Origin of the sequence: Rhodococcus sp. 06-1460-1B, assembly GCF_002258475.1 — a bacterium.
In the GTDB taxonomy this organism is placed as follows: domain Bacteria; phylum Actinomycetota; class Actinomycetes; order Mycobacteriales; family Mycobacteriaceae; genus Rhodococcoides; species Rhodococcoides fascians.
The window spans coordinates 335337-391598 of the sequence record NZ_NOYS01000006.1; the positions used below are offsets into that span (position 1 = coordinate 335337).

Consider the following 56262-nt stretch of genomic DNA (forward strand, 5'->3'; position numbering starts at 1 on the left):
CCGCCGCAGCCAGGACGGCCGCCTGTGCGGCGAACACGCCTCGCCACTCGAACGCCGCGACGAGCAGCCCGGAGATGGTGGGCCCGAGTGCCAGACCGAGACCGTTCACGGTGCCGAACAGTGCGAACGCCGTTGCTCGGGCCGCGCCGTGGAAGTGAAGCGAGAGAATGGAAGTGGAGCCCACCAGAACCGCTGCGGCTCCGATGCCCGCGAACACCCGCGCGACATCGAGTAGGTACAACGACGGCGCGACGGCGCTGACCGCACTCGCGACGGCCGTCAGCACCACCCCGATGCGGAACGACGTGCGGTGACCGATTCGATCCGACACCGCGCCCCAGACGACGGTGAACAGCGCGAACGCGATGTTGAAGCCGTTGACGACCCACTGCAGAGGCGTCGGATCGGTGCCGAGGTCGCCGGCGATGACCGGGAGGGCGAGTGCAGTACCCGAGATGGACATCGGTACGACGAATTGAGCCGCGAGTACGACCGGTAGCACTGCTTTCATGTGTCCCCCTGAACCGTAGGTACGATGGTTGTCGTACTAGACCAGGTTTTAAGGTACGGCGCAAGTCGTACCTTGTAGGAGGAGCGCATGGCGGACAAGGACGGGCATCCCGAGCCCGAGGAAATGCAACTGGGTGCGGTGATGTCCGCGTTGGCCGATCCGTTGCGTCGCCAGGTGGTCACCGAACTCGTCGGCGACGACGACGGAGCCGAGCGGACGTGTATGTCGTTCGAGCTCGGTGTCACCAAATCGACTCTGACGCACCATTTTCGAGTGCTACGCGAGGCAGGCCTGGTGTTTCAGGTCGATCGCGGAAACAGTCGCAAAGTGACGCTGCGTCGCCACGAGCTCGAAGAGCGATTCCCCGGTCTGCTCGATCTGATCGCCAACGAAAACCGGTAGCCCCGCGCCCTCTTCGCGTCCTACGGTGAGCGGCATGCACTTCGCGATGATCGGCACGACGGCACCGAGTCACATCTACCCCTCGCTCGCCGTCGTCGCCGAATTGGTCCGACGCGGGCATCGCGTCACCTATGCCGTCGGCGAGTCGTTGCGGCACCTGGTCGAACCCGCTGGAGTGGAGGTGGTGGCGTTCCCCTCGATACTTCCCGACGGGGAGGGCTCCTGGCCGGACGACCCGGCGTCGGCGATGCAGGTGTTCCTCGACGAAGCGATCGCGTCCTTTCCCGCGCTCACCGCGTTCTACGACGACGATCAGCCGGATGTGATCCTCTACGACATCGGCGGCCTGACCGCCCCGATTCTCGGCGTCCGGTACGGCGTGACGGCCGTGCAGCTCTCCCCCACGTATGTCGCCTGGGACGGCTACGTCGAGGATCTCGGTGACGGGATGACCTCTATCCGCGAGTCGACAACCGGCGTTGCGTATCGCGATACCTATGCGACCTGGTTGCGAGAGAACGACATCGACGCAGACCCGTGGGACTGGATCACGTACCCGGAGCACTGCCTGTCGTTGATCCCGAAAGTGATGCAGCCGAACGCCGATCGAGTCCCCAGCTCGGTGCAGTTCGTCGGCCCATGTCTCGATCCGGCGCGACTGCACGACCGATCGTGGTCCGCGCCCGAGGGGCCCGTTCTCTACGTATCGTTCGGCACCGGGTACAACGAACGCCCCGACTTCTACCGGCTGTGCATCGAGACGTTCGCGAACACGGACTGGCACGTGGTGATCTCCATCGGCCGACGCGTCGACCCCGCCGTACTTGGGGAACTGCCCGCGAATGTCGAAGTCCACGAACACGTTCCGCAGCTCGCGGTGCTCGACGCCGCCACCGTGTTCGTCACCCACGCCGGAATGGGTGGGTGCACCGAAGCCCTGTGGTTCGGCGTACCGACAGTTGCCCTACCGCAGGCGGTCGACCAATTCGGCAATGCGGCGATGCTCGCCGAACTCGACGTGGGAGTGCACGTCGACTTCGACGGGGTGACGGCGACAGGACTGCGCGACGCCGTCGAACAGGCCCGGGGACTCGCGCCGCGCGCACGTGAGATCAGCGCAGAGGTGCGCGCGCACGGCGGCGTCGACCAGGCCGCGAATGCGATCGAGGCATTCGGTGTCGATGCCGGCGGCGCGGCTACGTAGCCAGCGTCGCCAACTCCTCGAACGTCTCGGCGTACGTGTCGCGGACCTGATCCCAGGAAGCCGTCATGTCCACACTCTCCGGACCGGCGATCGGCAGCGCATAGCCGTACTGCGAGCGCGGCACTGGGCTACCGGGCAGAACGAGTACCTGCGTGAACGCTGCAGAGTCAGGATTGAACGTCAGAGTGTGCGAGGCGACGTTGCGGCCCCAATCCTCCGACGGCCACGACAGGAAGATCACGTGCCGAGGGCTCTCGGCGGGATCGGTGTACGAGACGTAGCTGCCGTAATGATCTTCCCCCGGAGACATGATCTTGTACGCGCCGTTGTCGGTGTAGATCAACAACGCCTCGGCGAACGGCTTCTGATCGAACAGTGCGGTGTACCTCAGCGCCTGAACGAACACGGGTCGGCCCAACGGAATCGAGATTGCATCCTGCTGTGTAGTCACGAGAATCAAAGGTACCGATTCAGGCCTCCAGAACGCTGACGCTCACGCCGTAGGGCAGGAAACGAACCCGTCGACGCGGGTCGGTGTTGTCCTTGTGTGCACGGAGAGCATCGAGTTCGGTGGCGTAGAGCTGATCGACCTGCGCCGAGCCGGCATCGTCGACGCTGTAGATCGCCCAGACGCCATCACCTTTCTGGCCTGTGGTTTCCGGCTCCGGCGGGGCTTTGGGTGCTCCCGTGTTGGCGAACAGTGAGCCGACCACCTCGCGCAGGCCCTCGGTTGCTTCACGCGCGAACTTGTCGAAGTCGTCGGATCCGAATCCGAAGGGTCCCTGGTTGGCCATGGCGCTACCTCCTGAGTGAAACTCCAGTATGCGCGCTTTCTCCGATTGGACGAGAAGCTACTGCTGCAGTCGGGCCCCGATGGTGTTGTGCAGAGCCCGCAGTGAGTTCTGGCCGAGCGAGACCGTCTGCGATTCGATGTGCCGCAACAGATGGGTGTCGTTCAGAACCTTCTCGCTCGACTGGATCAGCACCGTGCCCGCGCCGGTGAAATCGAACTGACGCTCTTCCCCACTGTTGGCCCCGAGGAATCCGCGTGCTGCGCCGAGGAAGTTCTGCATCCAGGCGGCATCGAAGTGATGCGACGGCGACGGGCAATCCGCCCAACCGACAAGCGCTTCCGGGTCGATGCGTAGTGGCGGCTCGGCGAACATGACCGTGCCGTTGGACGAGGCGAGGAACTTGCCGGTACCGAGCAGGGTCAGGAAGCCGGGCACGATGGACTGCTTGAGGTCCAGAGTCGGCTCGAAGGCCAGCAGATTCGCGGCTCGGATCGTCAGGTTGCCGTCGTCGAGGTCGTAGCTGTTGATGTTGAACCCGCGATCGCCGAGGATCAGCTTGCCCTGCCCCTGCGCCAGCACCCAGTCGTTCGAGTACAGCGGCGACGAGAACCGCGCCGCCACGATGGCGGGCATGGACGTCTGCCCGAGCGGTTCGAAGCGAACATTGCCGTAGTACGCGATCATCGCGCCCTTCGACGTGAACCACGGCTGGCCTGCGAGTTCGACGCAGAACGCGTAATCGTTGCCGGGGACGTTGTCGTTGACCGGCAGGGTGTACGGGGTGTGAATCTCCAAACTCATTGCCGCTCCCTAGAACTTCTGCTCGGACGCCTGCACCCACACGGTGCCCATGCCGGTCATCTTCAACTGAATCGCCTCGCCGCTGCCCTTGCCGACGGCGTCACGCCAACCGACGTTGGCGGAGATGTCGACGTTGATGTTGCCGATGTGGCATACGTACGCCTGCGGATCGACCACGACCATGGGGTTGTTGGGCCCGACCTGCAGCGGAGTCGCGCCGCCATGCGACAGGACCGCGACGCTGCCCTGGCCGGTCAGTTGTGTCGTGAACAGACCCTGCCCGGTCATGGCACCGCGCACTGCTCCGCGAACCCCGCCCTGAGAGGTGAGCGCAACGATGGAACTCTGCAGGTAGCCGTCGTGCACCAGGAGTCGGTCGGCTTCCACGGTGAGCATGGACGAGCCGTCGAGATGGATCACTTCGACGTACAGCCCGGCGTGGCCGTAGAAGACCTCGCCCTGACCCTCGGCGGCCATCATCGCCACGTGCTCGCCTGCCATCATGCGGCCGGCCATCCCCGCGACGCCGCTCATGCCGGGCATGGCACCCGCGCCGCCGCCCATGGAATGCGGGACGAACCGGACGTCGCCGGTGTAGTAGAGCATCGATCCGCGACGAGCGAGCACACTCTGATTCGGTGCCAGACCGGATTTGACGACTTTGCTGTTGACGAGTTCGAGCGGCACGTCAGCGCTCCTCGGGTTGGATGTAGACGACGCCCTGGCCGTCGAAGCGGAGTGAGAACGCCTCGCCGCTGCCGCCGCCGATGGCGGAGCGCCACGTGACGTCGGTGACGAAGCTCTGGTTGAGCTGTCCGCGATGGGCGACGAAGGCGTCGGGGTCGACGACGAGCGGATACTGCGGATCGACGGCGAGCGCGATGATCGGCCCACCCTTCGACAGCAGCGCCACCGTCCCGGAGCCGCTGACGACTGTGGTGAACAGTCCCTGCCCCGATGTCGCACCACGAAGGCCGGAGAACTTCACGTCCGTCTTCAATTGACCTGTGAGAGCAAGCAATTGAGACGATTCGACGTGCAGGTTGTCGCCTTGCACCTCGACCAGAGTGATGTCCTGGGCGTCGACCGCGAAGTACACGGTGCCTTTGCCGGACACGTCCATCAGCGACAACGACTCGCCGGTCACCTTCTGTTTGAGCGCGGCGCGGAAACCGCCGCCACCGCCCATGCCTGCGCTCTTGAAGGCGACATCGCCTTCGTAGGCAACCATCGAACCCGACATCGCGCGCAGAGAGTCACCGGTCAGGTCTGCGACCAAGACACGGTGCCCGTTCATCCTCAGCTGAGCCACGGGGGAACTATGCCACTGCTCACGCCCCCGCGGCTACTGCTGGCGATATCGAAAGCCTGTCAGCGACGCCGGTACAGCCGTTCCGGCCTTCCGGCCTTGCCGTACTGCAACCTGATGTCGAGAACTTCGTGGGTCAGGTAGTGCTCGAGGTAGCGCCGTGCACTGACTCGCGAGATGCCGACCAGATCGGCGCACTCGCTCGCGGACAGTTCGATGCCGGGAGTGATGACGTCGAGCACCGATTTTCCCGTCTCCGCGGACATTCCCTTGGGCAATCGTGCTCGTTCTGCGGCAGCGTTGCTTCGACCGAACAGGGTGTCGACGACGCCCTGGTCCAACCGGTCCGAGGAGAGGGCCTTGCGGCGGGAAAGATACGCCTCGAGTTTGTCGCGCAGGTTCGTGTACTCGAACGGTTTGATCAGGTAGTCCGCAGCGCCACCGCTCAATGCTGTGCTGACGGTGTCCAGTTCGCGTGCAGCGGTGATCATGATGACGTCGACGGCATTGCTGTCCGCACGCAAGGCGCGCAGTACGTCCAGGCCCGAGCCGTCGGGGAGATGAACGTCGAGCAGAATCAGATCCGGGCGGAGTTCGGTGGCCGCCTCGAGAGCGGCGGCTGCGGTGTGAGCGACGCCCACTGCGCGAAAGCCGTCCGTTCGATCGACGAAGCGTCGATGAATGTCGGCAACCATGAAATCGTCGTCGACCACGAGAACGCCTGCCAACGCCATCATCGTTCTCCTGTGCTCTCTCGCTCCGGTAACGGAATGCGCACTCGAAATCTAGCGCCCCCGTCAGCGGCGTCGTCCACCATCGCCGTCCCGCCGTGTTGCGTACTGACCAATCGGACGAGCGCGAGACCGATTCCGCGTCCACCGGGCAGGTCGGGTTTCGAGGTCACTCCCCGCGAGAACACCGACTGTCGCATGTGTTCGGGTACCCCTTGGCCCGAGTCGGTGACATCGATGACCAAGCCGTCCGCGTCGACTATGAGGACCGTGATGGCACGATCGCCGGACTCACGAGATGCGTCCAACGCGTTGTCCACGAGATTGCCCACCACCGTGATCACGTCCGTCGACATCGCGGGGTCGAGCGGTCTGAGGTTGGACGCCGGGTCCAACGTCAGGCGTACGCCGATCTCTGCGGCCAACGACGTTTTGGCGATGAGTAGCGCTGCCACCGCTGGATCGTGAATGTACGCGGTGATCGACTCGCTGATCGCCGCGCGCCTGCGGGTGAGTGTGCCGACGAGGGCTGTCACCTCGTCGTAGCTGCCCAGCTGGGCCAGACCGGAAATCGTATGGAGTTGATTGGCGAACTCGTGGGTCTGAGCGCGCAGCGTGTCGGTGACACTTCGGTGTGACGTCAGCTGACTCTGCATCGAGGCGAGCTCGGTGCTGTCACGCATCGTGGTGACGGTACCGATGTGCTGTCCGCGGCTGGTGGCTGTGCGGCGGTTGAGTGCAAGAACACGGTGCGCCGTGGTGACGATGAAGTCCGCCACCTCGCCGTCGGACTTCAGAACGTCCAGTACCGCGTCGTCGATTCCCACGTCGTCCACCTGCTTGCCGACGACGGTGGGATCGAGCTCGAGAAGGGTGCAGGCGCTGTCGTTGACGACGGTGATCTTGCCGTCGTTCCCGACGGCGATCACACCCTCACGAATGCTGTGCAACAACGCTTCTCGATGGTCGGCCAGGCTTGCGATCTCCGCTGTCTCCAGACCGAGTGTGTGTCGCCGAATGCGCCGCGAGAGCAGCCACGACCCCACGGCACCCAGCCCAGCGCCGATCGCGAGATACAGGATCAGCCGAGCTCCGGACTCGGACAACAGCGTCCATGTCGACGGGTACCGCTCCGCCACGGTCACGATGGCGAGGACCGAACCGTCGGGTGCCAGGACGGGGACGTGGCCGGCAATGGACCGGATGCCCGCAGATTCGATGTCGCCCGACCACCCGCGGCCGTCGAGAACGTCACTGTCTCCCAGGGCGGCTGCACTACCGATTCGGCTGGGATCGGTCGACACGATCACGTCACCGTCGGTGGACACAATTTCCGCCAGCGTTGCGCCGGAGAGCGCGACCGCCCGATCTACGTCGGGCGCGAGCACTCGCTCGACCAATGGAGCGTCCAGCTGATCACGCACTATCGGAGTCGACGCCAGATTCTCGGCAACGGAGAGCATCCGGGCTCCTCGCAGGTCGCGAAACTCGTCGGTGGATTGCTCGATCGAGATCGCGGCGACGGCACCGAGTACGAGGGTGAGGACGGCGAGCTGCAGCAGCAAGTATTGCCCGGCGAGGGTGAGGGTGTGTCGCGGGCTGACGGCTCGTCGACTCTGTCGTGACCACAAAGAACTTAACTTCCATTGTTTTCTCAAAAGTGACTTACATCACGGGCGGATCGATACTTGCTACCGATCACAGTCTCCCAGAGACCGAACCGAAACGAGGACCGATGCCCAGAAGGCTGACAGTGGTGTTGACACTGATCCCACTGCTCGTGCTTGCGCTCGCATCATGTGGCGTCACGCGGGGTGACGACGGCGAGGGGCTGCACCGCATCCGGATGATGGTGCCCAACAGTCCCGGTGGTGGTTACGACCTCACCGCACGAAGCGCAGTGAAGATCATGGAAGAAACCGACATCACCGGCCGCGTCGAGGTCTTCAACGTCATCGGAGCAGGCGGAACCGTCGCCATGGCTCGATTGATGAACGAGGCAGGCAACGACGATCTGATGATGATGATGGGACTCGGCGTCGTCGGCGCGATGTACACCAACGGCTCGACCGATCGAGTCTCCGACGCCACCCCGCTCGCCAAGATCGTCGAAGAGCAGGAGGGAATTCTCGTCCCCGCGGATTCTCCGTTCCAGACCATCGGCGACTTCGTCGAGGCGTGGAAAGCAGACCCGTCGTCGGTGACGATCGGCGGAGGATCCTCTCCGGGCGGACCCGACCACCTGTTCCCGATGGAAACCGCTCGCACGGTGGGCGTGGATCCGACGGCCGTGAACTTCGTGTCCTACGACGGCGGAGGCGATCTGTTGACGGCCCTGCTGGGCAACAAGATCTCCGCAGGCACGTCGGGGTTGGGCGAGTACGTCGATCAGATCGAGGCCGGACAGGTTCGAGTGCTGGCCGTATCGGGAGCGGAGCGACTGCCGGGCATCGATGCGCCGACCCTGACCGAAGCCGGCATCGATCTGCAGTTCACCAACTGGCGCGGTGTTCTCGCACCGCCCGGCACACCCGAAGACGTTCGTGCACAGATGGTTGCGGCATTGACCGAGCTGCACGGTACCGACGAATGGAAGGAAGCGCTCGTGACCAACGGATGGATCGACGCATTCGAGACCGGACCTGCTTTCGAGCAGTTCCTGCGCGATCAGGATGCCCGGGTCGAGTCGACACTCACAGAATTGGGACTCGTATGACCGCCACGGTCGACCGCACCGACGATGGCGGCGAGACCGGGTCGGAGCAGGTCGGTCCGGACCGCGCGCAGCTCGTGGTCTGTGCGGTGCTGCTGGTGGTCGGCGTATTCCTGATCGTCGACGCGCTCTCTCTCACAGCCGAATTCGCCAAGGTCGACCCCGTGGGTCCCAAGCTGATCCCTGTCGTCGTCGGGATCGCGATGCTCGTCTGCTCCATCCTGCTCGCCGCGGCCACTCTGAGAGGGAGTCGGGGCGAACAGGACGGCGGTGAAGACATCGACACATCGACTCCGGCCGACTGGAAAACCGTCGGACTGCTCGTCGGCCTGTTCGTGGCGACGATCGTGCTCGTGGACACTCTGGGCTGGGTGATCGTCGGGGCGATGCTCTTCGGCGGGGCCGCAACGATTCTCGGCAATCGACACTGGGTTCGTAACCTGGCGATCGGGCTCGTCCTATCGCTCCTGAGCTTCTACGCGTTCTACGTCGGGCTCGGAATACCGTTGCCTGCAGGCATTCTGGACGGAATACTCTGATGGACAATCTGAACTGGCTCATGCAAGGCTTTGCCGAAGCCGTCACCCCGATGAATCTGCTCTATGCGTGCATCGGAGTCCTGTTGGGCACCGCGGTGGGTGTTCTGCCCGGGATCGGTCCGGCAATGACCGTCGCACTACTCCTTCCGATCACCTACAACGTCAGTCCCAGTGCGGCATTCATCATGTTCGCAGGCATCTACTACGGCGGCATGTACGGCGGATCGACCACGTCGATTCTGCTCAACACGCCGGGCGAATCGTCGTCGGTGATCACCGCTATCGAAGGCAACAAGATGGCCAAGGCCGGGCGGGCTGCTCAAGCGCTCGCCACGGCCGCCATCGGATCGTTCATCGCCGGATCCATCGGAACCATGCTGCTGGTGTTGTTCGCCCCGATTGTCTCGCGCTTCGCGGTGTCTCTGGGAGCGCCCTCCTACCTGGCAATCATGTTGCTGGCCTTGGTCGCTGTGACCGCAGTACTCGGCAGCTCGAAGCTGCGCGGATGCATCTCGTTGCTTCTGGGACTTGCCATCGGACTCGTCGGAATCGACTTCCTCACCGGCCAGCCCCGAGCCACCTTCGGTGTCGCGCAGCTCTCCGATGGTATCGACATCGTGGTCATCGCCGTTGCAGTGTTCGCGCTGGGCGAGGCACTGTGGGTCGCTGCACATCTGCGCCGCAAGCCCGCCGAGGTGATTCCCGTCGGCCGTCCCTGGATGGGCAAGAGTGATTGGAAGCGGTCGTGGAAGCCGTGGTTGCGCGGCACCGCATACGGATTCCCGTTCGGCGCGTTGCCGGCCGGCGGGGCCGAGCTGCCGACATTCCTGTCGTACATCACCGAGAAGAAGCTCTCCAAGCATCCGGAGGAGTTCGGTAAGGGTGCCATCGAGGGTGTTGCCGGGCCGGAGGCCGCCAACAATGCCTCGGCGGCAGGAACTCTCGTGCCGATGCTGTCCTTGGGTCTCCCCACGAACGCCACTGCAGCAGTGATGCTCACCGCGTTCGTGTCCTACGGAATCCAGCCCGGACCGACGTTGTTCGACAAGGAACCGCTGCTGATCTGGACGCTGATCGCGAGCTTGTTCATCGGAAACTTCCTGCTGCTCGTGCTCAACCTTCCGCTGGCACCGCTGTGGGCAAAGCTGCTGCGCACCCCGCGGCCGTATCTGTACGCAGGAATTCTGTTCTTCGCCGTGCTGGGTGCCTACGCCGTCAATCTCCAGTGGCTCGATCTGGTTCTGCTGCTGATCTTCGGATTGCTCGGATTGATGATGCGGCGCTTCGGACTACCGGTCCTGCCGCTCATCATCGGAGTCATCCTCGGCCCGCGAGTGGAACGTCAACTGCGCCAGACGCTGCAGCTCGGCGGCGGCGAATGGAGCAGCGTCCTGTCCGAACCCATCGCCATCGTGGTCTACATCGTCATCGTTCTGCTACTGGCTGCGCCGTTCGTGGCAAAGCTCGTACGACCCCGTACTGCACCCACCCTCCAGAAGACGAAGGAAAATGCATGATCGTCGTCGGCTACACACCTGACAAATTCGGCGCAGCCGCACTCCAACACGGAATCGCCGAGGCGAAGTTTCGCAGTACCGGCCTCAAGGTCGTCAATACCTCCACCGGTGACTCCTTGGCCGATCCGCGATTCGCCGATTCCGAAGCAATGACGGAATTGCACGCGACTCTCGATCGTTCCGGGGTCGACTATGTCCTCGACCAGGCTGTGGTCCCGGATACCGTCGACGCGCTGCTCAGCGTCATGGACGCCGACGACGCCGATGTGCTGGTCATCGGGATCAGACACCGATCCGCGGTGGGTAAGTTGCTGATGGGCAGCTCCGCCCAGCAGTTGCTTCTCTCGTGCCCCAAGCCGGTGCTGGCGGTCAAACCGCCTCGATAGCACCGCTGGGGTCCTGCTGCTCGTCGCCTGCTCCGCCGTTCGTGCGGAGCAGGCGACAGCCGTGTCAGACGAGAGGCTTCAGAGCCTTGCCCGCCAATTCGACGGCACCGGGCTGGTGTCCGTTGGTGATCAGGTTGATGATGACGCCGTCGATGCCCTGATCGAGGACGCGCTTCTGCACCTGCTCGGCGACATCGTCGGGCGTTCCGCAGAAGTGGCGATCGGTGGCCTTCGCTGCGTCCTCCTCGGACAGGTTCGTCAGATCGAGGCCCTGCTTCAGCACGAACTCGCGCTGCAACTCCTTGGCCTTGTCGCCGTCCTCGTCGATGATGACGAAGGCGAGGAAGCTCGTCTCGAGATCCTTCGGATCGCGGTCGACTTCCTCGCAACGAGCCTGAACGGCCGCCATCTTGCGCGGCAATTCGTTTGCGTCGCAGATGATGTTGAGGTGGTCGGCGAACTGTGCGGCCAGGCCGAAGGTCTTCTTCTCGCCGCCACCGCCGAGCATGATTGGCAGATCATCGCGGATGCGGGGCTCGTTCATCGCGTTCTCGACCTGGTACCACAGGCCGTCGAACGTCGGGCGCTGGCCGCGGAGCATCGGTTCGATGATCTGTAGGGCCTCGTCGAGGCGCTCGAATCGGTCGGTGAACGTACCAAATTCGAGTCCGAAGCTCTGGTGCTCGAGTTCGTACCAGCCGGCACCGATACCGAGAATGGCCCGGCCGCCGCTGACGACGTCGAGGGTGGTGACGGTCTTGGCCAGGATCGCCGGGTTGCGGTACGTGTTGCCGGTGACCAAGGCGGAGAGTTGGATGGTGTCGGTGGCCGTCGCGAGCGCCGACAGGGCGGAGTAGGCCTCGAGCATCGGCTCGTCGGGCTTTCCGATTCCGGGGAGTTGGTAGAAGTGATCCATCACGAACGCAGTGTCGAACCCGGCCGCTTCGGCCTCGCGCGCCTGCGCGATGACCTGGGGAAAGAGTTCCGCGACCGAACCGTCGTAGCTGAAGTTGGGCATCTGGTAACCGAGGCGAATAGTCACGGCTGCCACGCTACTCGGATATCGGCCCGCAGCACGTGGGACAGCGCGATAATTCGTCCATGACCACCATCGATCTGGCCCGAGCACCGTTCTCCGGATTCGCCGTCGACGACCTGCCGGCAGCTCGCGCGTTCTACGCGGACACCCTCGGTCTGGAGGTGACCGAGAACGAGATGGGGATGCTCGAACTTCACCTGGGAGCGGCGACGGTACTCATCTATCCCCGGCCCGGTCACGTGCCGGCGCAGTACACCATCCTCAACTTCCCGGTGGTCGACATCGAGGCCGCAGTCGATGCATTGATCGCCAAAGGGGTGGTGTTCCAACAGTATCCGGACATGGGCACCGACGAGAAGGGGATCTTCCGGCACGGCGGACCGCTCATCGCCTGGTTCACCGATCCCGCGGGCAACGTGTTGTCGGTGCTGCAGGACTGAACTCGACCGCTCAGGCAGCCGGGGTTCCTTCCGCCAAAGCCGTTGTCGCGGAACGTCGTACGCCCTGAGGATCGACCCACTCGACGACGGCGACATCACCGGGGTGACGTCCGATGAGGGCCTGGGCCAGATCCGACGACGAACCGACACCGGCACCGTCGAAGGCGACGATCACATCGTCGCCGGACAGTCCGATTGCCGAGGCCGGAGAATCGGTAGCCACCGTCACCACCTCGGCACCCATCGCCGGCTTGTTGTCGAACACGGACACATCTCGCACCGACACCCCGAAGTACGGGGTCGGACCCACATGAACCGTCCCGCCGGACTGCCCCGCGACGACCTGATCGAGCACGGCAGCAGCCTCCGTGATCGGAACCGCATACGCCTCGGGGGCCTGCGGAGGCCTGCTCTCGGAGCCGGTGCGCGCCTCGTCCGAGAGGCCCGCTGTATTGACGCCCACCACACGACCCCAGGCATCGAACAGTGGGCCACCCGAATCACCCGCTCGCACATCGGCATCGACTCGAATCATCCGATCCAGAGTGTTCCGCGAACCGTCCACCGAACTACGGGTACGCACCTGCTGATCCAGAGCCGTCACCGCACCCGGCGCAGGCACCAGAACACCTGCGCCAGCGGCATTCCCGACGGCGGTGACCGCATCCCCCACCTCGGGAGGTGAGTCCGGAGCGAACTCGACCACCGGCAGGTCGGCCGCGGAAAGCAACTGCATGACCGCCAGGTCACGAGATTTGTCGTAACCGAGCACGGTGGCGTCGTAGATCAGTCCGTTGCCCATGTGCACCGCGCTGATCTCGGTCGCGTTTTCGACGACGTGGAAGTTGGTGAGCACCAGGCCGTCCGGGGCAACGACGAAGCCGGTACCTGCGACGCCGGAGTAGCCGGCGGTGGCGGAGATCGTGACGACGGTGGGGTTCACTCGCGCCGAGAGGTCCTCGAGAGTGAGCGGGGGCGGCTCGACGACGGGGACAGGCGTGACCTCGGGGGCCTGCAGCTGGACGTCGGTGCCGACAATTCCGGGACTCAGCGGCGTGGCGAGGAACCAGACACCGGCGGCGACCAGCGTCAGTACCCACGCTCGCCCACCCGACTGCATGAAAATCGATTATGGTCCGATGCCGAGCGCCGTGCCAGTCAGTCTGCGATCACCGCTCGGGGAACGTCGGCGCGCAACGTGAAGTCGGTGACGAATTCGCCGTCTTCGGGCCCGTATCGATTCTTGATGTCGTAGCTCTCGACGTCGAACGCGTCGAGTGACGGCGAATGGGTGGTGACGGCCATCGAGCCACCGTCGATGTCGAATTGGAGCAGACGTTGGAAGCCGGTGCTGCGTTCGCCGTCGACCTCGAAGTACTGATAGTCGGCCAGCAGCTGCACGACGGAGCGGTCGGTCTCTCCGACATGCTCGTCCACGACCGCGACCTGGCCGTCGACGTGCCCGGACAGGACGAGGAAGACGGTCTCGTGTGGAACGACCAGTCGATTCCAGATCTGTTGGCCGGAGCTCGACCCGATGTCGCCGAACCCCATCAGTTTCTTCTCGCCGAGTTCGTCGAGGTAGTAGTGCGTGCCGATGACGACATTGCGGTCGGGGTTCTCGTCGAGAACTCGTTCGGCCCACTGCATGACCTTCTCCGGCGGGTTGTAGCCGATGTACAGCATCAAGAACTTGGCTCCGGCGATATCGACCAGGTCGTAGTGCGCCGAATTGTCCTCGTCGGTGAACGAACCGCCCCAATAGGGTTGATCCCGATAACGCTGCGGGCCGAAGTACTCGTTGTAGAGCGCGTGGTTCTTCTCGTGCTCCCCCGGGACCAACTTGCCTGCGACGTTCCAGATGTTGTCGTGGTTACCGGGCAGAACCCCGTGGGCGATGCCGGCATCCTCGAGGATCTGCATCGATTCGCTGGCGGCCTCGAACTCTTTGCGCGCCTGAGTATCCGGACGCCCCGGGCTGATCCAGCTCTGAATCAGGTCGCCGGTGTGCATGCTGTAGTCGATCTTCAGCTCGTCGGCGTTGTCGGCGGTCCACTGCGTCATCTCCGAATACACACCGGGATCGTCGCGGGCTATGTACTGCGTGTCGGTGATGTGCTGAAGCGCGAAATCGTACGTGCTCGGATCGGCGAAGCTGCTGTCGGGGCGCGCGTTGGTTTCTGCGAAAGAACGATCTGCACGCGGGTTGTCGATGACCAGTACTTCGACAGTGCCTCTCTCGGTGGAGATCTCGGCACTCAATTCCACCTGACCGCCGGGCGCAACCGGGTCGGCCGTGGCAATGGCCGGGCCCCACGTGTTGCCCGACTGGTCCCATACATGCAACGCCAGATCGTTGGTGTTCACCGATCTGCCGGACCACGTCAGCGTCGCCGTGTCCGTACCCGGCGCGAACGTCGCGGTGTAGCGGAGATAGGGATATTCGTCCCACCCCGAGGTTCGCATCTCCGTCGTCGACGACTCGACACCGACCTCGTGAGTCGGCGGATTCGGCGCGTCTGCGACACCCGCGACCATGGACGTGGTGATCGCCGCGGGCACCGTCGTCAAACCGATCCCCGGTACCGCAGCCGCCTGGCGAGGCGTCGGCTGGTCGCGGCGCTCGGCAGCCGCATCGGCACCGGTGAGGGCGAGCAGCACACAGGTCAGCGCCAAGGAGCCGAATGCCGATGGGCGCTTCATGCCATCGAGGTTACCGATACCAGCGCCGGAGCCGCGGAAACCGCAGGGCTGCCCGGCTACAGTCGGCTCATGTCCGCGCAGCATCGCCCTCGGGTTCTGATCGGTATCTCCGGCTGGACGTACGCGCCGTGGCGAGGGGATTTCTACCCGAGCGGTCTCGCGCATCGCAAGGAACTCGGGTACGCGTCCGAGCACCTGACGTCGATCGAGATCAACGGCACGTTCTATGCGATGCAGAAGCCGTCGAGCTTCACCAAGTGGCACGACGAAACGCCGGATGACTTCGTGTTCTCCATCAAGGGTGGGCGGTACGTCACGCACATCAAGCGGCTCGTCGGCGTCGAGTCGGCATTGGCGAACTTCTTCGCCACCGGGGTCCTCACCCTCGGTGACAAGCTGGGGCCATTCTTGTGGCAGCTCCCACCCAATCTCGAGTTCGACGCGCAGAAGATGACGGACTTCTGCGCGCTGTTGCCCAGAACTGTCTCTGCCGCAGTAACTCTGGCGGAGTCGCGGGACGACAAACTGGCCGAGGATCGAGTGCTGTTGCCGGCTGCGTCGTCTCGGCCACTGCGGCACTGTATCGAGGCCAGACATGCAAGCTTCGCCTCCGACGAGGCAGTGGAACTGTTGCGCGAGAACGATATTGCGATCGTGGTTGCCGACACCGCCGGAAAGTACCCGTACATCGACACCCCCACAGCGGATTTCATGTACGCGCGACTGCACGGAGACGAAGAGTTGTACGCCAGCGGCTACACCGACGACGCTCTCGATCGATGGGCCACCAAGATCTCCGAGTGGACGTCGGCGGGCCGGGACGTCTTCGTGTACTTCGACAACGACATCAAGGGCTACGCACCCTTCGACGCCATGAAACTCATCGAGCGCGTCGGTAGCTGAGTATTCGTCTCTCTAGGATCGAATCTAGAGGAGCGAATACTCGTGTAGCTACTGACTCGATGCAGGTAGAGCCTCTGCGACACGTGAAAGGCTGCGCGCCGCCGCGAGAATTGTCTCCACCTTGTCCGCCAAGGCGTCGCCCTCGAAGGTCTCCACGCGGCCACCGACGCTGATCGACGCGACGACCACCCCGTCGCGTCCGAGAATCGGTGCGCCCACCGCCGCGACGCCGGCCAGGTAGTCGGAGTTGCTCAGCGCGTATCCCTGCGTTCGGATCCGGTCGAGATGATCCATCAACTGGTCTGGTGACGTCAGTGTTCGGCTCGTGTATGCAGCAAGCTCTCCGCCGAGCCAGCGGTCGCGAATGCGAGCGGAGAACGCGAGCATCGCCATCGGCCCGGCCGTGGCGTGATACGGAAGAACGGATCCAATCGAAATGCCAGCTACCACAAGGGGATTGCTGCCCTCGTGGCGGTCGATGCACACCGCGCCCTCGTCAGCGGGAACCATCAGATAGGCGGTGTCGCCGAACTTTTGGGCGATGTCCGACAGATACGGCTGGGCGGCACCGCGGATGTCGAGCTGTGTCAACGCGGACGATCCGATCTCGAACACCGGCATGGCGATCCGGTACGAACCCTCCGCTGTTCTGTCCACCCAGCCGGCATGGATCAACGTCGTCATCAGACGATGCACGGTCGTCTTGTTCATTCGACTCGCCGTCGTCAGGTCGTTGAGCGTCCACACAGGATGCGTCGTGTCGAAATGGTCGAGCAGAGCGCATGCCTTCACGACGGCACCGACGATGTCGCGGCCGGCCTGGGCGTCGGACTCGGTGGGAACTGCCACGAGTTGTTCCTTCCGGTCGGGTGGAGCGTCGTCGCCATCCTACGAACCGACGCGCGATGCGCTATCGATCCACGGGTATTGACTTGTGATCCGAGCCACTCTAAATTCGGAAGGCGTTCCGCAATACGAAACGGAGAGTGCTCGTGACGATGACTTTGAGAGGCCTGACCGAACAAGGCCTGGTGTATGCGCCCGGCGTCTGGGACGGGTTGACGGCCAAGCTGGCCGAGCAGGCGGGCTTCTCGGCGCTGTGCGCGTCCGGCTTCGCCGTATCGGCTGCGCTCGGACTGCCCGACGCCGAGCTGTACACCATGACCGAGAACCTGCAGGCCGTCCGGACCATTCGCGAGGCATCGTCTCTGCCCCTCGTCGCGGACATCGACACCGGCTACGGAAACGCCGTCAACGCCGCGCGCACCGCGACGCGGTTCGCCGAGGCCGGCGTCCAGGGTGTGTTCATGGAGGACCAGCTGTCGCCGAAGAAATGCCCGATCTGCGTCGGCGAGCCGGTGGACTTGATCTCCGTCGAGGAGGCGTCGGGCAAGGTTCGGGCGGTGCGTGATTCCATGCCGGACGACGTTCTGCTCATCGCACGCACCGACGCACGTGGCGACGAGGCGATCATGCGCGCACAGGCCTACGTCGACGCCGGAGCCGACATGATCATGCCGGTGACGAAGACGTTCGAGACCGTCGAGCAGTGGGAGAACTGTCACCGAGCGGTCGGGGTTCCGCTGATGGCCACGCTCACCGCGTCGACCTGGACCGAGCGGGAGTTCACTCCGGAGGTTCTGGCACAGATCGGAGTGCGGCTGGCCCTGCTGCCCACTCAGGTGCTGATGGCCGCAACCGGTGCCGCACGCGAGACTCTGCGTCGCCTGGCCGCAGGCGAAGCTCCCGCCGACGTCAGTGCCGACGCGCTGCAGCACCACGAGTTCGTGGACCTCATCGGTTTTCCCGAAGTCGAAGCGCAGCAGCGTAAGTACCTTCCTGCAGAGGCGAACCGATGACATCGGCCGCGTTCACGATGGTCGAGAAGATCCTCGGTCGGACCTGTGGCGGTGACCCAGTGCGTGCCGGTGAGAACCATGCGGTACGACCGGCGCGGATGATCGCGTACGACTTTCCCGGGTACACCGATGTGATGTTCCGGCAGATGCGCGACGACTTCGGTATCACCTCACTCGAGGACCCGTCTCGGTACGTCGTCTTCATCGATCACATGTTGACCAAGCGCAACGACCGGGAACAAGAAGTACACCAGGTCACCCGAGAGTGGTGCGAGTACTACGGAATCGAGCTGCACGAGGGCCGCGGCATCGGGCACCAACTCACCGCCGAACTCGGCCTGGCCATCCCCGGTGACTTCCTCGTCCACTTCGACGGCCACATCAGCGGAATCGGGGCGTTCGGTGCGTTGGGCTGGGGTATCCGCCGAGATCTGATCGAGGCATGGGTGACCGGCCAACTCTACGTGGATATCCCAGCGACGACGCGGTTCGACCTGTACGGAGAATTCGCGCCGGGAGTGGACAGTCGCGATCTGGTGCACACCATCATCGACCTCGTCGGGGCCGACGGGTGCGCACACCAGGTGATGGAATTCGGTGGCCCCGGTGCCCGGTCGATGAAAATCGATCACCGGCAGGGATTGTGCGGCATGGCGATGTTCACCGGAGCCGTGTCCGCGATATTCGAACCGGACGAAACCTCACTCGCCTACGCCAACGATGTTGCGCGACAGTCGTTCACGCCGGTCCACCCAGACTCCGATGCGACCTACGCAGCTCGGCACACCATCGACCTCGCCCAGATCGTGCCGCAGGTCGTGCAGCCCGGCTCGGCGCGTGCAGCCAACACCCACACTGCAGCCGAACTCGCCGGCACTCCGATCACCAAGGCGTTCATCGGATCATGTGCCAGTGGACGAATCGAGGATCTGCGGGCCGCGGCACTCGTGCTCGACGGACGCACCGTGGCTCCCGGTGTGGAGCTCAATGTCGTGCCCACGTCGCAGAAGGTGCACGATCAGGCAGAGCGAGAGGGGCTGCTCGACGTACTGCGCGCGGCTGGTGCGCACATTGCAGTGTCGAGCTGCGACTTCTGTTTCGGCTATCAGAAGCCGTTGGCGGCGGGCGAGAATTGCATATCGACCGGCGTGCTCAACATCTCCGGCCGGATGGGTAGCTCGGACGCCAACATCTACATGGGTTCTCCGTACACCGTCGCCGCCAGCGCGCTGGCCGGCACGATCCAGCAGGTGGGCTCGTGAGCGCCTACCCACCCCCGCCCGACGTCATCTCCGGCCGAGTTGCCTGGGTCTTCGGCGACGACTTCGACATCGATCTCGTTGTCGGCGTAGCGAATATCAAGTCGTACGATCCCGAGCATCTGAAGTCGGTCTGCATGACCGCATACGATCCGGGTTTCGTCGATCGCGTTCGGCCGGGCGACATCATCGTCGGCGGCCGGAACTTCGGCTACGGCCACCCGCACTATCCGCCGATGGTGGCTCTGCGCAACGCCGGTATCCAGGCCATCGTGGCCGAGTCGTTCTCGCCGGGATTCTGGCGCGGAGAGACGTTCAACGGAGTACCCCTCATCACCATTCCGGATGTCTCCGGCGCGGTCGTCACCGGTGATGCCGTCGAACTCGATTGGCGACGAGCAGCATTGACCACTGCCGATGGGCGATCCCTGGTAGGTAGTGCGCCCAGCCCTCGTACTGTCGCAGTCATCGAGGCCGGCGGATCGTACGAACTACTTCTGGCCGAACACCGAAGCAAGCAACCACTCACAGGACAGGGAACAGCGCGATGACGAACGTCGACCAGCCTTCTGCGGTCACCAGCGCACCGAAAGCCGACACCACCACCGCGCGCCGTGCCGCGCTCGCCGGTGGCGTCGGCACGCTCATCGAGTATTACGACTTCGCCGTCTACGGATTTCTCGCCGTAGTCATTGCGCCACTGTTCTTTCCGTCCACCAGCCCCGGCGTGTCCATCCTCGCGACCCTGGCGGTATTCGGAGTCGCATACGTCGCACGTCCGCTCGGTGGAATCTTCTTCGGACGCCTCGGCGACAGAAAGGGTCGTCGACAGGCTCTGGTCGTGACGGTGGTCTGCATGGGCATCGCGTGCGGAGTCCTGGGAATGCTGCCCACACACTCGAGTGTGGGCGTGCTGGCACCGATTCTGCTCGTCATCATCCGACTCGCCCAAGGATTCTCTGCAGGAGGTGAAATCGGCGGTGCAGCAACCTATATCGCAGAGTCTGCACCGCCGAACCGTCGCGGCTTCTTCGGGTCGTTCACCCCGGTCGGTTCCACCCTCGGATTCGCGGTCGCCGCAGCCGTTGTCGGAGTGGTCGCCCTCATCACCACCGACGACCAGATGTCGTCGTGGGGCTGGCGCATTCCGTTTCTGCTTGCTCTCCCGCTGGCATTCGTCTGTCTGCGAGTGCGGCTGAAGCTCGAAGACAGCCCCGAGTTCGAGGAAATGGCAGCCAAGAACGAGGTTGCGAAAAGCCCGCTCAGCGATGTCGTGAAGAAGCAGCCGTGGTCGGTGCTACGTGTCGTCGGTATCGCCATTGCGATGAACGGTTCCGGTTACATCGGTCTGACGTACTTCAGCGTGTACCTGATCAACGACCTGGGATTCTCCAAGGACTCGGTCTACTGGACATCGGCGATCGCAATTGCGTTGGCCTGTGCGACCTTCCCACTCAGCGGCATGCTCACAGACAGATTCGGGCGCAAACCGGTACTGCTCAGCGGCTACGTTGCGTATGTCGTCATTGCGTTGCCGGTGTTCATGATCCTCGGCGCGACGTCGTCGATCATCGTGGTGGGCTGTGTGTACTTCGTCTACATGGTTCTCAACGGAGTCGTGCAGGTACCCGCGTTCCCACTGTTCACCGAGCTGTTCCCCCGGGCAGTTCGATACACCGGAGTGTCGTTGGGCTTCAACATCGGCACCATCGCCGCAGGCGGAACAGCACCGTACGTCGCAGCTCAACTGGTCGAGTCGACCGGCAACGCCATGTCACCCGCCTACTGGGTCATGGGTGTCTGCGTGATCGGCGTGCTCACGGTGCTGACCATCAAGGAAACCGGACGCGAGAAACTCCCGGTGTAGTGCGGCGTAGATGCCGTCCATAGTTCGAGACTCGCCCCACCACGTGCACTCGGCGTGGTGGGGCGTCCCGCGTGTGTGCGGTCGAGGACGCGCCGACCGGGGTGACAAACGCGAGCGCACTTGCCAGATGCGCGCAGAATAGCGACGTGATCGGTGTCTACTTTGTGCGCGTCTGGCAAACGCGCGCGCGTTTGCGGAAGTGGGGGCCGCTACCCCAGTATTCCGCACTCTTGCACGAATGCTAGATATGGATAGACAGCGCTACGGAGCGCAGAGTCGACGCACGGCGGCTTCGATTTTCGACGCCCGACGCTGAATTTCGGCGTTGTCGGCAGGCTCGCAGTGCAGGCTCGGCGCGGTCATCCACGCCGAGGTGATGCCGAACATCATGGTGATCAGATCCTCGACGGTGAAGGCGTCGGAGATCAGTCCGTCTCGCTGGGCGTCGGCCATGGCCCTGTGTCGCTCGGCGATGACCGAGTGGATGTCGTCGGTGCCCGAGGTCGCCATACCGCCCTGAAGCTGAGTCCACAGCAGGAGGCGGTGCTCCTCGGGATGCGCAGCGAGGTGCAGGTATTCGCGCGCTGCGTATCCGCCGAGGTCGTCGACGGCGAAGGGTACTTCGTCGATGAACCGCGCGAACCCGTCCTCGACGACGGCCCGGAACAGGGCTTCTTTGTCCCCGAAGTACGCGTACAGACGTTCCTTGCTGGCCTTGGCCGCGGCCGCGATCCGATCGACGCGGGCCCCGGCCAGCCCGTGTACCGAGAACTCGTCCCGGGCGGCGACGACGATGCGGGCGCGGGTCGCAATGGCGTCAGGTTTCATGGCGGTCACCATACCCCCAACCAACTAGTTCGTTTGACTATTGGTTCTGGGTCGCCTACCTTTTTGCTCGGGACATTTTTCGTGCCCAGAATCAACGAGTACGAGTGGGGTAGAAACATGTCGCAGCTCTCCGAGCGCGAAGCGCCGGATCTGAATCCGAACTACGAGCGCCGATGGCTGGTGCTGTGCATCGTCGCCATCACGCAGCTCACGATCGTGCTCGACGGCACGATCGTCAACATTGCGCTGCCGCAGGCTCAGCTGGACCTGGGCATCAGCGACAGCAGCCGCGCCTGGGTCATCACTGCCTACGCGTTGTCGTTCGGCGCACTGCTGCTGCTCGGCGGACGCATCGCCGACTACTGGGGACGCAAGCGCTCGTTCATCGTCGGCATGGCAGGCTTCGCCGTTGCCTCCGCTATCGGCGGACTCGCTCAGGAAGGCTGGCAGCTGTTCATCGCGCGCGCCGGCCAGGGTGTGTTCGCTGCGCTGCTCGCCCCGGCAGCACTGGCCATCCTGACGGTGACGTTCACCGACACCAAGGAACGCGCCAAAGCGTTCGGCGTCTTCGGCGCCATTGCCGGTGGCGGCGCAGCGGTCGGCCTACTCCTCGGCGGAGTGCTCACCGAATACGCGAACTGGCGCTGGTGCCTGCTGGTCAACATCCCGGTCGCAGTGTTCGCCATCGCCGCAGCGGTGCCGCTGGTGAAGGAGAGCAAGGCTCACGGAGACACCCGCTACGACCTGCCCGGCGCGATCCTCGTCGCTCTCGGTCTGGCATCGCTGGTCTACGGCTTCACCGAGGCCGAAGACGGCTGGGCGACGGTACCCACCATCTCGTTCATCGCGCTCGGCCTCGCTCTGCTGGCCGCGTTCGTCGTCGTCGAGTCCAAGTCCGCCAACCCGCTACTCCCCTTGAGTGTGTTGCTCGACCGTGACCGCGGTGCCGCGTACATCGGCTCGGCCGTCATCGGCGCTGCCCTGCTCGGTGGCACGTTGTACCTCACGTTCTACTTCCAGATCGTGCTGGAGATGAGCCCGGTGATCGCCGGCGTCGCGTCGCTCCCGATGACCGGCGGCATTTTGATCACGGCCGCGCTCGCTTCTGCACTCGTGCCGAAGATCGGACCCAAGCCGCTGATGGCCGTCGGTCCGGTCGTCTCCGCAGTCGGCCTGCTGCTGCTCACCCAGATCGGCGTCGACACCTCGTACTTCACGCACGTCCTGCCGGGCGTCGTGCTGCTCGGCCTCGGCCTCGGTCTGCTGATGGTTCCGATGCAGAACGTCGCACTGATCGGCGTTCCCGATCACGACGCAGGTGCCGCATCGGCGCTGATCAACGCCACCCTGCAGGTCGGTGGTGCACTCGGTGCTGCGGTGTTCACCACCGTCTACACCTCGTCGAAGACCTCGTACCTGGCCGAGAATCCGGCACCGACTCCGCCCGCCGGAGTTCCTGCGGAAGCTCTCGCCGGCCAGGAAGTGCCCAGCGACGAGATGTTGGCCGCGCTGCCGGAGCCGATCCGCAACTTCGTGCTCGCGACCATCGACCACGCGTTCTCGGCCGAGGTCTCCGGCTACGCCTGGGCATTCGGTACCGCCGCGATCCTCGTAGCGCTGGTGAGCCCGGTCGTGTTGCTGCTCGTCCGCGCGAAGAAAGACGACCTGCCCGTCGGCGACACCCCGGTACATATCGGATAACGCAGGCACGAACCGACAACCCCGCTGCTCAGCCGTCGAGCAGCGGGGTTGACGTTCTTCGAAGGCATCGTCAGTCCGGGTCGATTGCTTCGGCCTGCGCGGTGAGCAACATGTGCAGCAGCTCGGGAGGCAATGCCATCGGAGGCATCGCGCCGAGGGTGATCGAGTTGTCGGAATCGCCGTTCAGTTCCTCCACCTCGTCGTGCAGGCTTTCCATCTTCTCGTCCAGTGTGTTGGCCGTCTCGGCGGCCTCGGTCAGTTCCGCCAACAGGGTGGGCGGAATCTGGCCGCGGTACTTGTAGAAGATCTTGTGCTCGAGGCTCGCCCAGAAATCCATGGCAATCGTGCGGATCTGGAGTTCGACCAAGACCGGTTGGACGCGATCGGACATGAACACCGGAATTTCGACGATGAGGTGCAAACTCTTGTAGCCGTTGGCTTTCGGGTTCGCGATGTAATCCTTGACCTCGACGACTCGAACGTCGGTCTGACTACTGAGCATGTCCGCGATGCGGTAGGTGTCGGAGATGAAGCTGCACGTGATGCGGACACCTGCGACGTCGAAGATGTTCTCGCGAATGGCGTCGAGCGTCAGTGCGCACTTCTTGCGCTGAGCCTTGTCGACGATGCTCTCGGGCGTCTTGAGTCGCGACGAGACATGCTCGATGGGGCTGTAGCGGTGGATGTGAGTGAATTCCTGCTTCAGGATGTTGATCTTGGTGATCAGTTCGTCGATTCCGAACTTGTAACTCATCATGAAGCGGGTGAAATCGTGCCTCAGCTGCACCAGGTCGACGACGGCTTCACTGTTGCTCATGCCCCCGATTGTCCACGATCGCCGGACGTGACCGCGCCGCGCGAGAATCGAAGCTGGCGTCGCTGCACGTGGCACCGAGTTCTGGGGTGAACCGCACGAGATTGCACCTCTGGCATTGATGGGTACGGTGATGCCCCCGCTCACACGAGCAAGCACGTGAACCCACCAATACCGAACCGGCGACAAGCGGATGGCCGTTGGTGCAGTGAGTAGGTGCTCGTTCTGCCCACCGATCGCCGACGCGGTAGAGCGACCCGGCAACCGGGTCGGTGTCGCGCTCGTCGGATGCCATCGCGCGCAACCGCCTTCGACACTGTCTACCGTCCGATATGGACCGCCCGAAGTGGCTCCGCTGGCCGCATCGCCAACTCCGGGGGCCCGCTCAGACTAACAGAAATCGAACGTATGTTCTAACGTGGATGTCAAAACCACGTCTTGCGGCCACCGACTGCGCGCCCCATCGAACCGAGCAACGTCAGTACCGCGCCGACGACCACCAGAATGATGCCGATAGTCGTCAAAATTGAAATGCCGGCGAAATAGCCGATGAGGGCGAGGATGATTCCGAGAACGATCATGACTACTCCTGGTGCCAAAGTGAGCCCACTATCGACGAATTGTCGATGGGACCGAACCTACTCGGGCGCGTGGACGATTGCTCACAATTGTCGCTATTTTCCGGCATCCACTTTCGCCGCGAGGAAAGCCTCCGGATCGATCAGATCCGCCTGCCCCACGATCGATCCCAGATCCGCGATGCGCTCGATCCCGGTGAGCACCATCTCCTCCTCGACGGTGCCCTCGGCGTAGCCGTAGTAGCAGGTCGACGTGGTGTGGTTGTGGTCGTTGTCGATGCGATTGGCGCGGCCCTCGATCTGCCTGATGTCGATGGGTGTCCACCGAGGATCGTGAATCAGCGTCACGCGCGGTGCGAGTGTGGAGACCGTCCCCTCCGGGAGCAGTAACTCGTTGGTGTGCAGGTTGATCGCGCTCGTGGTGGTCGAGACGATGACCGACGCGTCGCCGGTCTGAAAACGGCGGATCGACGCCTCCTGCTCGGGACTGCTCATGCTCCCGTCGACCACGGCGACCTCGAGCCCCTCGTCTCGAAGTGTCTGGGCCAGAGCAGCGACCGACTCGCGGTAGAACATCGAGACGAACACCTGATTGCCTGCCTTGACCCACGTCCGGACTTGATCCGCAGACGCGGGAATGCGCAGGTACGAGCACTTCTGGCGAAATCGCAGCGTCGCCGCACGAGTACTCGGATTCTTCTGCAGCACTCTCTTTCCGCCGACGGCCTTCCAGATCGGCAGGCCGACTTCCTTGCGGTAGTCCACCCACGCCGAGTTGTACAGCCGCTTCTGCGCGGCCGTGAGTTCCTGGCCGAGGGGCTCCCGCGGAGTCGGTGGGGACGGCCGCGAAATAGACCACGGCACAGCGCCTCCCGACAACCAACCGTGCACAGACGCGATGTCGCGGGCTCGCGTCGTCGCGTCCTCGGGCTCCCACCGCCACGTGGTCAACCCCGTCGTCGCCTTCCCTGCCTTGACGGCGAACCCGGACTCGATGAGGAACTCCGCCCACTTCATCGTCACGGCATACCCGAGATACTCGTCGTCACCGAGGATCTCGACGCCGCGGCTGCGTTCCACGGCACGGGCCATGTACGCGAAATGCAGCGGCTGATAGCCGGGAGTGGCAGACATCCACACGACGGATCGGGCCGCCTCCTGATACCGCCACAGAATTTGCGACTGCTGCGATTCGATGTTCATCAACGCATGCGACTCGTCGGCGATCACCACGTCGATGTCGAACCGCAGCTCGCCCAGCGAGATGGTCCGCTTGTTCTGCGTCCGTTTACGTTTGCCCAGATCGGTCTCGGGCGGAACCGACAGCAGCTTCTTGGTGGACTGATAGGTGATCAGCAACCAACGCTTGCGGTCGGACGGCTCGATGTCCGCCTCGCTGTCTGCAATGGTGCGACGCCACCCCGGCAGCGCACCCTTGGGTGCCACCACCAGAACCGTGCCGATCTCGGCGGCCGACATCTGCCGCACGGCCTCGCACACGGCCAACGTCTTACCCAGACCCGTCGAATCCATCTGCGCGAAGTACGGGAAGCCGGCGTCGAGCGCGGCCAGATGGCGTCGGACCGATTCGAGTTGGGTGTCGCGAGGCTGCATCGCCCGTTCGCGCACCTCTTCGTCGCGCCAACTGTCGTTCGCGTCGTCCTCGAGCCACCGCTGCAGGCTGTACGGCATCGATTCGTACGGCTGCAGGTACTCGGGCAGTTCGGTTCCGTAATACGCGAACACGCGCGGTCCGGGGTACCAGCGCGCTCCCGCTGCGCCCGCCGCGGACCGATCCTCGAACGGCACGTCCAACACCCACACGCGCTCGCCGGGATCGGGCACCCGAAGATCGGGGGCGGCGGACTTGCGGGGCGAGGTCTTGCGCGGGGCTGCTCTCTTGCGAGGTGCGGCCTTCTTCGGGGCAGCTTTCTTCGCCGCAGGCTCACCGTTCTTCGCAGCCGCGAACTTTCGCGCAGCGCTGCTCTGCCCGGCCTTGACGGTGCGGGCAGTGGTGGATCGGGCAGTGCGTTTACGAGGTGGCATCGGATCCAGTCTGTCGTACGGTGTGCACGAACACCGTAAAGGAGCCCTGTGACATACCCGAACAACCCGCGCGCCGTAGTTCTCGTCCACGACCGGGACCCGTCCCTGGCGCGTCGCGACATCGGCACCCTCGCCGCCGAATTGCACACCAGGGGTTTCCGGTTGGACGTGCATTCCTTCGACCACAGTCCCGATGTCGCACCACCGACGCTGTCCGACGCGCAGGTGGTGGTGGTCATGGGCTCACCCGACGCCGCGTACGACGACACGCTGACGTGGCTCGCGCCGGAGATCGCGTATGTGCGGGACGCGATCGACACAGGTGTTCCGATCCTCGGCGTCTGCTTCGGCGGCCAGTTGCTCGCCCGGGTGCTCGGTGGATCGGTACGCAAGTCCGAGCATCCCGAATACGGATTCGTCGAGGTCGAGACGTCCGATCCCGAGCTCATCGCCCCGGGCCCGTGGATGGAATTCCACGGTGACACGTTCGTCGCACCGCCGGAGGCGACGGTGATCGCCCGCAACGAGGCAGCGCAACAGGCCTTCGTTCTCGGTCCACACCTCGGGTTGCAGTTCCACCCCGAGATCGACCTCGATACCTACGATGCATGGGCGGCCGCGTGGCAGCGCGACGGCGTCGAACACGCGGTGGACGTGCACCAGATCAGGCAAGACATTGCCGACTCCGAAGCAGCAGCTCGCAAGCGGTGCTCGGCCCTGCTGGACGCATTTCTCGCCCGATCCTCGGCGGTGCCCCGGTAGGGTCGAACGATGACCGAGGCCAGGCCCAGCAACTTCAGCGATCACCAACTCGGCATCTACGCCGCCGGAATGTTCGCCCAGCAGACACCGTCGATCACCACCAATCTGGCGCGGCTGGAGGACCAGGCTGCCGAGAAGCTCTCGCCCGAGGCGCTCGGCTACATCGTCGCCAGCGCGGGCAGTGGCTCGACGGCGCGGGCGAACCGGGCCGCCTTCGACAGGTGGGCCATCACGCCGCGGATGCTGCGCAGCTCGGCCTCGCGTGATCATGCGTGCACCGTGCTCGGCACCGACATGCCTGCACCGCTGTTGATCGCTCCGGTGGGTATTCAGACTCTCGCCCATCCCGACGGTGAACTCGCGACGGTTCGCGCGGCTGCGGAACTCGGTGTGCCGTACATACATTCGACGCAGGCGTCGCATTCGTTCGAGCAGATCGCCGAGGCGGGCGGAGATGCGCCGCGCTGGTATCAGTTGTACTGGCCGACGGACGAATCGGTTCTGCTGAGCTTCCTGCAGCGCGCGAAGGACACCGGATTCACCACGTTGGTGCTGACGCTCGACACGACGTTGCTGGGCTGGCGGCCCGCCGATCTCGACCGCGGGTACCTCCCGTTCTTGGCGAACCTCGGCATCGAGAACTATTTGAGCGATCCGGCGTTCCAAGCCGGACTCGCTCAGCCCGTCGAGGAGAATCCCGTTGCAGCCGCGATGCATTGGGCGCAGATGTTCCCCAACCCGGGGCTGTCGTGGAAGAACCTGGCGTTCCTGCGAGAGCATTGGGACGGCCCGATCGTGCTCAAGGGCATCTGCACCGTCGGCGACGCCCGAGAAGCGGCCGCCCACGGAGTCGACGGCATCGTCGTCTCCAACCACGGCGGCCGTCAGATCGACGGTGCCAGGCCGTCTCTCGACGCGTTGCCGTCCATCGTCGAGGCCGTCGGTGACGAACTGACGATCCTGTTCGACTCCGGTGTGCGCACCGGTGCCGACATGGCCAAGGCGCTGGCGCTCGGTGCCGATGCGGTTCTTCTCGGCCGCCCGTTCCTGTACGGTCTCGCCCTCGGCGGGCAGGAGGGTGTTGCACACGTACTACGTTGCCTGCTGGCCGAATTCGACTTGGTGACCAGCCTGTCCGGCCATACCGGCGCGGGCGAGCTCGGTCGCGACTCGATCGAGGCGTCCTGATGGAGTGGACGAAGCACGCCATCTGGTGGCACCTGTACCCGCTCGGCTTCACCGGCGCTCCGGTACACGGATGGGACGGTGAATCGCAGTCGGATCTGCACCGGCTGAACAGAATCGAGAAGTGGCTCGACTACGCCCTCGAGCTCGGTGCGTCGGGCATCGCCCTCGGTCCGATCTTCGAGTCGGAGAAGCACGGCTACGACACTGTCGACTACTACCACGTCGACGGTCGGCTCGGCACCGACGAGGACATCGATTCGCTGATCGCTGCGGCGCATTCCCGCGGCCTGAAGATCATGTTCGACGGCGTCTTCAACCATGTCGCGCAGAGCTTCCCGAAGTTCCGTGAGGCTCTGGCCGAGGGCCCGGATTCCGAGGCCGCGGAGTGGTTCCACCTCGACTGGTCCGGGGACGAGCCGACGCATCGCAATTTCGAGGGCCACGACGAACTGGTCGCGCTCAACCACGAGAGCCCGCACGTGCAGCAGTACGTGGTGGACGTGCTGTCGCACTGGCTCGAACGCGGCGTGGACGCCTGGCGGCTCGACGCGGCCTACGCGGTACCGCCGCGCTTTTGGGCTGCGGTGATGCCGAAGGTTCGCGAGAAGCATTCGGCAGCATACTTTCTCGGCGAGGTCATTCACGGTGACTACGACCGGATCGTCTCGGCGTCCACGTTGGACTCGGTGACCCAGTACGAACTGTGGAAGGCGATCTGGAGTGGCCTGAGCGAGCTCAACTTCTTCGAGCTCTCGCACGCGTTGGAGCGTCACAACGGCTGGCTCGACGCATTCGTGCCCGCCACGTTCGTGGGAAATCATGACGTCAATCGCATCGCCAGCGTCATCGAGGACGAGCGACATCTGCTGCACGCGTTGGTGGTTCTGTTCACCGTGGGCGGGATGCCGATGATCTACTACGGCGACGAGCAGGCATTCCGCGGTATCAAGGAAGATCGCGTCGGCGGTGATGACGAGGTGCGTCCCGAATACCCGGACACTTCCGAGGATCTCGCCCCGTACGGCTGGCCCGTCTACCGAGTGCATCAGGAGCTGATCGCAGTTCGGCGTCGCAATCCGTGGTTGTACTCCGCGCGCACCGAGACACTCGAGCTCACCAACACCGCACTGCTCTACCGCGTGTACGCGGACGACAATTCGATGACGGTGGCGCTCAACCTCGGCGACGAGGCCATCGACTACCCGGCCCAGGGCAGCGAAGTGCTGGCCGGTGAGGCGCACCTGAACGACGGACGGGTAAGCGTTCCTCCCCACGGCTGGGCTGTCATCGGCTGATCGCTGCATACGGCTGTATTCGGCTATCTACGTCGAGCGCAAGAAAGCAGTAGAGAGACCTACAGGTACAGTCGACCGCGACACGGGGTGCCCGTCAGGGCTGAGATCACACCCGTCGAACCTGATCTGGTTAGGACCAGCGAAGGGAATGTCGTGACGTTTCGGTATTTCCTGTCCCTCGCGACGGTCCCGACCTCGAACGAGAGGCGATGCACGTGAAGATCGACGAGCAGACAGTGTTGGTCACCGGCGGCGGCCGCGGACTGGGAGCATCGATCGCCGCGGCGTTCGCCGGTGAGGGCGCACGTGTGGTGATCGACTACCGCACCAGCAAAGAGGCAGCGGAGGCGTTGGCGGAAAGGCTCGGCGACCGTGCATTCGCGGTTCAGGGCGACGTGACCGACGAGAGCGCGGTGGCCTCGGTGTTCGACTCGGCCCGTGCGCATTTCGGCACTCCGATCACCACAGTCGTCAACAACGCATTGGCCGACTTCTCCTTCGACGGAGATGCCCGCCCCAAGGCCGACACCATCACCTGGGATCGGTTCGACGCTCAACTGCGGGGCAGCGTTCGCGCGGCACTGCTCACCACGCAGGCGGCCCTGCCGGGAATGCGTGAGGCGGGCTTCGGCCGAATCATCAACGTGGGCACCAACTTGTTCCAGAATCCAGTGGTGCCGTACCACGACTACACTGCCTCCAAGGCCGCCCTGCTCTCGCTGACGCGCACGTTGTCCGTGGACCTGGGCGCGGACAACATCACCGTCAACATGGTCTCGGGCGGACTGCTGCGCACCACCGATGCCAGTGCCGCGACCCCGGCCGAGGTGTTCGACTTCATCGCGGCCTCGACCCCGCTGCAACGCGTCACCACGCCGGAGGAATTCGCCGATGCTCTGCTGTTCTTCGCCTCCCCGTGGGCGCGGTCGGTGACCGGTCAGAACCTCGTTGTCGACGGCGGTTTGGTCAAGAACTGATATGCACCTCAACGCGTTTCTGTACGGCTGCGGACATCACAGCGCAGCGTGGAGGCATCCCGATTCGCGAGTGGAGGACCTGGGCAACATCGCGTACTACGAGGAACTTGCGCAGCTGGCCGAACGGGGAAAGTTCGACGCGGTGTTCTTTGCCGACGGGCATTCCGTTCGCGATCCGGCCGGCGCAGGAACCTGGTTTCTCGAACCGATCACGGCGCTGTCGGCCATAGCCAGAGCGACCACACACATCGGTCTGGTTACCACCGTGTCGTCGACGTTCTACACACCGTTCCATGCCGCGCGCATGCTGGCGTCGTTGGACCACATCAGCGGCGGACGGGCCGGCTGGAACGTCGTCACCTCCATGTTCGACGCCGAAGCACGCAATCACGGAATGGACGCCATCCCGGCTCGGGAGGAGCGCTACGCACGCGCAGCAGAGTTCGTCGATACTGCACTGGCACTCTGGGATTCGTGGGAGCCCGATGCCCTGACGCTCGATCGCACCGGGATGTACGCCGACCCGGCCAAGGTGCACTCGATCGACCACGACGGCAAACACTTTCGAGTCGACGGCCCGCTGACGGTGCCGCGGTCGCCGCAGGGCAGGCCGGTTCTGTTTCAGGCCGGGGCGTCGGGCCCGGGCCGCGACCTGGCGGCGAAGTATGCCGAGGCGATCTACGCCGTCGCCTACGATCTCGTTGCCGCGCAGAGCTATTACGAGGATGTGAAGTCTCGCATCGACAGTGCTGGTCGCGACAGTGCGACAGTGGGCATCATGCCGGGACTGGTGACGTACATCGGCTCGACGATGGACGAGGCCCGTCGCAAGAAGGCCGAACTGGACGTCTTGCTGCCGACGGAACAATCCCTGGCGATGCTCTCGACGTTCACCGGGCAGGATTGTGCTGCCTGGGAACTCGATGAACCGGTGCCCCCGCTACCGCCGGCAGCAGAGTTCACCGGACCGCAGGGCCGCTACGAGACGATTCTGCGCATCGTCGAGAAGGATGACCCCACCGTGCGTGAGTTGCTCGGCACGCTGGCGGCCGGCGGTGGGCACGCCACGATGATCGGCACACCGGAGTCCATCGCTGACGAGATGGAATCGTGGATCGGCCGCGGTGCCGACGGCTTCAACCTGATGTGCCCGCGCTACCCGGACTCACTCGCCGACTTCGTCGAACACGTGGTCCCGATCCTGCAGCAGCGCGGCCTCTTTCGATCCGAATACACGTCGTCCACGCTGCGCGGGCATCTGACCGTATGACCTGAAGGTTCAGTCCAGCGAGTCGATGAATTCTGTCGTCAATCGTGCGATGTCGTCCGCATGGGAGATCGGCGACCAGTGACCCGCCGGAATGTCGTTGCGCGTGAGGTTCTTCACCCACATGCCGGTGTCGTCGTAGTGGTACGGCCGCACCGCGACGTCCTCGGTGTTGACGATGAGGTGCACGGGGATGTCGATGTACCGATCTCGCGGATTGGTCAGAATCGGAATGATGTTGGCGCGGTACAGGTTGGTGCCGTTGGTTGCGTCCGACCACAGCGTGGGGTTCTGGGTGACGAGCTTCGGATCGACGCCGGAAAATTCTTGTAGAAATGCCGGCCAGCCCTTGGCGAACTGTCGCTTGATGCGCAGCGTCGACAGGCCGGGGATGTGAAAGGTGACGGTGTACCAGGACGCTCGGGTCTGGGCGAGAACCTGCTTGATTCCGGCAAGAGTGGGACGACGCAGGCGCGACTGCGACCACTTACCCAGGTGATCGAGGTTGGGTCCCGAAATCGATGTGTACGAACGGATTCGATCCTTCGCCTGGGGCTGGGCTGCAGCCTCCCATACTTCGACGGCGCCCCAGTCGTGCGCGAGCACGTGAACGGGAGCGTCGGGGCTGACCGCATCTGCCACGGCATAGAAGTCCGCCGCCAACCGGGCCAACTTGTACGCCGACTGCTCGACCGGCACCGTGCTCTCGCCGGCTCCGCGCGAGTCGTAGCTGATCACCCGAAAACGGTCTTCGAGTTGCGGGACGATGTGGCTCCACAGTTCGTGAGTATCGGGCCACCCGTGAACGAGGACGATGGGTTCGCCCTCGGGGTTTCCGCTCTCGAACACCGCCAGCCGAATGCCTTCGTTGACGACCGTCATGCGAACTGCGTTGCTGCTCACTGTCTTTCCGTTCTATAGATCGAGTACGAGACGGGCGCTTCGAGCGCGCGAGACGCAGATGAGCATGTGGTCGCGCTGCTCTTCCGGGGTCAATCGCGATTCCAGGTGTTCGGGCTCGCCGGCGAGCACCCGCACCTTGCAGGTACCGCAGAAGCCCTGTTGGCACGAGTACGCGATATTGGGCTTCTGCTGCTTGACGGCCGTGAGCACGGAGGCGTCGGCGGCGACGTCGAGCACGGCTCCACTGCTGATCAGCTGCACCTCGAACGGTGTGCCGTCGAGGATCGGCGGCGGGCCGAAGCGTTCGAAATGCAATGCGGTGGCGGCGCATTGGCGGAAGTCGCGGCGGACGGCGTCGAGCATGGGGGTAGGACCGCAGCAGTAGACCGCACCGCCTGCGGGTGCGCGCTCGAGCAATTCACCCTCGGTGGGGTACCCGTGCACGTCGTCGGTCCGGACGAACACGCGATCCGATTCCCAGCTCTCGATCTCGTCGAGAAAAGGCATCGTGTCCCGGGAGCGACCGCAGTACACGAACTGCCAATCCATCCCGAGAATCCTTGCGGCACGGACCATCGCGATGATGGGGGTGATGCCGATGCCGCCGGCGACGAACAGCGCGCTGCCCTCGGCGACGAAGGGAAAGCCGTTCCGTGGGCCGCGTACGATGACCTCGGTTCCGGGCTCGAGTGCATGCATCTCGATGGATCCACCTGCGCCGGTGGGGATTCGGCGCACGGCGATACGGTAGCAACTACGGTCGGATGGATCGCCGCACAGCGAGTACTGCCGACGGCGACCCGACGGCAGATGTAGATCGAGGTGGCAGCCGGGATGCCAGTTCGGCAGCTGCTCCCCCGTCGGCGAGGCGAGGGTCAGAGCGGCGACGTTCTCGTCCTCGGCGATGATCTCGCGGTCGACGACCACCAGCCGCAGCGCGGAATCGGGATTGTGGCCGGCTACCGCGTCGTCGTACTCCTTGCCGGCAGTCGCATGCATGTAGCCGTTGAGGAACGTTCCGAGCATCTGCATCGAGCGATCGGCGCGGGGGCGTCCGCGGAGATCCGGTGGCGCGTCCTTGGGCAACAGCCGCGGAACGCGACCCGTCGAGAGCTTCACCGCGCCGCAGCCTGCGCGGCCGGGGACGACGCCAGGTAGCGCACGGCCTGAGCCGTCGAGCCTTCCTGGCTCGGGTGATACGACTTCTTCAGGTAGCGAGACATACTGCGGCCGACGTGCGTCAGCGCCGGCAGCGTGCCGCGGCGAACAGACTTGCGCCACAGGGCCGATCGGGGCTTGCGGACCGACTTCGGGGCGCTCTGCAGCTCGGGGTCGTTCTTCATCAGAAAGATGATGCCGCGCATCCAGATGTACCCCATCAACGGAACGACCACGACGAACGTGCGCAGGCGACGTACCTCGCGCTTGTCGAAGTAACGAAGGGTGTCGTACGCGACCGAGCGGTGTTCCACTTCCTCGGCACCGTGCCACCGCAGCAGATCGAGCATCGTCGGATGGATGCCGGCGCGGTCGAGACCGTCGGCATTGAGTACCCAATCACCGAGGAACGCCGTCACGTGCTCGATGGCCGCGATGAGGGCCAGCCGCTCGACGAGGTTGTTCTTCGAACGCAGACTCGTCACCGAATCCGATCCGAGGACCTTGCCGAAGGCCCATTCCATCTGATCGGTGAACGGGGTGGGGTCGAGTCCGTTGTTCTGCAGATGCACGAGAACGCCGGTATGGGCCTCGGCGTGCACGGCTTCCTGCCCGATGAAGCCGATGACGTCGTCGCGCAGCTTCTCGTCGTCGATGTAGGGCAGGGCCTCTTTGAACGTGTCGACGAACCAGTGCTCGCCGGCCGGGAGTAGTAGATGCAGCACGTTGAGGACGTGCGTGGTGTACGGATCGCCGGGCACCCAGTGCATCGGCAGATCGCTCCAGTCGAACTTGACGTTCCTGGCCTGAAGCATCACTTCGCCCGGGTCCGATGCGACGGCGTTGCGCTCGTTCATCGAGTCGACCTCCTCCACGTCCACGATGTGGCCGCTGCCACAGTGCGCGACTTAGTATAAACATCGGTTACAGGTAAAAGGAACCATGTCGGTGGACAGTGAGAGACTTCTGTGATGACCGACCCCTCCCCAGTGGCTGTTCCCCCGAGCAGCGTGCCCGTGGCCTGGCCCACCGAGTGGCCCGTCGATGTGCGTCGAATCGCGGACGCCACAGTCGATGCCCTTGCTGCTGTCGTGGCGCAGGATCCGATCGCGTTCGACGAGGCCGTCGAACTGTTGGACCGCTCGGACGCGGCCAAGGCCGGGAACGTGCATGCGGAGATGGTACGGAGTTTGCTCGAAGAGGTATACAGCGATGGCTTGACCGGGGAGAACGTCCAGGAAGTACTCGGCCGAACCGTCCGCGGAGCCGAGTGGCTCCCGAGCGTGGACATCGCCGGATTCGTCGAGGTGCTCACCGGCGCGCTGGGTGTGACGGACGTCGACGAACAATCACGTTCGAGGCCGCGGCCTGCGCACGCCCTGCTGGTGGTGGCGGATCTGCTCGCGATTCGTCGAAGCCGCGCCGAAACGTATGTGCGCCGCGCACTGGCCGAAATTCACCGCGCGCAGACAGTGGAGATGCCCTAGTGAGATCTTCGCCTGTATTGCTTGGACGGTAGAGAGGCGAAGAGAGCGCTACCAACGCGAGGGGCGTGTCGAGCTCGCAGTTGTGCAGGCGATGAGGGCGTTTCGGCCTACACAACTGCGAACTCGGCACTGGTCGGGGCTACCGATGCAGCAGATTGGCCCCGGCGACGATGGCCCGGATCGACGACAGGGTTGCGTCGGGCTCGATGGACATCGACCATTCGCGGCGACCGTCGTGCTCGGCCAGGACGAAGGTGGCGGTCTCGTCGCCGATGCGCTGTTGGTGGAACGAGAGGATCTCGATGCGGAATCCGGCGTCGTGGAGCATCGACGTCAACGCCTCGATCGGTCCGTATGTTGTTGCGGCACAAGCGAAGATGGTGTCACCGATGCCGAAGGTGGCGTCGAACGACATCTTGCCCCCGGTGGCCCCAGTGCCGGACCAAGAGCCCAGCCGGAGGGGCCCGGTGGTGGGCGAGAAGCGGTCGACGAAGGCCGTCCACGACATGTGTTGCCCGGAGATCTCGTCGCGCATCGTGCGCGGCAGGGCGCAGCCGAAGCGAGCATGGAACGGATCTGTGGCGAAAGTCGAAGCGAGTGAATTCATGAAGGTGGTCCTGGCGAATGTGAAGGGAGGACCGAGAGAGCACGACGACCCGCAGCGAGGGGTCGGTCCGAATCAGACCCCGCTACGGCGGCGTACTACGAGAATGCGCTTCACGGAGCCGACAGTAGCCCCGGCCTCGGGCGTCCCGCAAGTATCGAACGAATACGGATCTCTAGGACACGAGCTAGATGTCCGCATATATCGCACGATTCGTTGTAACTTTGGCCCCATGGACCCCGTGCGTAACCCTTACGCTCCCGGCGCAGGCCAGCGCCCACCCGAGCTCGCCGGTCGAAAGAAGCAGCTCGACGCCTTCGACGTCGTGCTCGAACGCATCACCCGCGGCCGACCGGAACGCAGCGTCGTGCTCACTGGGCTGCGCGGCGTCGGCAAGACGGTGCTGCTCAACCACCTCCGATCCGCGGCCATCGCGCGCGGCTGGGGCACCGGCAAGATCGAGGCTCGCCCCGACCAGGAACTGCGCCGGCCCCTGTCGTCGGCGCTGCACATGGCGGTACGCGGCATCGCGGCCTCGCATCGAGACCCCGAACGCGTCGACGAGTTTCTCGGCGTCCTCAAGGCCTTCGCGCTGCGCGCCACCGCGGACAAGGGGATGCGCGAGCGGTGGCAGCCGGGCATCGACGTCCCGGCCAAGACCGGCCGCGCCGATTCCGGCGACATCGAGATCGACCTCGTCGAACTGCTGCTCGACGCTTCCGCACTGGCCGGGGACGTGGGTGTGGGTATCGCCATCTTCATCGACGAGATGCAGGACCTCGGGCCCGCTGACATCTCCGCACTGTGCGCGGCCTGCCACGAACTCAGTCAGGACACCGCGCCGCTGATCATCGTCGGGGCCGGACTACCGCACCTACCGGCTGTGTTGTCGGCATCCAAGAGTTACTCCGAGCGCCTGTTCAGCTACCACCGAATCGGCAGGCTCGAGCGTGCCGCAGCAGACCTCGCGTTGATCGCGCCGGCCGACCGCGAGGACGTCGAATTCACCCCCGAGGCACTCGACGCGCTCTACGCAGCCGCCGATGGCTACCCCTACTTCGTGCAGGCCTACGGCAAAGCGACCTGGGATCTCGCCGCCGACAGCCCGATTTCCGCCGAGGACGTGCGTGTTGCCGCTCCGACAGCGGAGGAGGAATTGGCGGTCGGATTCTTCGGTTCGCGCTACGAACGCGCGACGCCCGCCGAACGCGAATACATGCGCGCGATGGCCGAACTGTCGGTGGACGACGGTTCGGTGCCGACTTCGGCCGTGGCCACCGAGCTCAAACGCAAGCCGGCATCACTGTCGCCTGCCCGCGACGGCTTGATCAAGAAGGGCCTGATCTACTCGGCCGAGCGCGGCACGATCGCGTTCACGGTGCCGCATTTCGGGCGCTACCTGAGAGCGCAAACCGACGAGCCCGCCGCGGTCTGAGGCGTCGACGCTACGACTGCGCTCGCGCCCCGGTCAGCTTCTCGAGGCGGCGGACCGCGGTGCGATCGGTGCGGTCGACGTTGACGAGGCTCGGGTCGCCGTCGTAGAAGTCCATCAGGCGCTGATCCATCACCTTGCGCCACAAGGGCGGAACCATCGCGCAAAAGATCATCACCGCGTATCCGGCCGGGAGTTGCGGGGACTCGTCGACGGTTCGTAGTGCTTGGTAGCGGCGCACCGGATTCGCGTGATGATCGCTGTGGCGCTGCAGGTGGTACAGAAATAGATTGCTCCACAGGTGATCGCTGTTCCAGCTGTCCCGGTGCGAGGGCTTGGCGTAGCGACCGTCCGGACGCCTGGTGCGCATCAGGCCGTAGTGCTCGAGGTAGTTGGCAGCCTCGTACAGGACGATGGCGATGGCGGCCTGAATCAGTAGGTACGGCAACACGATCCAACCGAACACTGCGATCAGTGCCCCGAACAGAACGATGCTCATCGCGGCCGCATTGAAAAGGTTGTTGCGCAGCGTCCACGGTGACGAGCCCGACCGTGCGAGTCGACGGGTTTCGAGATCCCAGGCCGAATGCAGACCGTGGATCATCGTGCGTGGCAGAAACTTCCAGAACGATTCACCGAATTTCGCCGACGCCGGATCCTCTGGGGTGGCGACGCGCAGATGGTGGCCGTGGTTGTGCTCGACGTAGAAGTGGCCGTACAGCGTCTGCGCCAGAGTGACTTTGGAGAGCCACCGCTCGACGTTCTCGCGCTTGTGCCCCAGTTCGTGCGCGGCATTGATGCCGACGCCGCCGACGACGCCCACAGTGACGGCCAGACCGATCCTCTCCGGTGTGCCGAGTGGGCCGTGGGCCCACAGGTAACACGCGGCCACCAGGCCGGCGTACTGCAGCGGGAGGAAGAGGTAGACGCACCACCGGTAGTATTTGTCCTTGTCGAGTGCTGCGAGAGCCTCGTCGGGTGGATTGCTGCGATCGACGCCCGCGAACTTGTCGACCAGGGGCAGCGCGATGCCCATGATCATCAGCCCGAGTGCCCAGAATGCGCCGGGTCCGAGGAGTGTCACCAAGCCCCACGCCAGGAACGGGCTCAGCGGAATCGTCAGGCCGAGCGGCCAGAGATAACGCTTGGGATCGCGCCACGTCGGCGAGGCCCCTGCGGCGTCCTTGTCGGGCATGCGTGAACTCACTCCTGATCTTCGAGGCTGCCCACGCGGTACGAGGGGGTGCGGTGGTGGTCTGTCACAAGTACATCGCCACGCCTCTGAGGATAGTTACCTAGACGAATCTGTGGGGTTCGAGCGATGGGCCGTCGAAGGCGTCGCGGTCCTTGTACGGTGACCGAATGCAGCATGTCGAGTCGTCGTTCGCCGGGGTACACGGAACTCGTATCGTCTACGACGTCTGGACCCCGGACGTCGCCGCCGATAATTCGCCTACCGGCGTTCTGGTGCTGGCCCACGGCCTGGCCGAGCACGCAGGTCGGTACCGACACGTGATCGAGCGGCTCGGCTCGCTCGGCCTCGTCGTCTACGCACCCGACCACCGCGGGCACGGGCGATCCGGCGGCAAACGAGTCTCTTTGGCGAAGTGGTCGGACTTCACCGACGACCTGCACACACTCTTCGGCATCGCGGCGGAGCAGCACCCCGGCAGCCGCACCTTCCTCCTCGGACACAGCATGGGCGGTGCCATCGCACTGTCCTACGCCCTGGACCATCAGGGTGATCTGGACGCACTGATGCTGTCCGGGCCTGCGGTCAACCCGTCCGTGGGCCAGCCGAAAGCGTTGGTCGCGGTGGGTGCAGTCCTCGGCAGGTTCGTGCCGTCGCTGCCGGTGCTGAAACTCGACCCCCACGACGTCTCCCGCGACAAGGCCGTCGTCGACGCCTATGTCGCCGATCCGCTGGGCTATCACGGCAGCGTCACGGCCGGGCTCGCGGCAGCACTGTTGCAGGAGAGTCGTACGTATCCCGCCAGATTGCCGTCGCTGACCATTCCGGTGTTGCTGCAGCACGGAACCGCGGACCGGTTGGCCGATGTCTCGGGCAGCGAGCTGATCGTCGAACTGGCGGGATCCGAGGACCTGACCTTGAAAACCTACGACGGGTTGTTCCACGAAGTCTTCAACGAGCCGGAGCAGGAACGCGTGCTCGACGACCTGATCACGTGGTTACGTCCGCGGGTCGGCGGCGGGGCTGTAAGTTCCTGACGGGTCCAGCGGAAGAACGGGGTTACGACCATGGCCAGACGAGCGCTCGTATTGGGCGGCGGCGGTGTAGCGGGCATTGCGTGGCAGACAGGCGTCCTTCTGGGACTGGCCGAGGCCGGGGCCGATGTCAGCGACGCCGAGATGTTGCTCGGAACGTCGGCCGGTTCTTCGGTGGCCGCTCAGATCTCGAGCGGCACCCCGGTGTCGGAGTTCTTCGAGCGTCAGGCGGACGAGTCGAAGCAGGACAACGAGCCACACGCCGAGGCCACCATCGACGAGCTCGTCACCATGTTGGCCCGAGCAGCCCAGAACTCGGACGGCAGTGCGCTGGACACCCGCAGGCGCATCGGTGCCGAAGCTCTGGCGACATCGACGATCAGCGAACGGGAACGACGAGCCATCATCGCCCGCCGACTGACGAAGCACTCGTGGCCCGACCGTGATCTGCGGATCGTCACCGTGGACGCCCTGACAGGGCGCCATCGAGTACTGGACCGGGGATCGGGCGTCGAGCTCATCGACGCCGTGGCCGCGAGCTGCGCGATCCCGGGCATGTGGCCGCCGGTGACGATCGGCGATCACCGCTACGTCGACGGCGGTATCCGTGCGAGCGAGAACGCCGATCTGGCGGTGGGTTTCGAGAAGGTGCTGGTGCTCAAGGTCGGTGCACTCGACCTGGAAGGCGACCCCTTCGAGGTCGAACGGGGAAAATTGGTCAAGGGCGGCTCGAAGGTGGAAGTGATCGTTCCCGACGCGGCTTCGTCGGCTGCGATCGGACCCGACCCCACCGACATCGCCGTGCGCGCAGCGGCGGCAACAGCGGGCCGGGCGCAGGGCACCGCCATCGCCGAGCGTATCGCCGAATTCTGGGTGGGCTGAGACCCGCGAACGGGACTCAGCCGAACAGGGCCGCGCCGTTGCTCCAGCACACGGCGCGAACCCACTCGTCGCCGAGTCCGAGACGGCTCACCGCCTGCAGCGCGTCCAGGTAGGGGTACGGGATGTTCGGGAAGTCGCTCCCGAACAGAATGCGATCCTGCAGGTCCAGCAGCCGCGGCATCTCGTGCCGGGGAAACGGCGCAGCGGCTTCGGAGAAATCCGTGAAGGCCATGGTGGTGTCCAGGCGTACGTTCTCGTATCGATCGGCCAGATCGAGAAAGTCGATGTACTCGGGCATGCCCATGTGCGCGACGATCAGCGGTAGCGTCGGAAACCGCTGCAGCAGTGCGGCGATCGGCTCGGGGCCGGTATACGAGCCGGGTGCCGGTCCGGAGCCGCAGTGGATGACCACCGGAATCTGCGCATCCGAAATGGTGCCCCAGACGCCGTCGAGCAGCGGGTCGTTGGGCGAGTAGTTCCCGACCTGGATGTGCGACTTGAAGATTCGGGTTCCGTTCGTCACCGCCTGCTCGACGTACTGCGTGGCTCCGTCCTCGGGATAGAACGTCGCAGTCTGCAGGCAATCGGGGGTGCGGGCCGCGAAGTCGGCACCCCAGGAGTTCAGCCAGGCTGCCATCGCAGGTTTGTGCGGGTAGATCATCGACGTGAATCGCTGCACGCCGAACCCTCGAATCACCTGCAGCCGCCGGTCTTCGGCGAAGCGGTACGAGATGGGCCAGACGCTGCCCGTCAGCGGGCCTGCGCTGTCGAAGTAGCTCCATACCTTGTCCATCACGTTCTTCGGCATGAAGTGCGTGTGGACGTCGAACAGACCGGGCAACGCCAGCTCGGTCCAGAACGCGACGATGCGTTCGGTCTCCTCCGCGAGTTCGGCGTCGGAGCGAGGGTGCTCAGCGTGCGACATGCGCGTCGAACCACTCGAGGGTCTTGGTCCACGCGTCGCCTGCGGCTGCGGCATCGAACACGGCAGGGCGGTCGTCGCAGTGAAAGCCGTGCTTGCCGTGGGGGTATCGGGTGATCTCGGTGCCGACCGGTGCCGTGGCGGTGATCTCCCGCAGTGTCTCGACGTCCTGGAACGGAATGCCCTCGTCCAGATCTCCGAAGAAGCCGTGCCACGGTGTCTGGAGGGCGTCGCCCACCGAGGCCATCGCGGGATAACCGAAGCGGCCCTTCGTGATTCCGCCACCGTAGAACGTGGCGGCCGCACCGAGTTGCCGTCGAACCGCGGTATGGAAGGCCACGGTCCCGCCCATGCAGAAACCGACGATCGCGATGGACGAGGGCTCGAACCCCAGTTCGGCCAGCGCACTCGCCGCCGCGTCCACGTCGGAGTCCACCTCGTCCGCCTCGAGTTTCCCGATGGCCGCCATGGCGGAATCCATGTCCGAGTAGTCGAGCACGCTCACACCCTCCTGCCGGTGGAACAGATGCGGAGCCACGGCTACCCAGCCTGCGGCCGCGACCCGATTGCAGACGTCGACGATGTGGTCGGTGACCCCGAAGGCTTCTTGGATGACGATGACGCCGCCGCGGGCGGTGCCGTCGGGCGAGACGACGGTGAGGGGAGTGGTGTTCACCCCTCGATTGGAGCACATCACCAGGAGTGGATGCCGGTAGCGGCGGTGAGTACGGCAGTTTTGTACCGTGGCAGGCAGGGAACGATCCCGACCGAGAGGACACTTCATGCGCGCGGTACAGATCTCCAGTCTCGATGGACCCGATTCGGTGACCGTTGCCGATATCGACGAACCCACCGCGCGTGATGGGTCGGTGGTCATCGAGGTCAGGGCCGCGGGCGTCGCGTTCCCCGACGCGTTGCTCACCCGTGGGCTGTACCAGTACAAGCCCGAGTTGCCGTTCGTTCCGGGCAGCGAGATCGCCGGCATCGTGCGGTCGGCTCCGGCGGATTCCGGCTTCTCGGCCGGAGACCGCGTGGCAGCGTTGACGGGGCTCAGTGACGGTATGGCAGAGGTCGCCGTCGTCTCGCCCGACACGGTGTTCGCGTTGCCCGAGTCCGTGTCGCTCACTGCGGGCGCGGGCTTGCTGTTCAACGATCTGACGGTGCACTTCGCGTTGCGCGAGCGCGGCCGCTTGGCGCAGGGCGAGACGGTGTTGGTGCACGGCGCGGCGGGCGGGATCGGAACCTCCGCTCTGCGAATGGCTCCGGTGCTCGGGGCAGCACGGGTGATCGCAGTGGTGAGCTCGGAAGCAAAGGCAGACATCGCGCGAGCCGCCGGAGCCACCGACGTCGTACTGGTCGACGGCTGGAAGGACGCGGTCAAGGAGCTGACCGGTGGCCGTGGCGTCGACGTGGTCGTCGATCCGGTGGGCGGTGACCGATTCACCGACAGTATCCGTTCGCTCGCGCCGTCGGGCCGAATCCTGGTGCTGGGCTTCACCGGTGGCGAGATCCCGACCGTCAAGGTCAACCGGTTGCTGTTGAACAACGTCGATGTCGTCGGCGTCGGGTGGGGTGCGTGGTGGATGACGCGCCCCGGCTACCTGGCCACTCAGTGGGCCGAGATCGAACCGCTGCTCGCGGACAGTTCGCTCGTGGCTCCCGAGCCGTCCGTCTTCCCCGTCTCCGACGCGGCAGCAGCGATCGCCTCGCTCGAAAACCGAACGGCAGCAGGCAAAGTGGTACTCGACTTCAGTCTGTGATCGGGTGCGCGGGCTGCCGGATCACTCCGGCAGCTCGATGCCCCGTGCCTCGGACAGCGCTGCGATCTCGGCGGGAAAGACGTTCTTGAACACGAACGGGTCGGTGCCCAACGCCCAGTTCGGTGCGAGTTCGATGGCATACCTCTCGAAGTAGCCGAGCTGCTTGGCCACCAGGATCAGTTCCTCGGGACTGGACGTCTTGTACTGCTTGCCCATGCCGACCAACGCCCGGATGAAATCCGCCAGGCTGAAGTGGGCGAGGGTGGTCGAGAGCATCGGCGCGAACACCGACTGCAGAATCGCGCCGACCTCGGCGTCCGAACCCATCTGCGGAGCAACGATTCCCAGACGTTTGACGGTACCGGCGAGGCGGGTGAAGTCGCCGTCGATCACCGTGGCGTGGAAGAGGTCGAGCAACAACGCGCGCCACTGCTCGTCCACCTCGCCCATGACGCCGAAGTCGAGAAAGGCCACTCTGCCGTCGTCGAGCACCCAGACGTTTCCCGCGTGCACGTCGCCGTGGAACAGGCCGTGCAGTACCAGGGCCTCCATCCAGACCTTGGCGGCACGGCGAACGATCAGCTCCGATTGCTCACCGGGCCGGTACCGGTCCAGCGGCGAGCCGTGCATGCGTTCCATGCAGATCACGCGTCCACCGCAGTAGTCGAGAAACACCTCGGGTGCGGTGACGTGCTTGTTGTCGCCGAATGCCCCGATTGCACTGCGAAAGCTGTGCTGGCGCTTGGCTTCCACTGCGCTGTCGAGTTCTGCGAACGTCGCGGCGTGCAGGTCGACGATGATGGCCGACGCGTTGGCCGTGGCGAAGAACGGAATGAACTTCTCGAGACCGCGCGCGATGAGATACGCGATTCGCAGGTCGATCTTCATGCGGTGGTAGATGCCTCGCCGCTGCACCTTCATAACCACTTCGCGGCCGTCGTCGCGGCGCACGCACAGGTGTACCTGGGCGACCGAGGCAGACGAGAGAGGTACGTCGTCGAACGAGGAGAACAACTCCTCGACGCTCCGGCCCAGGTCTGCCTCGATCACCGCGCGGGCCTGCGACCCGGGAAACGGCGGCACCTCGTCCAGGCATCGCAGACAGGTGTCGGCGAGGACCTTGGGAAACAGTCCGGGCGACGAACCCATCAGTTGCCCCACCTTGACGAAGGTGGGGCCGAGCACGAAGAACGCGTCGACGACGGCCTTGGAGGCGTGAACCGGCCAGCCGCGCCGCGGCGCACGAACCCAGCGGCCGATGGCGACGAACTGAAAGTACGTCAGCACCGACCCGATCACGATCAGTCGCAACAACTCTCGTATCCCGAAGGTCTTCAGCTCGGGTGCCGGCTTGGGCGTCGTGTCGTCAGGTGTCATGCGTGCACTCCCGCCGACACGCGTGCGGCCGAGGCTTCGAGTCGGCCCAGCACCCGGTCGAATCGTGTGGCATCGTCGAATGCCCTCGCCAGCACCAACGCCCCCTGGATCCCGGCGACGATCTCTTCGGCCAGTTCGGCCGCCGCGTCGCCGTGTCCGAGCCGCTGCAGCACCGGAGTGAGTGCCTCGATCCACTGGGTGAAATGCGCGGCGACACGGCTGGAGAAGGTGGCACGCTCGAGCCCGAGCGTGAACGCGCCGAACAGGCACACCAGGCGATTGGACCGAAAATAGCGGGCGGTCTGCTCGAACATGTCGTGGGTCGTCGACGCCGCGTCGTCTCCGTGCCGCAGCGGCTCGAAGACGTTGTGGTGGAACCACAGCTCGACGTCGTCGAGGACTGCCTCGGCCATTTCCTGCTTTCCCCGCGGAAAGTAGTGGTAGAGACTGCCTTTGCCGAGTCCAGTGCATCTGCTGATGACCGCGAGGGACGACCCGTCGAACCCGTGGTCGCGGAACACTCCTGCGAGTATCGGCACCACGTCGTGGCGATCGCTCATGAGCCGGTACTGTACCAATCGGTACAAGCCCGGTGCATCGGGGTGGCCGGGAGTGGAGCCTGCGGAATGACCCATCGGGTAGAGCGCGGTGAATACTGCAGTCGTGAAGAGAACTACCGTCCTGGCCGCTGGAGCCTTTCTTGCCGGCGGGGTGACCTACCTCGCTGCCGAAGCGATTTCGGCGCTGGGCTGGACCGACCGACCGTACAGCTACGCGCGCAACAACATCAGTGACCTCGGGATTCCGGACATCTCACCGTGGCACCCGGTGATGAACACCGGCTTCGTGGTCGACGGCACGCTGTTCGTTCTTGCCGGCCTCGGATTGTCGGTGTTGTTCGAGGGTCGAGCGCGCTGGATCGTGCTGGGCACGTCGGTCGTGCACGGCGTCGGCAGCATCGTGGTCGGGCTCGCGCATGCTTCGGTCGACGGAGCATCGACTCCCCATGCAGCGGGCGCGGGTATGGCGATCATCGGTGGAAACCTGGTGCTCCTGGCTGCAGGCCGGTACGGCGGACGCGTCGGCGCACCTCGCTGGTACACGACGGCCAGCGCGGTCGCCGGTGTCGCGGGGCTGGCCGGTTTCGCATTGTTTCTCGCCGATACCGGCATCCTCGGCGGTGGAGCGTTCGAGCGGATTTCCGTCTACACCATCATCGGATGGGAGATCGTCACCGGTGCAGCACTTCTCGCGCGGGCCCGGCTATCGAAAGTTCGGTGATTCCTTGGCGAGGAAGGCCCGTACGCCCTCTCGGCCGTCGGCCGACTCGAAGGCTTCCTCGAACACCGGCAGTGCGCGTCGTGCCGGTTCGTGTGGTGACTGCCCGAACGTGAGCGCGAGAGCTCGTTTGTTCGCGTGCACGGCCGAGCGGGACTTCGCGGCCAGCACGTGTGCCAGGTCCAGTGCCATCGACAAGGACCCACCGCGTGGAGCCACCCTGTTGATCAGACCCCATTCCAGAGCGGTCTCGGCAGAGATGGGCTCGCCGAGCAACACCAGTTCGGCTGCGCGCGACTGACCCACCCGCCGCAACGCACGCATGGTCCCGCCACTGCTGGGGACGAGCCCCAGATCGATCTCGGGCAAGCCGAGGCGGGCACCCGCGTCGGCGACGACGAGATCGCAGCACAGCGCCATCTCGAGCCCACCGCCCAGGGCGAAGCCGTCGATCGCTGCGACCGTCGGGAGCGGTAGGTCGGCCAGTAATTCGAGGGTCGCGTTCTCGACATTGCTCTTGCGTTCGAGGACGTCGCCTGCCGCCTGCATCGCGGGCATTTCGGAGATGTCCGAACCGGCACTGAACACCCGGTCGCCGGTGAGCACGACGGCCCGGACGGAGGAGTTGTCGGCCAGCTCGCGAAGCATCGCCCGCAGACGTCGCGTCGCAGGCTGGGTCAAGGCGTTCACCGGAGGGTTGCTCAGCGTGATCTGTGCGACCGCCTGGTGTGGAAAAGACAGGACGGGTGACGACTCGGTGGGCATAGAAGAACCGTAGAGCGTTGACCTGGCGATTGGGAGTCTGCCACGACGGCATGTACCGTGGGTATCACCCGACGCGGGGTGGAGCAGCTCGGTAGCTCGCTGGGCTCATAACCCAGAGGTCGCAGGTTCAAATCCTGTCCCCGCTACTACGAAGATCAGGTCCGGCACCGATGGTGCCGGGCCTGATTTCTTTTCTGGGTTCGCCGGGCTGGCTCCGGTCAGGGCTGAAGTCTGAATTGCACGACGGCCGTGACGTTTTCGATCGCGTCGTCGAGTGCCTTCAAGCGCGACGGGGCGTCCGGTGCCGACAGGATGTCGAGTCGGTCGGACTGGCCCATCGGGATCAACGAGGCCAGTGACCAGATCTTCTCGACGGCCGAAATCGGGAGGCTCAGAAAATCCGGAACGCCCGGCGTCAGGATGTCCCCGGAGGATTCGAGCCGACCGATCAGCTCGTACAGATCCTCGACCTTGGTCCAGGTAGCGGCGAATTGCGTGTCGGCGATGACGGCATCGACGTCTGCGTCGGGCCATGCGCGGACGTCGGCCAGTGGGTAGGGGTCGTCCGGGAGCCACGCGTCGATGCGGATCCGCTCACCGCCGACGCATTCGAGCAGATACCTGCCGTCTCCGATGGCCTCGTGACCGATGATGTGGGCGATCGTCGCCACGTCGTGTCGGACGTCGCCGCCGCCTGCCTCGTGCCCCCGGGCAATGAGAACGACGCCGAAACGGGGATCGTCCATCTTGAGACAGTCCTGTACCAGTGCCTGGTATCGAGGCTCGAAGATGTGCAACGGGAGACGTTCGCCCGGCAGCAACACGCTGCCGAGCGGGAACATCGGGATGACGCTCACGGGCGCTGCAGCGGCATGGCTGCCGGGGTGATCTCCGTCGGCGCGCTGTGGTCCGCGTCGCTCGAGTCGGTGTGGTTGGCGGCCAAGAACTCGTCCAGTAGCCGGAAGAAGAAGTCCGGCTCGTCGAGCTGCGGGAAGTGGCCGGCGTCGGGAAAGATCTCGACGCGACTGTTGGGTACCTCGCGTCGGATGTTGTCCGCATGCTTGGCGGGAATCATGCGGTCCTTGCCGCCCCAGATCAGCAGCGAGGGAATGGACTCGAACTTCTCGAAATGCTGCTTGGCGCTGACGGTTTGGCCGCGAGGACCCACGACGGCCCGCGTCGACGCCAGAAATGCCTCCCGCGTCGACCGGTCTGCGACCGATCGGAACGAGCGCCACGTCTCGGCCATGCTGGGGCCGGGCTCTACCGGAACCCCCCACTTGCCCAGTCGAGCCAGCACACCTTCGGTGTTCCTGCGGAACCAATCCGAGGCCAACATCGGAAGCACCAGTTCGCTGCCGGGTAGCGTCGCGGCTTTGAGTAGCAGGCTGACCTCCGGGCCGAGCCCGCCGCTGCTGACCAGCACGAGGCGATCGACCCGTTCGGGAAAGAGGTACGTCATCTGCATGACGATGCCGCCGCCGAGCGAGTGGCCGACCAGTGGTGCCGAGTCGATGTTGAGGTACTCCATCAGGTCGCGGATGGTGGCCGCGTGCGAACTGAGTGAATAGTCGCCGGACGGTTTGTCGGAGTCACCGTGCCCGAACAGGTCGGGTGCGATGACCCGATACCGGTCCGACAGTCGCTCGATCTGCGGGCCCCAGGACTTGTGCGATCCGAGCAGCCCGTGGACGAGAATCACGGGCGGCCCGTCGCCGATATCGACGTACCGCAAGACGTCCTTGTGTAGTTCCACCGACTGCAGTTCGTACGATGCGCTCATGGTCGACCTCCCTGTCTCGGTTCGGGCCGGTGGCTCGGCTAATTAGCCGTCCGGCACAAACGTACAAGCTGTGCCGCCACCGCGACAGGCCGTCGCGGGTGATATTCCCAGTCAGCGCGCGTTGTCGACGGTGTCGTCGATGATGTCGGCCAGTTCCTTCGCCATCGGTCCGCGCAACATGTTCGCGTGGTGGCCGGTGATATCGACGAACGTCAGCTCGCCGTGAGCGACTGCTCGCCACGACCGGAGGTCCTTGACGTTCTCGGTGGTGCGAACCACAGTCATCGACCCCGACCACGGAGTCGGCACATGCTTGTTCAACGCCACGTACCCGATGCTGGCGAACACCAACCATTCCATGGTCGTCGGATACCGCAGCAGCCCAGCGAATTGCATACGCAGCCACAGCGCGGCCGTACCGACACGGCCCAGATGGAAGCCGGCGTCTTCTCTGGTCGGTGCGGGCGGCGCTGCCGGGACAGACGTACCCCCGGGAAGCCGGTCCAGGAGATGACGGAACAGCCGGGTGTCGAGAAGTAACAGATGCGGGGTACCGACGCCGGAATCTCTGATCTTCTCTGCCATCGCGATGGCGATCCAGCCGCCGAGCGAGTGGCCGACAAGATGGAACGGGCCGTCGGGGGCCACCGTGCGGATCGCGTCGACATACCGTGCCGCAGTGGCTCTGATGGTCCGGTCCGGTCGCCCGCGTGTGCCTCGGCCGTGTGCCTGCAGGGCATAGACGGGACGGTCGGCGTCGAGGTGCTTGACCAGATCGAGAAACGCCATCGCGCCCACACCGGCACCACCGATCAGGAAGATCGGAGCTCCGGTACCCCCGGTGCGCAGCGGGACCAGAACGTCGTGGACACCGGACGAGCGCCGACGTGCGGCGGCGGTGTCGCGAAGCCGAGCGTCGACGGTGGTCGCCAGCGTTCGCACGGTGGTCGACGCGAACACGTCCTGCGGATCGAGGTCGATCTTCAGGTTCTCGCGCAAGTGGGCGAGCATCGCCGTCATGGTCAGCGAGTTGCCACCGAGTTCGAGGAAATCCTCGTCCCGCCCGATGGCGTCCAGTCCGAGTGCAGTGCGAGCGGCCTCCGCGACGATGTATTCGGTGGGGCCGACCGCGGTGCGTTCGACGCGTCGGTCGGACGGCTCGGGCAGTGCTCTGCGGTCGATCTTGCCGCGTTCGTTGCGGGGCATGGCGTCGAGCGCAACGATGTGGGTGGGCACCATCCATTCCGGCAGGGTTCGGCGCAGGGCTGCCCTGATGTCGGCCTGGCTCGCCCGGACGGTGCGGTCGGAGCAGATGTACGCGACGAGGTCGGTATCGGCACCGGATCTCCTGCCGATCACCACGGCATCGTCGATGTTCGGCAGCGCGCGCAGTGCTGCCTCCACCTCGGCCGGTTCGACGAGGTAGCCGCGTACCTTGACTGCGTCGTCGATGCGCCCGGCGAGCTGCAATGTTCCGTCCTGATCGAACCGGCCCAGGTCGCCGGTGCGGTAGCGGAACAGGCCGTCGCCGAGGGCGGCGAATTTCTCCGAGTCCACGCCGACATCCTCGAGATAGCCGTCGGCCAGGCACGCCGACGTGACGCGCACCTCGCCGATGACGTCGGGTTCGCACGGGGAGCCATCGGCAGCAACGACCTCGACGAGCTTTCCCGCGACGGGTGTGCCCGCGGGCAGAAAGCCGGACGGTAGCGCACGGTCGAGGGGGTACTCGCTGAACGCGACGGCCCCGGCCTCGGTGGTCGCGTACCAATTGACGAGTGTGGCGCGGTTGTCGGAAGCCAGGCGGAAGCGGCGGGCGTCGTCGGCGTGCAGTGATTCTCCGTAGGTGGTGACGACGCGCAGCGTGGGTACGGTGACTTGGCCCGCAACGGCGCGCAGTAGCGACGACGAGCAGTGCAACGTAGTCAGCGAGTGGTCCGCTACCCACTCTGCGATGCTGCCGACCGTGCCGGATCGAGGGTCACGGCAGTGAACGGTGGCACCGCTGAGCAGCCCGGCGAACAGAGTGTTCAGGCCCGCGCCGAAACTGACGGGAAGGGCATCGCCGACGCGATCGTGGGTGCCCAACCCCAGCGCGGTCGATACCTCGTACGCCTTGGTCAGGCACATGCGATGACTGAGTACGACGCCTTTGGGCGTACCGGTGGACCCGGACGTGAAGTTGATCACCGCGGTGTGGCCGCCCGAGACCGTCGGCAGCGGTACGCAGGAATCGACCGCTGCGTCGACGGTCATCGAATCGAGGGTCGAGGCCTTGGCCTGTTCGACGATGCGGTCGCGGCGCTCGCGGGGGAGTTGCGGATCCAGCGGAACCAATGGGTGGCCTGCAGCGATGACGGCCAGCATCAGCACGATCGAGTCGACCGACGCGTCCGCCTCGACGGCGAGGGGCCGGTGATCGGACGGGCGCAGGGCAGCGATCTTGCGTGCCTGCGAATACACGCGATGCAGCAACTCGTCGAAGGTCAGGGACGTCCCTGCCGCGTGCAACGCGGCCGCGTCCGGCATGGCGTGCGCTACCTCGCGGTAGCGCGCCATCAGCGTGTCGCGGCCGTCGGGACGACACAGCGGGGCGAGCGCGGATCGTGCCGGTACAGGTCCCGTCGACACAGCTCGGCTCGACACAGATACCGTCGGCACAGATCGGGTCGGCGCGTACGCGTCCTGAATCGTCATGATTCTCCTTGCACGAGCCCGACCCACGAGGTAAAGGTTCGTTTGCGGTACCCAAACCTACTTGAAGACTGTTTTACCACCCCTAAAGTAGACGCGGGCCGTCTTTCCGCGCAAGCCGAAAACCGGACATTTCGTAACGAACGGGTGTCGTTACGAAATGCCCGGTGTCGGGGCGACCCTGATCAGAGGTCGGCTATCGCCTCCAGCGGTTTGGTGCGCGCGGCCCGAACGGCAGGCCACAGAGCAGCCAGCACTCCGACCACCGCGGACCCGAGAAGCATTGCGACGACCTGCCCCCAGGGCACCGTCATGGCACCCAGGCCCTCGTCGCGCAGGGTCTGGACGAAGCCCCACCCGAAGGCGATGCCGAGGGCGACGCCGACGATGGCACCGAACAGGGCGATGAGCAGCGACTCGAGGTAGATGATGCGCCGCACCTGCGGTCGCTGCATTCCTATCGCCCTGAGCATGCCGATCTCGCGTCGGCGTTCGACGACCGACAGGGCGAGGGTGTTGACGATGCCCAGCACTGCGATGACCACGGCCAGGGCGAGCAGTCCGTACAGCACCGCGAGCAGTGTGTCGATCTGCTGGCCTTGGCTGCCCTTGAACTCTTCGACGTCCTGTACCTGCACCACCACGGACGGTTTGGTCGCAGCCTCGAGGTCGGTGCGCAGCGTACCGAGGTCGGTTCCGGGCGCGGCTTTGACGAGGACCAGCAGATCCGACCGCGTGATGGACGGCGTCACCTTCTCGTAGATGTCGCCCGAGACGATCCAACTGCCGATCAGTGGGTTGTCGGTGAACACACCGGTGACGGTGACGGGAACCGAAGCTCCGTCGACGGAGTCGAACACGACCTGGGTGCCGATGTCCCAGCCCTTGGTGGACGCTTCGGTCTCGGACACCGAGAAGCCGTTGCTCTCGAGGTCTGCGGTGCCCCGAACCATGGACAGGTCGAGCAGTCCTTCCGGGGAGCCGTCGATGGCAGCGCCGAATTCTTCTTCTCCGGCGATCGTGACGAACACCGGATGCAGCACAGCGGTGCGTTCCACCCCGCGGACCTGTTGTGCGGCTGCCGTTGCTCCGGCCGGCACACCGATCGACTGTGGACCGGACAGGATGTAGTCGGCTTCGACGCCGGTGTCGACGAGCGAATCGACACTCGCCTTCGCCGTCGACCCGAGTACCCCGATGACGGTGACGAGCATGAGGCCGAGCATCAACGCGAATGCGGTGGCTGCCGTGCGGCGCGGATTGCGCACCGAGTTGGTTCTGGCCAAGCGGCCGATGGCACCGAACGGTCGGGTGAGGACGGCCCCGAGTGCTCCCACGACGGGCCGTGACAACGACGGTGCGGCCAGGGCCGTGGCCACGATCGCCGCCACCGCGCCGACGCCGACGGTTGCTGCGGCAGCGCCGCCGGTCGACTGAGCGCCGATGACTATCGCTGCCGCTCCGGCAATACCCAGTCCGACGCCGATGAACGTCCGGGTTCGCAGGGTGTCGCCGGCGGACGCGAATTCCTCGCGCATTGCGGCCACCGGTGGAATCTTGGCGGCTCGCCGCGCCGGTGCGTAGGCGCTGAGGACGGTGACGATGATGCCCACCGCGAAGGCGACGACGACGGTGCGTGGTTCGAGGGCGAGTGGGCCCGACGGCAACCCGAGGTCGAAGGCATTGAGCAGAGCGCGCAATCCGTACGCAAGTCCCACGCCGCCGGCGAACCCCAGCACACTTCCTATGACGCCGACGACGACCGCTTCGAGTACGACCGAGCGACTGACCTGCCCACGGCTGGCTCCGATGGCGCGAAGCAGCGCCAGTTCGCGTACCCGCTGAGCGACGATCATCGAGAACGTGTTGTAGATGATGAACGTGCCGACGAGCAGTGCAATGGCACCGAACGCGAGCAGGAAGTACGTGATGAACGACAGTGCCGACTCGACCTCGGCCTTGGTTTCGGCCTGGACGTCGGCAGCGGTCTGCACTTTCAGATCCGGGAACGCGGCGGCGATCTCGTCCCTGAGGTCGCTCTGCGTCTTGCCCTGTGCGGCGAGATCGTTGCCCGCGACGTCGATGTACTGCACGTGCGCACCGTCGGTGAACAACTCGTTCGCCTGGCTCTGCACAAACTGAATCCCGATGAAACCACCGGATTCTGTTGCAGTGGAATAGATTCCGGAGATCGTGATGTCGGTGATCCCCTTGGACGGCACGAGTACCTGGGTCGCGTCGCCCACCTTCAGGCCCGCTCGATCGGCGCCACCTGCGTTGATCGCGACCTGGCCGGGCGCGGTGGGGGCCGAGCCGGAGACGAATGTCGCCGGATCGCCGAGCCGCTGCTCGTCCGGCAGGTAGGACTCGCCGATCGTCGGTGCTCCGCCGGATTGCACTGCGGCACCGTCTTTACCCAGCAGAACGAGTTGTCCTCCTGCATACGGAGAGACAGCACGCACGCCGGGAAGCGCCGAGATGGCGGCGATGTCCTCGTTGGGTACTCCGCTCGATCGCGCATCCTCGGGGGCGACTCGAACGTCGGCTCCCTGTGCGGTGTCGGCGAACAGTGACGAGAACGTGCGCTGCAGCGTGTCGGTGAAGACGAACGAGCCTGCGACGAAAGCGGTTCCGAGTACGACGGACAGAACTGTCAGTGCCAGCCGAACCTTGTGGGCGGCAAGGTTTCGCAGCGACACCTTACGCATGGGGTTGCCCGACGCGGCCCGCGTCGGGGCCTTGTCGGGATTCGATTTCTTGGCGACCGAGTGCGACATCAGTGGACCGTTTCCAGCTTCTTCATGCGCTCGAGGACGGCGTCGGCGGTGGGCGACGCCAGTTGATCGATGACAGCTCCGTCGGCCAGGAACACGACGCGGTCGGCGTAACTGGCCGCTCGTGGGTCGTGGGTGACGATGACGACGGTCTGATCGAATTCGTCTGCGGCCGTGCGCAGAATCGACAGCACCTCACCGGACGAACGAGAGTCCAGGTTGCCCGTCGGCTCGTCGCCGAACACGATGTCGGGTCGACCGGCCAGTGCACGAGCGCACGCCACGCGCTGTTGCTGCCCACCCGAGAGTTCGCTCGGGCGATGGCCCAGGCGGTCGCGCAGTCCCAGTCGGTCGACGACGGTATCGAGCCAGCCCTGATCCGGGGTGCGTCCGGCGATGTCGAGCGGCAGAGTGATGTTCTCGAGTGCGGTCAGGGTGGGCACCAGATTGAAGGCCTGGAACACGAAACCGATTCGGTCCCTTCGTAACCCGGTCATCTCCTTGTCGGACAGCGCCGTCAGCTCGGTGTCGCCGATCGTGACCGTGCCCGAGGACGCGGTGTCCAACCCGGCCAGGCAATGCATCAGTGTGGATTTGCCCGAGCCGGACGGGCCCATGATCGCGGTGAATTCTCCGCGGGCGAACTCGACGTTCACCCCGGACAGTGCGTGCACCTGGGTGTCGCCAGAACCGTAGACCTTCGATACGTCGACCGCACGTGCGGCAATGTCGCTCATGGGTGCCAGTGTTTCAGTGTTCGGGCCCGGTCGCTATCAGGGGAGACCCTGAACTCGACCCCTATGATGGGCGTCATGCGCATCGGAGCACATGTCCGCGACAGCAGCGACCCTCTGGGCACGGCCGAGACGCTCGGCGTCGACCTGGTCCAGATGTTTCTGACGGATCCGCAGAAGTGGAACAAGCTCACCCCGCACCCCCAAGGTGAGGCTCTGTTGACCGGAGACGTCGATGTGGTGGTGCACTCGTCCTATGTTCTGAACGTGGCGAGCCTGAACAATCGCATCCGAATCCCGTCCCGCAAGGCGGTCGTCGAACAGGCCGCAGCAGCTGCCGAGATCGGTGCCATCGGTTTGGTGGTGCACGGCGGTCACGTCCGGGAGGGCGAGGACACCGCCAAGGGAATCGACAACTGGCGCAAGCTGTTCGAGCGTCAGGCCGAGCAGGGTGGTTTCGGCGTACCGATCTTCGTCGAGAACACTGCCGGCGGTGACTCGGCGATGGCGAGGCGCTTCGACGACATCGCGCGGTTGTGGGACGCCATCGGGGAGTTCGGTGCCGGTTTCTGTCTCGACACCTGCCATGCGTGGGCCGGCGGCGAAGACCTGATCGACGTGGTCGATCGCATCAAGGCCATCACCGGACGAATCGACCTGGTGCATCTGAACAATTCACGCGACGAGTTCGACTCTGCCCGCGACCGGCACGCGAACCTGGGCACCGGAACCATCGACGCGGACATTCTGACGGCCGTCGCGCTCGCCGCCGATGCACCGGTGATCCTCGAAACTCCGGCCGAGGGAATCGACGACGACGTGAGGCTGCTGAAGAGCCTGTAGTGAATCCGGCTGTTACGAGGGCACTGCCGTCAGCTCGGTGGTCGCTGCGGCCCACAGCCGGACCAGTTCGTCCATTCCCTCGATGCCGGTGGACCAGGTGATTCGGGCCGACACGAGCCCTGATTCCGTCTCGCCGATCGCGATGTCGATGGCGTAGCCGCTGGGCTCGCCATGGCCGGCGTCGGCTTCGGATACATCGTGGCGGAA

General features: G+C 64.8%; 57 protein-coding genes, 1 tRNA gene and 1 riboswitch (2 of these 59 running past the window's edge). Of the genes, 26 read left to right on the plus strand and 32 right to left on the minus strand.

The window, feature by feature from the left end; genetic code table 11:
- A protein-coding gene (locus tag CH268_RS03585; protein WP_094662272.1) for an MFS transporter crosses the window boundary here: on the minus strand, positions 1-511 show its 5' portion. It extends 773 nt beyond the left edge of the window; 511 of the gene's 1284 nt are visible here — the first part of the coding sequence; it begins with the start codon at positions 509-511; its stop codon lies off the left edge, out of view.
- Positions 512-598: 87 nt separating this feature from the next.
- Here CH268_RS03585 and CH268_RS03590 point away from each other — a divergent pair, with 87 nt between their 5' ends.
- On the plus strand, positions 599-913 hold the full coding sequence (locus CH268_RS03590; protein WP_027495157.1) for an ArsR/SmtB family transcription factor: 315 nt from the start codon (positions 599-601) through the stop codon (positions 911-913).
- 34 nt (positions 914-947) lie between these two features.
- Positions 948-2117: a macrolide family glycosyltransferase gene (locus tag CH268_RS03595; RefSeq protein WP_094662445.1), complete on the plus strand. Its 1170-nt coding sequence runs from the start codon at positions 948-950 to the stop codon at positions 2115-2117.
- Here the strand turns inward: CH268_RS03595 and CH268_RS03600 are convergent.
- The 7 genes from CH268_RS03600 to CH268_RS03630 form a co-directional block, all read right to left on the minus strand.
- A complete protein-coding gene (locus CH268_RS03600; protein WP_032373489.1) occupies positions 2110-2568 on the minus strand; it encodes a hypothetical protein in 459 nt (152 codons plus the stop codon). The two genes, CH268_RS03595 and CH268_RS03600, sit on opposite strands and share 8 nt — an antisense overlap.
- Before the next feature lie 19 nt (positions 2569-2587).
- Entirely contained in the window at positions 2588-2911 is a 324-nt protein-coding gene (locus CH268_RS03605) for a hypothetical protein (protein ID WP_048318840.1), read from the minus strand.
- A gap of 57 nt (positions 2912-2968) precedes the next feature.
- Positions 2969-3712 (minus strand): AIM24 family protein, encoded by a 744-nt coding sequence (locus CH268_RS03610; RefSeq protein WP_032367735.1) that lies wholly within the window; start codon positions 3710-3712, stop codon positions 2969-2971.
- 9 nt (positions 3713-3721) lie between these two features.
- A complete protein-coding gene (locus CH268_RS03615) occupies positions 3722-4399 on the minus strand; it encodes an AIM24 family protein (RefSeq protein ID WP_094662270.1) in 678 nt (225 codons plus the stop codon).
- Position 4400: 1 nt separating this feature from the next.
- Positions 4401-5009, minus strand: coding sequence for an AIM24 family protein (locus tag CH268_RS03620; protein WP_027495163.1), 609 nt, complete (start codon positions 5007-5009; stop codon positions 4401-4403).
- 74 nt (positions 5010-5083) lie between these two features.
- Positions 5084-5749 carry a response regulator gene (locus CH268_RS03625; protein WP_094662443.1) on the minus strand — a complete coding sequence of 222 codons (666 nt, stop codon included), beginning with the start codon at positions 5747-5749 and terminating at the stop codon, positions 5084-5086.
- Between the two features lie 5 nt (positions 5750-5754).
- Positions 5755-7383 (minus strand): sensor histidine kinase, encoded by a 1629-nt coding sequence (locus CH268_RS03630; protein WP_255182271.1) that lies wholly within the window; start codon positions 7381-7383, stop codon positions 5755-5757.
- A 104-nt stretch (positions 7384-7487) separates the two neighbouring features.
- Between CH268_RS03630 and CH268_RS03635 the strand changes: the two genes are divergently transcribed.
- Genes CH268_RS03635 through CH268_RS03650 form a run of 4 tightly spaced genes read left to right on the plus strand, consistent with a single transcriptional unit; the run spans position 7488 to position 10907 of the window.
- Positions 7488-8468 carry a Bug family tripartite tricarboxylate transporter substrate binding protein gene (locus CH268_RS03635; protein WP_032389371.1) on the plus strand — a complete coding sequence of 327 codons (981 nt, stop codon included), beginning with the start codon at positions 7488-7490 and terminating at the stop codon, positions 8466-8468.
- A complete protein-coding gene (locus tag CH268_RS03640) occupies positions 8465-9004 on the plus strand; it encodes a tripartite tricarboxylate transporter TctB family protein (protein WP_032389370.1) in 540 nt (179 codons plus the stop codon). Before CH268_RS03635 ends, CH268_RS03640 begins: the two co-directional genes overlap by 4 nt.
- Complete coding sequence (locus CH268_RS03645; protein ID WP_032389369.1) at positions 9004-10521, plus strand: tripartite tricarboxylate transporter permease; 1518 nt, start codon at positions 9004-9006, stop codon at positions 10519-10521. The genes CH268_RS03640 and CH268_RS03645 overlap by 1 nt, the downstream gene beginning before the upstream one ends.
- Complete coding sequence (locus tag CH268_RS03650; protein ID WP_094662266.1) at positions 10518-10907, plus strand: universal stress protein; 390 nt, start codon at positions 10518-10520, stop codon at positions 10905-10907. The genes CH268_RS03645 and CH268_RS03650 overlap by 4 nt, the downstream gene beginning before the upstream one ends.
- 64 nt (positions 10908-10971) lie before the next feature.
- On the opposite strand, the gene CH268_RS03655 is transcribed toward CH268_RS03650, so the two are convergent.
- A complete protein-coding gene (locus tag CH268_RS03655; RefSeq protein ID WP_032368006.1) occupies positions 10972-11949 on the minus strand; it encodes an LLM class F420-dependent oxidoreductase in 978 nt (325 codons plus the stop codon).
- Positions 11950-12008: 59 nt separating this feature from the next.
- On the opposite strand from CH268_RS03655, the gene CH268_RS03660 reads away from it, so the two are divergent.
- Entirely contained in the window at positions 12009-12386 is a 378-nt protein-coding gene (locus tag CH268_RS03660) for a VOC family protein (protein WP_032389367.1), read from the plus strand.
- Positions 12387-12396: 10 nt separating this feature from the next.
- On the opposite strand, the gene CH268_RS03665 is transcribed toward CH268_RS03660, so the two are convergent.
- Positions 12397-13506 (minus strand): S1C family serine protease, encoded by a 1110-nt coding sequence (locus CH268_RS03665; protein WP_094662264.1) that lies wholly within the window; start codon positions 13504-13506, stop codon positions 12397-12399.
- Positions 13507-13544: 38 nt separating this feature from the next.
- The gene (locus tag CH268_RS03670; RefSeq protein WP_094662262.1) at positions 13545-15089 is read right to left on the minus strand and encodes a metallophosphoesterase; all 1545 of its coding nucleotides are present in this window, start codon (positions 15087-15089) and stop codon (positions 13545-13547) included.
- 69 nt (positions 15090-15158) lie between these two features.
- Between CH268_RS03670 and CH268_RS03675 the strand changes: the two genes are divergently transcribed.
- Positions 15159-15992: a DUF72 domain-containing protein gene (locus tag CH268_RS03675; protein ID WP_032367739.1), complete on the plus strand. Its 834-nt coding sequence runs from the start codon at positions 15159-15161 to the stop codon at positions 15990-15992.
- 48 nt (positions 15993-16040) lie between these two features.
- On the opposite strand, the gene CH268_RS03680 is transcribed toward CH268_RS03675, so the two are convergent.
- A complete protein-coding gene (locus tag CH268_RS03680) occupies positions 16041-16841 on the minus strand; it encodes an IclR family transcriptional regulator (RefSeq protein ID WP_027495169.1) in 801 nt (266 codons plus the stop codon).
- A gap of 149 nt (positions 16842-16990) precedes the next feature.
- On the opposite strand from CH268_RS03680, the gene CH268_RS03685 reads away from it, so the two are divergent.
- Genes CH268_RS03685 through CH268_RS03700 form a run of 4 tightly spaced genes read left to right on the plus strand, consistent with a single transcriptional unit; the run spans position 16991 to position 20977 of the window.
- Complete coding sequence (locus CH268_RS03685) at positions 16991-17851, plus strand: isocitrate lyase/PEP mutase family protein (protein WP_027495170.1); 861 nt, start codon at positions 16991-16993, stop codon at positions 17849-17851.
- On the plus strand, positions 17848-19113 hold the full coding sequence (locus CH268_RS03690) for a 3-isopropylmalate dehydratase large subunit (RefSeq protein ID WP_371828224.1): 1266 nt from the start codon (positions 17848-17850) through the stop codon (positions 19111-19113). The genes CH268_RS03685 and CH268_RS03690 overlap by 4 nt, the downstream gene beginning before the upstream one ends.
- Positions 19110-19661: a 3-isopropylmalate dehydratase gene (locus tag CH268_RS03695; protein WP_094662260.1), complete on the plus strand. Its 552-nt coding sequence runs from the start codon at positions 19110-19112 to the stop codon at positions 19659-19661. Before CH268_RS03690 ends, CH268_RS03695 begins: the two co-directional genes overlap by 4 nt.
- A complete protein-coding gene (locus tag CH268_RS03700; RefSeq protein WP_094662258.1) occupies positions 19658-20977 on the plus strand; it encodes an MFS transporter in 1320 nt (439 codons plus the stop codon). Before CH268_RS03695 ends, CH268_RS03700 begins: the two co-directional genes overlap by 4 nt.
- Before the next feature lie 261 nt (positions 20978-21238).
- On the opposite strand, the gene CH268_RS03705 is transcribed toward CH268_RS03700, so the two are convergent.
- Entirely contained in the window at positions 21239-21805 is a 567-nt protein-coding gene (locus tag CH268_RS03705; protein WP_176457824.1) for a TetR family transcriptional regulator, read from the minus strand.
- Between the two features lie 81 nt (positions 21806-21886).
- On the opposite strand from CH268_RS03705, the gene CH268_RS03710 reads away from it, so the two are divergent.
- On the plus strand, positions 21887-23506 hold the full coding sequence (locus CH268_RS03710; protein WP_230591034.1) for an MFS transporter: 1620 nt from the start codon (positions 21887-21889) through the stop codon (positions 23504-23506).
- A gap of 70 nt (positions 23507-23576) precedes the next feature.
- Here the strand turns inward: CH268_RS03710 and CH268_RS03715 are convergent, their stop codons facing one another.
- The 3 genes from CH268_RS03715 to CH268_RS03725 form a co-directional block, all read right to left on the minus strand.
- Entirely contained in the window at positions 23577-24323 is a 747-nt protein-coding gene (locus CH268_RS03715) for a GTP pyrophosphokinase (RefSeq protein WP_027495176.1), read from the minus strand.
- 422 nt (positions 24324-24745) lie between these two features.
- Positions 24746-24901 carry a DUF6131 family protein gene (locus CH268_RS27725; RefSeq protein ID WP_094611554.1) on the minus strand — a complete coding sequence of 52 codons (156 nt, stop codon included), beginning with the start codon at positions 24899-24901 and terminating at the stop codon, positions 24746-24748.
- 93 nt (positions 24902-24994) lie between these two features.
- Positions 24995-26944: a helicase-related protein gene (locus CH268_RS03725; RefSeq protein ID WP_255182270.1), complete on the minus strand. Its 1950-nt coding sequence runs from the start codon at positions 26942-26944 to the stop codon at positions 24995-24997.
- A gap of 48 nt (positions 26945-26992) precedes the next feature.
- Between CH268_RS03725 and CH268_RS03730 the strand changes: the two genes are divergently transcribed.
- The 5 genes from CH268_RS03730 (at position 26993) to CH268_RS03750 (ending at position 32436) form a co-directional block, all read left to right on the plus strand.
- Positions 26993-27706 (plus strand): type 1 glutamine amidotransferase, encoded by a 714-nt coding sequence (locus CH268_RS03730; protein ID WP_094662439.1) that lies wholly within the window; start codon positions 26993-26995, stop codon positions 27704-27706.
- 9 nt (positions 27707-27715) lie between these two features.
- Positions 27716-28894 carry an alpha-hydroxy-acid oxidizing protein gene (locus CH268_RS03735; RefSeq protein WP_057474506.1) on the plus strand — a complete coding sequence of 393 codons (1179 nt, stop codon included), beginning with the start codon at positions 27716-27718 and terminating at the stop codon, positions 28892-28894.
- Positions 28894-30189, plus strand: a complete 1296-nt coding sequence (locus tag CH268_RS03740) for an alpha-amylase family glycosyl hydrolase (RefSeq protein ID WP_094662254.1) — start codon at positions 28894-28896, stop codon at positions 30187-30189. Before CH268_RS03735 ends, CH268_RS03740 begins: the two co-directional genes overlap by 1 nt.
- A gap of 73 nt (positions 30190-30262) precedes the next feature.
- Positions 30263-30355, plus strand: a riboswitch (TPP riboswitch).
- A 43-nt stretch (positions 30356-30398) separates the two neighbouring features.
- The gene (locus CH268_RS03745) at positions 30399-31166 is read left to right on the plus strand and encodes a 3-oxoacyl-ACP reductase (protein WP_094662252.1); all 768 of its coding nucleotides are present in this window, start codon (positions 30399-30401) and stop codon (positions 31164-31166) included.
- A 1-nt stretch (position 31167) separates the two neighbouring features.
- Complete coding sequence (locus CH268_RS03750) at positions 31168-32436, plus strand: LLM class flavin-dependent oxidoreductase (RefSeq protein ID WP_094662250.1); 1269 nt, start codon at positions 31168-31170, stop codon at positions 32434-32436.
- A gap of 9 nt (positions 32437-32445) precedes the next feature.
- On the opposite strand, the gene CH268_RS03755 is transcribed toward CH268_RS03750, so the two are convergent.
- From CH268_RS03755 to CH268_RS03765, 3 genes are read right to left on the minus strand one after another with little or no spacing between them, the layout of a single operon-like run.
- Positions 32446-33336, minus strand: a complete 891-nt coding sequence (locus CH268_RS03755; protein WP_441346959.1) for an alpha/beta fold hydrolase — start codon at positions 33334-33336, stop codon at positions 32446-32448.
- 12 nt (positions 33337-33348) lie between these two features.
- Positions 33349-34455 carry a PDR/VanB family oxidoreductase gene (locus CH268_RS03760; protein ID WP_094662248.1) on the minus strand — a complete coding sequence of 369 codons (1107 nt, stop codon included), beginning with the start codon at positions 34453-34455 and terminating at the stop codon, positions 33349-33351.
- A complete protein-coding gene (locus CH268_RS03765) occupies positions 34452-35351 on the minus strand; it encodes a metal-dependent hydrolase (protein ID WP_027495186.1) in 900 nt (299 codons plus the stop codon). Before CH268_RS03765 ends, CH268_RS03760 begins: the two co-directional genes overlap by 4 nt.
- Positions 35352-35465: 114 nt before the next feature.
- Between CH268_RS03765 and CH268_RS03770 the strand changes: the two genes are divergently transcribed.
- Complete coding sequence (locus CH268_RS03770; RefSeq protein WP_094662246.1) at positions 35466-35981, plus strand: hypothetical protein; 516 nt, start codon at positions 35466-35468, stop codon at positions 35979-35981.
- A gap of 139 nt (positions 35982-36120) precedes the next feature.
- Here the strand turns inward: CH268_RS03770 and CH268_RS03775 are convergent, their stop codons facing one another.
- The gene (locus tag CH268_RS03775) at positions 36121-36588 is read right to left on the minus strand and encodes a 2-isopropylmalate synthase (protein WP_094662244.1); all 468 of its coding nucleotides are present in this window, start codon (positions 36586-36588) and stop codon (positions 36121-36123) included.
- 229 nt (positions 36589-36817) lie between these two features.
- On the opposite strand from CH268_RS03775, the gene CH268_RS03780 reads away from it, so the two are divergent.
- Entirely contained in the window at positions 36818-38020 is a 1203-nt protein-coding gene (locus CH268_RS03780) for an ATP-binding protein (protein ID WP_032367752.1), read from the plus strand.
- A gap of 10 nt (positions 38021-38030) precedes the next feature.
- Here CH268_RS03780 and CH268_RS03785 read toward each other — a convergent pair whose 3' ends face one another.
- Entirely contained in the window at positions 38031-39212 is a 1182-nt protein-coding gene (locus tag CH268_RS03785; protein ID WP_094662242.1) for an alkane 1-monooxygenase, read from the minus strand.
- Positions 39213-39379: 167 nt separating this feature from the next.
- Between CH268_RS03785 and CH268_RS03790 the strand changes: the two genes are divergently transcribed.
- Together CH268_RS03790 and CH268_RS03795 are read left to right on the plus strand one after the other, a co-directional pair.
- Complete coding sequence (locus tag CH268_RS03790; protein WP_094662240.1) at positions 39380-40246, plus strand: alpha/beta hydrolase; 867 nt, start codon at positions 39380-39382, stop codon at positions 40244-40246.
- A 30-nt stretch (positions 40247-40276) separates the two neighbouring features.
- Positions 40277-41125, plus strand: coding sequence for a patatin-like phospholipase family protein (locus tag CH268_RS03795; RefSeq protein ID WP_094662238.1), 849 nt, complete (start codon positions 40277-40279; stop codon positions 41123-41125).
- Between the two features lie 16 nt (positions 41126-41141).
- Here the strand turns inward: CH268_RS03795 and CH268_RS03800 are convergent, their stop codons facing one another.
- Positions 41142-42050 (minus strand): amidohydrolase family protein, encoded by a 909-nt coding sequence (locus tag CH268_RS03800; protein WP_094662236.1) that lies wholly within the window; start codon positions 42048-42050, stop codon positions 41142-41144.
- The gene (locus CH268_RS03805; RefSeq protein ID WP_048318810.1) at positions 42037-42723 is read right to left on the minus strand and encodes a dienelactone hydrolase family protein; all 687 of its coding nucleotides are present in this window, start codon (positions 42721-42723) and stop codon (positions 42037-42039) included. Before CH268_RS03805 ends, CH268_RS03800 begins: the two co-directional genes overlap by 14 nt.
- Before the next feature lie 106 nt (positions 42724-42829).
- Here CH268_RS03805 and CH268_RS03810 point away from each other — a divergent pair, with 106 nt between their 5' ends.
- Positions 42830-43807, plus strand: coding sequence for an NADPH:quinone oxidoreductase family protein (locus CH268_RS03810; protein WP_094662234.1), 978 nt, complete (start codon positions 42830-42832; stop codon positions 43805-43807).
- Positions 43808-43828: 21 nt separating this feature from the next.
- Here CH268_RS03810 and CH268_RS03815 read toward each other — a convergent pair whose 3' ends face one another.
- Together CH268_RS03815 and CH268_RS03820 are read right to left on the minus strand one after the other, a co-directional pair.
- Positions 43829-45184, minus strand: coding sequence for an ABC1 kinase family protein (locus CH268_RS03815; protein WP_094662232.1), 1356 nt, complete (start codon positions 45182-45184; stop codon positions 43829-43831).
- Positions 45181-45744 carry a TetR/AcrR family transcriptional regulator gene (locus CH268_RS03820; protein ID WP_176457823.1) on the minus strand — a complete coding sequence of 188 codons (564 nt, stop codon included), beginning with the start codon at positions 45742-45744 and terminating at the stop codon, positions 45181-45183. The genes CH268_RS03815 and CH268_RS03820 overlap by 4 nt, the downstream gene beginning before the upstream one ends.
- A gap of 103 nt (positions 45745-45847) precedes the next feature.
- On the opposite strand from CH268_RS03820, the gene CH268_RS03825 reads away from it, so the two are divergent.
- Positions 45848-46465 carry a DUF998 domain-containing protein gene (locus tag CH268_RS03825; RefSeq protein ID WP_176457822.1) on the plus strand — a complete coding sequence of 206 codons (618 nt, stop codon included), beginning with the start codon at positions 45848-45850 and terminating at the stop codon, positions 46463-46465.
- On the opposite strand, the gene CH268_RS03830 is transcribed toward CH268_RS03825, so the two are convergent.
- Positions 46448-47227, minus strand: coding sequence for an enoyl-CoA hydratase/isomerase family protein (locus tag CH268_RS03830; RefSeq protein WP_027495198.1), 780 nt, complete (start codon positions 47225-47227; stop codon positions 46448-46450). The genes CH268_RS03825 and CH268_RS03830 overlap by 18 nt on opposite strands.
- Before the next feature lie 72 nt (positions 47228-47299).
- Between CH268_RS03830 and CH268_RS03835 the strand changes: the two genes are divergently transcribed.
- Positions 47300-47373 (plus strand) — tRNA-Met (locus tag CH268_RS03835).
- Between the two features lie 72 nt (positions 47374-47445).
- Here CH268_RS03835 and CH268_RS03840 read toward each other — a convergent pair.
- The 5 genes from CH268_RS03840 to CH268_RS03860 form a co-directional block, all read right to left on the minus strand.
- Positions 47446-48084 carry an LON peptidase substrate-binding domain-containing protein gene (locus CH268_RS03840; protein WP_094662228.1) on the minus strand — a complete coding sequence of 213 codons (639 nt, stop codon included), beginning with the start codon at positions 48082-48084 and terminating at the stop codon, positions 47446-47448.
- Complete coding sequence (locus CH268_RS03845; RefSeq protein WP_027495200.1) at positions 48081-49010, minus strand: alpha/beta fold hydrolase; 930 nt, start codon at positions 49008-49010, stop codon at positions 48081-48083. Before CH268_RS03845 ends, CH268_RS03840 begins: the two co-directional genes overlap by 4 nt.
- 111 nt (positions 49011-49121) lie before the next feature.
- A complete protein-coding gene (locus CH268_RS03850; protein ID WP_094662226.1) occupies positions 49122-51707 on the minus strand; it encodes an alpha/beta fold hydrolase in 2586 nt (861 codons plus the stop codon).
- A gap of 182 nt (positions 51708-51889) precedes the next feature.
- Positions 51890-54412, minus strand: a complete 2523-nt coding sequence (locus CH268_RS03855; RefSeq protein WP_094662435.1) for an ABC transporter permease — start codon at positions 54410-54412, stop codon at positions 51890-51892.
- 68 nt (positions 54413-54480) lie between these two features.
- Entirely contained in the window at positions 54481-55215 is a 735-nt protein-coding gene (locus tag CH268_RS03860) for an ABC transporter ATP-binding protein (RefSeq protein WP_032367760.1), read from the minus strand.
- A gap of 75 nt (positions 55216-55290) precedes the next feature.
- Here CH268_RS03860 and CH268_RS03865 point away from each other — a divergent pair, with 75 nt between their 5' ends.
- Positions 55291-56055: a deoxyribonuclease IV gene (locus CH268_RS03865; protein WP_027495204.1), complete on the plus strand. Its 765-nt coding sequence runs from the start codon at positions 55291-55293 to the stop codon at positions 56053-56055.
- 12 nt (positions 56056-56067) lie between these two features.
- Here the strand turns inward: CH268_RS03865 and CH268_RS03870 are convergent, their stop codons facing one another.
- On the minus strand, positions 56068-56262 hold the 3' end of the coding sequence (locus CH268_RS03870; protein WP_141215075.1) for a hypothetical protein. Its footprint extends 501 nt past the window's final position; 195 of the gene's 696 nt are visible here — the last part of the coding sequence; its start codon lies beyond the right edge, outside the window; it ends in the stop codon at positions 56068-56070.

Excerpts from the sequence above, each read along its gene's own strand:
- CH268_RS03590 (WP_027495157.1), top strand. The coding sequence starts at position 599 with ATGGCGGACAAGGACGGGCATCCCGAGCCCGAGGAAATGCAACTGGGT.
- CH268_RS03715 (WP_027495176.1), bottom strand. The coding sequence starts at position 24,323 with ATGAGCAACAGTGAAGCCGTCGTCGACCTGGTGCAGCTGAGGCACGAT.
- CH268_RS03850 (WP_094662226.1), bottom strand. The coding sequence starts at position 51,707 with ATGACGATTCAGGACGCGTACGCGCCGACCCGATCTGTGCCGACGGTA.
- CH268_RS03675 (WP_032367739.1), top strand. The coding sequence starts at position 15,159 with ATGTCCGCGCAGCATCGCCCTCGGGTTCTGATCGGTATCTCCGGCTGG.
- CH268_RS03780 (WP_032367752.1), top strand. The coding sequence starts at position 36,818 with ATGGACCCCGTGCGTAACCCTTACGCTCCCGGCGCAGGCCAGCGCCCA.
- CH268_RS03820 (WP_176457823.1), bottom strand. The coding sequence starts at position 45,744 with ATGAGCGATCGCCACGACGTGGTGCCGATACTCGCAGGAGTGTTCCGC.
- CH268_RS03795 (WP_094662238.1), top strand. The coding sequence starts at position 40,277 with ATGGCCAGACGAGCGCTCGTATTGGGCGGCGGCGGTGTAGCGGGCATT.
- CH268_RS03815 (WP_094662232.1), bottom strand. The coding sequence starts at position 45,184 with ATGACACCTGACGACACGACGCCCAAGCCGGCACCCGAGCTGAAGACC.
- CH268_RS27725 (WP_094611554.1), bottom strand. The coding sequence starts at position 24,901 with ATGATCGTTCTCGGAATCATCCTCGCCCTCATCGGCTATTTCGCCGGC.
- CH268_RS03670 (WP_094662262.1), bottom strand. The coding sequence starts at position 15,089 with ATGAAGCGCCCATCGGCATTCGGCTCCTTGGCGCTGACCTGTGTGCTG.
- CH268_RS03785 (WP_094662242.1), bottom strand. The coding sequence starts at position 39,212 with ATGCCCGACAAGGACGCCGCAGGGGCCTCGCCGACGTGGCGCGATCCC.
- CH268_RS03855 (WP_094662435.1), bottom strand. The coding sequence starts at position 54,412 with ATGCGTAAGGTGTCGCTGCGAAACCTTGCCGCCCACAAGGTTCGGCTG.
- CH268_RS03750 (WP_094662250.1), top strand. The coding sequence starts at position 31,168 with ATGCACCTCAACGCGTTTCTGTACGGCTGCGGACATCACAGCGCAGCG.
- CH268_RS03810 (WP_094662234.1), top strand. The coding sequence starts at position 42,830 with ATGCGCGCGGTACAGATCTCCAGTCTCGATGGACCCGATTCGGTGACC.
- CH268_RS03645 (WP_032389369.1), top strand. The coding sequence starts at position 9,004 with ATGGACAATCTGAACTGGCTCATGCAAGGCTTTGCCGAAGCCGTCACC.
- CH268_RS03685 (WP_027495170.1), top strand. The coding sequence starts at position 16,991 with ATGACTTTGAGAGGCCTGACCGAACAAGGCCTGGTGTATGCGCCCGGC.
- CH268_RS03665 (WP_094662264.1), bottom strand. The coding sequence starts at position 13,506 with ATGCAGTCGGGTGGGCGAGCGTGGGTACTGACGCTGGTCGCCGCCGGT.
- CH268_RS03620 (WP_027495163.1), bottom strand. The coding sequence starts at position 5,009 with ATGAACGGGCACCGTGTCTTGGTCGCAGACCTGACCGGTGACTCTCTG.
- CH268_RS03765 (WP_027495186.1), bottom strand. The coding sequence starts at position 35,351 with ATGAACGAGCGCAACGCCGTCGCATCGGACCCGGGCGAAGTGATGCTT.
- CH268_RS03830 (WP_027495198.1), bottom strand. The coding sequence starts at position 47,227 with ATGCCCACCGAGTCGTCACCCGTCCTGTCTTTTCCACACCAGGCGGTC.
- CH268_RS03640 (WP_032389370.1), top strand. The coding sequence starts at position 8,465 with ATGACCGCCACGGTCGACCGCACCGACGATGGCGGCGAGACCGGGTCG.
- CH268_RS03690 (WP_371828224.1), top strand. The coding sequence starts at position 17,848 with ATGACATCGGCCGCGTTCACGATGGTCGAGAAGATCCTCGGTCGGACC.
- CH268_RS03740 (WP_094662254.1), top strand. The coding sequence starts at position 28,894 with ATGGAGTGGACGAAGCACGCCATCTGGTGGCACCTGTACCCGCTCGGC.
- CH268_RS03745 (WP_094662252.1), top strand. The coding sequence starts at position 30,399 with ATGCACGTGAAGATCGACGAGCAGACAGTGTTGGTCACCGGCGGCGGC.
- CH268_RS03865 (WP_027495204.1), top strand. The coding sequence starts at position 55,291 with ATGCGCATCGGAGCACATGTCCGCGACAGCAGCGACCCTCTGGGCACG.
- CH268_RS03660 (WP_032389367.1), top strand. The coding sequence starts at position 12,009 with ATGACCACCATCGATCTGGCCCGAGCACCGTTCTCCGGATTCGCCGTC.
- CH268_RS03605 (WP_048318840.1), bottom strand. The coding sequence starts at position 2,911 with ATGGCCAACCAGGGACCCTTCGGATTCGGATCCGACGACTTCGACAAG.
- CH268_RS03860 (WP_032367760.1), bottom strand. The coding sequence starts at position 55,215 with ATGAGCGACATTGCCGCACGTGCGGTCGACGTATCGAAGGTCTACGGT.
- CH268_RS03800 (WP_094662236.1), bottom strand. The coding sequence starts at position 42,050 with ATGTCGCACGCTGAGCACCCTCGCTCCGACGCCGAACTCGCGGAGGAG.
- CH268_RS03595 (WP_094662445.1), top strand. The coding sequence starts at position 948 with ATGCACTTCGCGATGATCGGCACGACGGCACCGAGTCACATCTACCCC.
- CH268_RS03735 (WP_057474506.1), top strand. The coding sequence starts at position 27,716 with ATGACCGAGGCCAGGCCCAGCAACTTCAGCGATCACCAACTCGGCATC.
- CH268_RS03775 (WP_094662244.1), bottom strand. The coding sequence starts at position 36,588 with ATGAATTCACTCGCTTCGACTTTCGCCACAGATCCGTTCCATGCTCGC.
- CH268_RS03705 (WP_176457824.1), bottom strand. The coding sequence starts at position 21,805 with ATGAAACCTGACGCCATTGCGACCCGCGCCCGCATCGTCGTCGCCGCC.
- CH268_RS03725 (WP_255182270.1), bottom strand. The coding sequence starts at position 26,944 with ATGCCACCTCGTAAACGCACTGCCCGATCCACCACTGCCCGCACCGTC.
- CH268_RS03635 (WP_032389371.1), top strand. The coding sequence starts at position 7,488 with ATGCCCAGAAGGCTGACAGTGGTGTTGACACTGATCCCACTGCTCGTG.
- CH268_RS03700 (WP_094662258.1), top strand. The coding sequence starts at position 19,658 with ATGACGAACGTCGACCAGCCTTCTGCGGTCACCAGCGCACCGAAAGCC.
- CH268_RS03790 (WP_094662240.1), top strand. The coding sequence starts at position 39,380 with ATGCAGCATGTCGAGTCGTCGTTCGCCGGGGTACACGGAACTCGTATC.
- CH268_RS03650 (WP_094662266.1), top strand. The coding sequence starts at position 10,518 with ATGATCGTCGTCGGCTACACACCTGACAAATTCGGCGCAGCCGCACTC.
- CH268_RS03610 (WP_032367735.1), bottom strand. The coding sequence starts at position 3,712 with ATGAGTTTGGAGATTCACACCCCGTACACCCTGCCGGTCAACGACAAC.
- CH268_RS03770 (WP_094662246.1), top strand. The coding sequence starts at position 35,466 with ATGACCGACCCCTCCCCAGTGGCTGTTCCCCCGAGCAGCGTGCCCGTG.
- CH268_RS03845 (WP_027495200.1), bottom strand. The coding sequence starts at position 49,010 with ATGAGCGCATCGTACGAACTGCAGTCGGTGGAACTACACAAGGACGTC.